This is a genomic window from Nocardia sp. NPDC059691 (assembly GCF_042733915.1).
Classification (GTDB): domain Bacteria; phylum Actinomycetota; class Actinomycetes; order Mycobacteriales; family Mycobacteriaceae; genus Nocardia; species Nocardia sichangensis.
The window spans coordinates 112,505-159,307 of record NZ_JBHWFB010000009.1 but is presented as its reverse complement, the minus strand read 5'-3'; the positions used below and the strand labels follow the sequence as shown (position 1 = coordinate 159,307).

At 68.3% G+C, this 46,803-nt stretch carries 49 protein-coding genes, 1 other RNA gene and 1 pseudogene (1 of these 51 running past the window's edge); 29 read left to right on the top strand and 22 right to left on the bottom strand.

Annotated features, from left to right (window positions below):
- Positions 1 to 108: 108 nt before the first annotated feature.
- Positions 109 to 1,608, bottom strand: a complete 1,500-nt coding sequence (locus ACFV2O_RS21060) for an MFS transporter (protein ID WP_379253245.1) — start codon at positions 1,606 to 1,608, stop codon at positions 109 to 111.
- Positions 1,609 to 1,725: 117 nt separating this feature from the next.
- On the opposite strand from ACFV2O_RS21060, the gene ACFV2O_RS21055 reads away from it, so the two are divergent.
- On the top strand, positions 1,726 to 2,406 hold the full coding sequence (locus ACFV2O_RS21055; RefSeq protein WP_355077834.1) for a TetR/AcrR family transcriptional regulator: 681 nt from the start codon (positions 1,726 to 1,728) through the stop codon (positions 2,404 to 2,406).
- A gap of 54 nt (positions 2,407 to 2,460) precedes the next feature.
- Positions 2,461 to 3,759: a D-arabinono-1,4-lactone oxidase gene (locus tag ACFV2O_RS21050; protein ID WP_355077835.1), complete on the top strand. Its 1,299-nt coding sequence runs from the start codon at positions 2,461 to 2,463 to the stop codon at positions 3,757 to 3,759.
- A 19-nt stretch (positions 3,760 to 3,778) separates the two neighbouring features.
- Here the strand turns inward: ACFV2O_RS21050 and ACFV2O_RS21045 are convergent, their stop codons facing one another.
- Complete coding sequence (locus ACFV2O_RS21045) at positions 3,779 to 4,534, bottom strand: NAD-dependent deacetylase (protein WP_379253244.1); 756 nt, start codon at positions 4,532 to 4,534, stop codon at positions 3,779 to 3,781.
- A 107-nt stretch (positions 4,535 to 4,641) separates the two neighbouring features.
- Here ACFV2O_RS21045 and ACFV2O_RS21040 point away from each other — a divergent pair, with 107 nt between their 5' ends.
- The 3 genes from ACFV2O_RS21040 to ACFV2O_RS21030 all read left to right on the top strand — a co-directional run bounded on the left by ACFV2O_RS21040 (position 4,642) and on the right by ACFV2O_RS21030 (position 7,001).
- Entirely contained in the window at positions 4,642 to 5,553 is a 912-nt protein-coding gene (locus ACFV2O_RS21040; RefSeq protein ID WP_379253243.1) for an oxygenase MpaB family protein, read from the top strand.
- A gap of 590 nt (positions 5,554 to 6,143) precedes the next feature.
- Positions 6,144 to 6,557: an arsenate reductase ArsC gene (locus tag ACFV2O_RS21035; RefSeq protein WP_355077838.1), complete on the top strand. Its 414-nt coding sequence runs from the start codon at positions 6,144 to 6,146 to the stop codon at positions 6,555 to 6,557.
- A gap of 54 nt (positions 6,558 to 6,611) precedes the next feature.
- Positions 6,612 to 7,001, top strand: coding sequence for a VOC family protein (locus ACFV2O_RS21030; RefSeq protein ID WP_379253242.1), 390 nt, complete (start codon positions 6,612 to 6,614; stop codon positions 6,999 to 7,001).
- Here ACFV2O_RS21030 and ACFV2O_RS21025 read toward each other — a convergent pair.
- Both ACFV2O_RS21025 and ACFV2O_RS21020 read right to left on the bottom strand, forming a co-directional pair.
- Positions 6,998 to 7,702: a helix-turn-helix domain-containing protein gene (locus ACFV2O_RS21025; protein WP_379253240.1), complete on the bottom strand. Its 705-nt coding sequence runs from the start codon at positions 7,700 to 7,702 to the stop codon at positions 6,998 to 7,000. The two genes, ACFV2O_RS21030 and ACFV2O_RS21025, sit on opposite strands and share 4 nt — an antisense overlap.
- A gap of 72 nt (positions 7,703 to 7,774) precedes the next feature.
- Positions 7,775 to 8,476: a TetR family transcriptional regulator gene (locus ACFV2O_RS21020; RefSeq protein WP_379253238.1), complete on the bottom strand. Its 702-nt coding sequence runs from the start codon at positions 8,474 to 8,476 to the stop codon at positions 7,775 to 7,777.
- An 85-nt stretch (positions 8,477 to 8,561) separates the two neighbouring features.
- Between ACFV2O_RS21020 and ACFV2O_RS21015 the strand changes: the two genes are divergently transcribed.
- On the top strand, positions 8,562 to 9,731 hold the full coding sequence (locus tag ACFV2O_RS21015) for an FAD-dependent monooxygenase (protein WP_379253237.1): 1,170 nt from the start codon (positions 8,562 to 8,564) through the stop codon (positions 9,729 to 9,731).
- 25 nt (positions 9,732 to 9,756) lie between these two features.
- Here the strand turns inward: ACFV2O_RS21015 and ACFV2O_RS21010 are convergent, their stop codons facing one another.
- A complete protein-coding gene (locus tag ACFV2O_RS21010; RefSeq protein ID WP_379253236.1) occupies positions 9,757 to 10,251 on the bottom strand; it encodes a hypothetical protein in 495 nt (164 codons plus the stop codon).
- 708 nt (positions 10,252 to 10,959) lie between these two features.
- On the opposite strand from ACFV2O_RS21010, the gene ACFV2O_RS21005 reads away from it, so the two are divergent.
- The 3 genes from ACFV2O_RS21005 (at position 10,960) to ACFV2O_RS20995 (ending at position 13,970) form a co-directional block, all read left to right on the top strand.
- Positions 10,960 to 12,354: a phosphatidylglycerol lysyltransferase domain-containing protein gene (locus tag ACFV2O_RS21005; protein WP_355077844.1), complete on the top strand. Its 1,395-nt coding sequence runs from the start codon at positions 10,960 to 10,962 to the stop codon at positions 12,352 to 12,354.
- A gap of 23 nt (positions 12,355 to 12,377) precedes the next feature.
- A complete protein-coding gene (locus tag ACFV2O_RS21000) occupies positions 12,378 to 13,316 on the top strand; it encodes a threonine/serine dehydratase (RefSeq protein ID WP_379253235.1) in 939 nt (312 codons plus the stop codon).
- A gap of 105 nt (positions 13,317 to 13,421) precedes the next feature.
- Positions 13,422 to 13,970 (top strand): thioredoxin family protein, encoded by a 549-nt coding sequence (locus ACFV2O_RS20995; protein WP_355077846.1) that lies wholly within the window; start codon positions 13,422 to 13,424, stop codon positions 13,968 to 13,970.
- Positions 13,971 to 14,117: 147 nt separating this feature from the next.
- Here the strand turns inward: ACFV2O_RS20995 and ACFV2O_RS20990 are convergent.
- Positions 14,118 to 14,414, bottom strand: a pseudogene (locus ACFV2O_RS20990) (DJ-1/PfpI family protein); the annotation flags it as partial.
- Positions 14,415 to 14,454: 40 nt separating this feature from the next.
- On the opposite strand from ACFV2O_RS20990, the gene ACFV2O_RS20985 reads away from it, so the two are divergent.
- Together ACFV2O_RS20985 and ACFV2O_RS20980 are read left to right on the top strand one after the other, a co-directional pair.
- Positions 14,455 to 14,970: an ester cyclase gene (locus tag ACFV2O_RS20985; RefSeq protein WP_379253234.1), complete on the top strand. Its 516-nt coding sequence runs from the start codon at positions 14,455 to 14,457 to the stop codon at positions 14,968 to 14,970.
- Between the two features lie 70 nt (positions 14,971 to 15,040).
- Complete coding sequence (locus ACFV2O_RS20980; RefSeq protein ID WP_379253233.1) at positions 15,041 to 15,967, top strand: hypothetical protein; 927 nt, start codon at positions 15,041 to 15,043, stop codon at positions 15,965 to 15,967.
- A 93-nt stretch (positions 15,968 to 16,060) separates the two neighbouring features.
- Here the strand turns inward: ACFV2O_RS20980 and ACFV2O_RS20975 are convergent, their stop codons facing one another.
- Positions 16,061 to 16,675, bottom strand: coding sequence for a dihydrofolate reductase family protein (locus ACFV2O_RS20975; RefSeq protein ID WP_379253232.1), 615 nt, complete (start codon positions 16,673 to 16,675; stop codon positions 16,061 to 16,063).
- A 66-nt stretch (positions 16,676 to 16,741) separates the two neighbouring features.
- The gene (locus tag ACFV2O_RS20970; RefSeq protein ID WP_379253231.1) at positions 16,742 to 17,689 is read right to left on the bottom strand and encodes a GlxA family transcriptional regulator; all 948 of its coding nucleotides are present in this window, start codon (positions 17,687 to 17,689) and stop codon (positions 16,742 to 16,744) included.
- Between the two features lie 153 nt (positions 17,690 to 17,842).
- Between ACFV2O_RS20970 and ACFV2O_RS20965 the strand changes: the two genes are divergently transcribed.
- Positions 17,843 to 18,298 (top strand): hypothetical protein, encoded by a 456-nt coding sequence (locus ACFV2O_RS20965; protein ID WP_356960941.1) that lies wholly within the window; start codon positions 17,843 to 17,845, stop codon positions 18,296 to 18,298.
- 3 nt (positions 18,299 to 18,301) lie between these two features.
- Here ACFV2O_RS20965 and ACFV2O_RS20960 read toward each other — a convergent pair whose 3' ends face one another.
- Both ACFV2O_RS20960 and ACFV2O_RS20955 read right to left on the bottom strand, forming a co-directional pair.
- Positions 18,302 to 19,207: a universal stress protein gene (locus ACFV2O_RS20960; protein ID WP_355077853.1), complete on the bottom strand. Its 906-nt coding sequence runs from the start codon at positions 19,205 to 19,207 to the stop codon at positions 18,302 to 18,304.
- Between the two features lie 73 nt (positions 19,208 to 19,280).
- Positions 19,281 to 19,679 carry a hypothetical protein gene (locus ACFV2O_RS20955; RefSeq protein ID WP_355077854.1) on the bottom strand — a complete coding sequence of 133 codons (399 nt, stop codon included), beginning with the start codon at positions 19,677 to 19,679 and terminating at the stop codon, positions 19,281 to 19,283.
- Between the two features lie 206 nt (positions 19,680 to 19,885).
- On the opposite strand from ACFV2O_RS20955, the gene ACFV2O_RS20950 reads away from it, so the two are divergent.
- Positions 19,886 to 20,791, top strand: a complete 906-nt coding sequence (locus tag ACFV2O_RS20950; protein WP_379253230.1) for a DMT family transporter — start codon at positions 19,886 to 19,888, stop codon at positions 20,789 to 20,791.
- Positions 20,792 to 20,804: 13 nt separating this feature from the next.
- On the opposite strand, the gene ACFV2O_RS20945 is transcribed toward ACFV2O_RS20950, so the two are convergent.
- Positions 20,805 to 21,692 carry a helix-turn-helix transcriptional regulator gene (locus tag ACFV2O_RS20945; protein ID WP_379253229.1) on the bottom strand — a complete coding sequence of 296 codons (888 nt, stop codon included), beginning with the start codon at positions 21,690 to 21,692 and terminating at the stop codon, positions 20,805 to 20,807.
- A gap of 101 nt (positions 21,693 to 21,793) precedes the next feature.
- Here ACFV2O_RS20945 and ACFV2O_RS20940 point away from each other — a divergent pair, with 101 nt between their 5' ends.
- Positions 21,794 to 22,546, top strand: coding sequence for an SDR family oxidoreductase (locus ACFV2O_RS20940; protein ID WP_379253228.1), 753 nt, complete (start codon positions 21,794 to 21,796; stop codon positions 22,544 to 22,546).
- Between the two features lie 382 nt (positions 22,547 to 22,928).
- Here the strand turns inward: ACFV2O_RS20940 and ACFV2O_RS20935 are convergent, their stop codons facing one another.
- Positions 22,929 to 23,819, bottom strand: coding sequence for a phosphotransferase (locus ACFV2O_RS20935; protein ID WP_379253227.1), 891 nt, complete (start codon positions 23,817 to 23,819; stop codon positions 22,929 to 22,931).
- Positions 23,820 to 24,201: 382 nt separating this feature from the next.
- On the opposite strand from ACFV2O_RS20935, the gene ACFV2O_RS20930 reads away from it, so the two are divergent.
- The 4 genes from ACFV2O_RS20930 (at position 24,202) to ACFV2O_RS20915 (ending at position 25,411) form a co-directional block, all read left to right on the top strand.
- Positions 24,202 to 24,444, top strand: a complete 243-nt coding sequence (locus ACFV2O_RS20930) for a hypothetical protein (protein ID WP_379253388.1) — start codon at positions 24,202 to 24,204, stop codon at positions 24,442 to 24,444.
- The gene (locus tag ACFV2O_RS20925) at positions 24,369 to 24,584 is read left to right on the top strand and encodes a hypothetical protein (protein WP_379253382.1); all 216 of its coding nucleotides are present in this window, start codon (positions 24,369 to 24,371) and stop codon (positions 24,582 to 24,584) included. The genes ACFV2O_RS20930 and ACFV2O_RS20925 overlap by 76 nt, the downstream gene beginning before the upstream one ends.
- On the top strand, positions 24,581 to 24,922 hold the full coding sequence (locus ACFV2O_RS20920) for a helix-turn-helix domain-containing protein (protein ID WP_379253226.1): 342 nt from the start codon (positions 24,581 to 24,583) through the stop codon (positions 24,920 to 24,922). Before ACFV2O_RS20925 ends, ACFV2O_RS20920 begins: the two co-directional genes overlap by 4 nt.
- A gap of 324 nt (positions 24,923 to 25,246) precedes the next feature.
- Positions 25,247 to 25,411: a tyrosine-type recombinase/integrase gene (locus ACFV2O_RS20915; RefSeq protein WP_379253225.1), complete on the top strand. Its 165-nt coding sequence runs from the start codon at positions 25,247 to 25,249 to the stop codon at positions 25,409 to 25,411.
- Positions 25,412 to 25,529: 118 nt separating this feature from the next.
- Here the strand turns inward: ACFV2O_RS20915 and ssrA are convergent.
- Positions 25,530 to 25,900, bottom strand: a transfer-messenger RNA (tmRNA) gene (gene ssrA / locus ACFV2O_RS20910).
- A gap of 330 nt (positions 25,901 to 26,230) precedes the next feature.
- Between ssrA and ACFV2O_RS20905 the strand changes: the two genes are divergently transcribed.
- Positions 26,231 to 27,544 (top strand): ABC transporter substrate-binding protein, encoded by a 1,314-nt coding sequence (locus ACFV2O_RS20905; protein ID WP_379253224.1) that lies wholly within the window; start codon positions 26,231 to 26,233, stop codon positions 27,542 to 27,544.
- Positions 27,545 to 27,595: 51 nt separating this feature from the next.
- On the top strand, positions 27,596 to 28,855 hold the full coding sequence (locus ACFV2O_RS20900) for an ABC transporter substrate-binding protein (RefSeq protein ID WP_355077860.1): 1,260 nt from the start codon (positions 27,596 to 27,598) through the stop codon (positions 28,853 to 28,855).
- 133 nt (positions 28,856 to 28,988) lie between these two features.
- On the opposite strand, the gene ACFV2O_RS20895 is transcribed toward ACFV2O_RS20900, so the two are convergent.
- The 5 genes from ACFV2O_RS20895 to recQ all read right to left on the bottom strand — a co-directional run bounded on the left by ACFV2O_RS20895 (position 28,989) and on the right by recQ (position 33,728).
- Positions 28,989 to 29,852: an EamA family transporter gene (locus ACFV2O_RS20895; RefSeq protein WP_379253223.1), complete on the bottom strand. Its 864-nt coding sequence runs from the start codon at positions 29,850 to 29,852 to the stop codon at positions 28,989 to 28,991.
- On the bottom strand, positions 29,849 to 30,322 hold the full coding sequence (gene smpB, locus ACFV2O_RS20890) for an SsrA-binding protein SmpB (protein WP_174186417.1): 474 nt from the start codon (positions 30,320 to 30,322) through the stop codon (positions 29,849 to 29,851). The genes ACFV2O_RS20895 and smpB overlap by 4 nt, the downstream gene beginning before the upstream one ends.
- A gap of 56 nt (positions 30,323 to 30,378) precedes the next feature.
- Positions 30,379 to 30,621, bottom strand: coding sequence for a hypothetical protein (locus tag ACFV2O_RS20885; RefSeq protein ID WP_356960909.1), 243 nt, complete (start codon positions 30,619 to 30,621; stop codon positions 30,379 to 30,381).
- A gap of 67 nt (positions 30,622 to 30,688) precedes the next feature.
- The gene (locus ACFV2O_RS20880; RefSeq protein ID WP_379253222.1) at positions 30,689 to 31,768 is read right to left on the bottom strand and encodes a metallophosphoesterase; all 1,080 of its coding nucleotides are present in this window, start codon (positions 31,766 to 31,768) and stop codon (positions 30,689 to 30,691) included.
- 76 nt (positions 31,769 to 31,844) lie between these two features.
- Positions 31,845 to 33,728, bottom strand: coding sequence for a DNA helicase RecQ (gene recQ, locus ACFV2O_RS20875; protein WP_379253221.1), 1,884 nt, complete (start codon positions 33,726 to 33,728; stop codon positions 31,845 to 31,847).
- Between the two features lie 187 nt (positions 33,729 to 33,915).
- Here recQ and ACFV2O_RS20870 point away from each other — a divergent pair, with 187 nt between their 5' ends.
- Complete coding sequence (locus ACFV2O_RS20870; protein ID WP_379253220.1) at positions 33,916 to 34,887, top strand: hypothetical protein; 972 nt, start codon at positions 33,916 to 33,918, stop codon at positions 34,885 to 34,887.
- Between the two features lie 21 nt (positions 34,888 to 34,908).
- On the opposite strand, the gene hisN is transcribed toward ACFV2O_RS20870, so the two are convergent.
- Both hisN and ACFV2O_RS20860 read right to left on the bottom strand, forming a co-directional pair.
- Positions 34,909 to 35,694 carry a histidinol-phosphatase gene (hisN, locus tag ACFV2O_RS20865; RefSeq protein ID WP_379253219.1) on the bottom strand — a complete coding sequence of 262 codons (786 nt, stop codon included), beginning with the start codon at positions 35,692 to 35,694 and terminating at the stop codon, positions 34,909 to 34,911.
- Between the two features lie 25 nt (positions 35,695 to 35,719).
- Positions 35,720 to 36,316: an NADPH-dependent FMN reductase gene (locus ACFV2O_RS20860; RefSeq protein ID WP_379253218.1), complete on the bottom strand. Its 597-nt coding sequence runs from the start codon at positions 36,314 to 36,316 to the stop codon at positions 35,720 to 35,722.
- A 142-nt stretch (positions 36,317 to 36,458) separates the two neighbouring features.
- On the opposite strand from ACFV2O_RS20860, the gene ACFV2O_RS20855 reads away from it, so the two are divergent.
- The 6 genes from ACFV2O_RS20855 to ftsX all read left to right on the top strand — a co-directional run bounded on the left by ACFV2O_RS20855 (position 36,459) and on the right by ftsX (position 41,845).
- Positions 36,459 to 37,319, top strand: a complete 861-nt coding sequence (locus ACFV2O_RS20855) for a helix-turn-helix transcriptional regulator (RefSeq protein WP_379253217.1) — start codon at positions 36,459 to 36,461, stop codon at positions 37,317 to 37,319.
- Between the two features lie 728 nt (positions 37,320 to 38,047).
- Positions 38,048 to 39,163, top strand: coding sequence for a peptide chain release factor 2 (prfB, locus tag ACFV2O_RS20850; protein ID WP_355077869.1), 1,116 nt, complete (start codon positions 38,048 to 38,050; stop codon positions 39,161 to 39,163).
- Positions 39,164 to 40,024 carry a mechanosensitive ion channel family protein gene (locus ACFV2O_RS20845; RefSeq protein WP_355077870.1) on the top strand — a complete coding sequence of 287 codons (861 nt, stop codon included), beginning with the start codon at positions 39,164 to 39,166 and terminating at the stop codon, positions 40,022 to 40,024.
- A 16-nt stretch (positions 40,025 to 40,040) separates the two neighbouring features.
- Positions 40,041 to 40,166, top strand: a complete 126-nt coding sequence (locus ACFV2O_RS20840) for a hypothetical protein (RefSeq protein WP_379253216.1) — start codon at positions 40,041 to 40,043, stop codon at positions 40,164 to 40,166.
- Between the two features lie 84 nt (positions 40,167 to 40,250).
- Positions 40,251 to 40,940: a cell division ATP-binding protein FtsE gene (gene ftsE / locus ACFV2O_RS20835; RefSeq protein WP_039800068.1), complete on the top strand. Its 690-nt coding sequence runs from the start codon at positions 40,251 to 40,253 to the stop codon at positions 40,938 to 40,940.
- A complete protein-coding gene (ftsX, locus tag ACFV2O_RS20830) occupies positions 40,940 to 41,845 on the top strand; it encodes a permease-like cell division protein FtsX (RefSeq protein WP_355077872.1) in 906 nt (301 codons plus the stop codon). The genes ftsE and ftsX overlap by 1 nt, the downstream gene beginning before the upstream one ends.
- A gap of 67 nt (positions 41,846 to 41,912) precedes the next feature.
- Here the strand turns inward: ftsX and ACFV2O_RS20825 are convergent, their stop codons facing one another.
- The gene (locus ACFV2O_RS20825; RefSeq protein WP_379253380.1) at positions 41,913 to 42,584 is read right to left on the bottom strand and encodes a Uma2 family endonuclease; all 672 of its coding nucleotides are present in this window, start codon (positions 42,582 to 42,584) and stop codon (positions 41,913 to 41,915) included.
- A gap of 409 nt (positions 42,585 to 42,993) precedes the next feature.
- On the opposite strand from ACFV2O_RS20825, the gene ACFV2O_RS20820 reads away from it, so the two are divergent.
- Both ACFV2O_RS20820 and ACFV2O_RS20815 read left to right on the top strand, forming a co-directional pair.
- Positions 42,994 to 44,388 carry an acyl-CoA dehydrogenase family protein gene (locus tag ACFV2O_RS20820; RefSeq protein WP_379253215.1) on the top strand — a complete coding sequence of 465 codons (1,395 nt, stop codon included), beginning with the start codon at positions 42,994 to 42,996 and terminating at the stop codon, positions 44,386 to 44,388.
- Between the two features lie 34 nt (positions 44,389 to 44,422).
- On the top strand, positions 44,423 to 45,652 hold the full coding sequence (locus tag ACFV2O_RS20815; RefSeq protein ID WP_355077874.1) for an acyl-CoA dehydrogenase family protein: 1,230 nt from the start codon (positions 44,423 to 44,425) through the stop codon (positions 45,650 to 45,652).
- A gap of 298 nt (positions 45,653 to 45,950) precedes the next feature.
- On the opposite strand, the gene ACFV2O_RS20810 is transcribed toward ACFV2O_RS20815, so the two are convergent.
- Positions 45,951 to 46,803, bottom strand: the 3' portion of a protein-coding gene (locus tag ACFV2O_RS20810) for a phosphatidylinositol mannoside acyltransferase (RefSeq protein WP_379253214.1). The gene runs 50 nt beyond the window's last position; only the last 853 of its 903 coding nucleotides appear in the window; the start codon falls outside the window, past its right edge — the gene reads right to left on this strand; its stop codon occupies positions 45,951 to 45,953.

Below are 46,803 nucleotides of genomic sequence, written 5' to 3'. Positions count from 1 at the left end.
AACCCTATCGCCCGGCTCGTACCGCGCCGCCGGCCGCCGACCCCGCGACGGATTGGCGGGGCCGGCGGCCGCTGTGCCGGAAACCGGATCGGCGGTGCCGCACTCGGTTCAGTGGGCGAGCACCGGCTCTCCCTCGGCGGGCACCGGCGCCGTGCTCGGCATGAGCACCGCGGTGAGGATGCCGCCCACCACGAAGATCGCCGTGGCCCACCAGAAACTGGTGGTGTAGCTCTCGATCGCGGACTGGGCGATGGTGAGCGGGTCCGGGGTGCGGGCGGACAGGTAGTCCGTGGCCGCGGACGCCGCGATGGTGCTCAGCAGCGCGGTGCCGATCGATCCACCGACCTGCTGGCTGGTGTTGATCATGGCCGAGGCCACGCCGGCGTCCTCGTGCTGTACGCCCGAGGTGGCGCCCTGGAAGGCGGTCGACATCGAAGCGCCGAGGCCGAGCCCGAGCAGGATCAGGGCGGGCAGGATGTGGGTGGCGTAGCCGGTGTCCAAACCGATCCGGGTCAGCCACGCCATGCCCGCCGCCGCGATCAGGAAGCCGCCGCTGACCACGACTTTCGGGCCGAGTTTCGGCAGCAACAGCGACGGGCCGGTGGTCGAGGAGGCCACCATGGCGGCGACCATCGGCAGGAACGCCACGCCGGTCATGATCGGCGAGTAGCCCAGGGTCAGCTGCATGTAGTAGGTGAGGAACAGGAAGATCGCGAACATCCCGATGCCCATGACGAAGACCGTCAGGTAGGAGGTGCCGCGCATCGGGTCGAGCACGATCCGCACCGGAAGCAGCGGGTGCGCGACCCGGGTCTCCAACCAGGCGAACACCGCGATCAGCGCCGCACCGCCGAGCAGGAACGCCAGGGTGACGCCGTTGGTCCACCCGTCCGATTCCGCGTGCGAGAACCCGTAGACGATGCCGAACAGGCCCGCGGTGACCACCACCGTGCCGGGGATGTCGAGCTTGGGCCGCTCGGTGCTCGTGTGCTTGGCCAGCAGCAGCACGGCCCCCACCAGGGCGACGGCGGCGAAGGCGAGGTTCACGAACATCACCCAGCGCCACGAGGCCCATTCGGTCAGTGCGCCGCCGAGCAGCAGCCCGATCGCGCCGCCGGTGCCAGCGACGGCGCCGAAGATGCCGAACGCCTTCGCCCGCTCGGACGGTTCGGTGAAGGTCACAGTGAGCAGCGAGAGCGCGGCGGGCGCCAGCAGTGCGCCGAAGACACCCTGTCCGACACGAGCCGCGACGAGCATCTCGAAACTGGCGGCCGCGCCACCGACGGCGGAGGCGACCGCGAAGCCGACCAGACCGATGATGAAGGTGGTGCGCCTGCCGAACAGGTCGCTGAGGCGTCCGCCGAGCAGCAGTAGGCTGCCGAACGCCAGTGCGTAGCCGGTGACCACCCAGGAGCGGTCGCCGTCACTGAAGCCGAGGTCCTGCTGGGCAGCGGGCAGGGCGATGTTCACCACGGTCGCGTCCAGCACCACCATGAGCTGAGCGACGCCGAGGACGGCCAGCACCCACCAGCGCAGGGCGTGCGAGCCGCGCCGCCCACTTCCCGTTCGCTCCGGGGCCGGGGCCCCGCGGTCGATCGCGGTAGTCATGTGTACCCTTTGTCTCGAGCATTGATACGGAGGATGCTCCTCCGCTTACTCGAAGAAGCTATCACGATAACGGAGACAACACCTCCGGTTAATCCCCGATGTTGATAGAATGGCGGTGTGAATCACGCCACGGTCGCCTCTCCACCCCGGCGCCTGCGGGCCGATGCCGCGCGCAATCAGCAGCGGATCATCGCCGCGGCGCGGGAACTGTTCGCCGATCACGGACTCGAGATCACTCTCGATGACGTGGCCGAGCGCGCCGGTGTGGGTGTCGGCACGGTGTACCGCCGCTTCGCGAACAAGAAGGAACTGATCGTCGAAGTCTTCGACCAGAACCTGAACGATTTCGCCGACGCGGCCGACGCCGCCTACCGGCATCCCGATCCCTGGTTCGGACTCGTCGAGTTCTTCGAATACGCGTGTCGGCACATGGCCACGAATCGCGGATTCAGCGAAGTCATGCTGGAACTCGAAGACGACGAGACCGACCGATTCGCGGTCGTACGCGATCGCATCAAGCCGAAGGTGCACGCCATCTGCGCACGCGCCCGCGACGCGGGCGTGCTCGCCGACGGCATCGAGCCCTCGGATTTCTTCGCGCTGGTGCACATGGTCGACGGTCTCGCCGAGTTCGCCAGGCCGGTCAACCCCGATGTCTGGCAGCGGTATATGGCCATCATGTTGAACGGCGTGCGCGGCGACAAGACGCCGCGTCAGCATCTCGTCGTCCCCCCGCTGAGCGACGACGAGGTCGAGCACGCCAAGCAACAGCTGACCTGCAGCTGGCGCAAGAGGTAGCGAAAACGAACCGTAAGTAGCGCGGGTCACACACACTCCCGTAGAGTTGGACACATGACCAATTCGTGGGTGAACTGGGCCGGCGATCAACGCTGCGCACCCGCACTCCTCGCCACGCCGCGCTCCGTCGACGAACTGGCCGGCCTGCTCGCCGACGCCGAAGCCGACGACCGGACCGTGCGCGTCGCGGGCAGCGGGCATTCGTTCACCGACGCCGTCCTGACCGACGGCACCTTGCTGAGCCTGGCGAACCTGAACCGCGTGCTCGACGTCGACCGGGCGAGCGGCCTGGTCCGGGTGGAGGCGGGCATCAGCCTGAACGCCGCAAGCACCGCCCTGCACGAGCACGGCCTCGCCTTCCCGAATCTGGGCGACGTCGACGTGCAGACCGTCGCGGGCGCCATCGCCACCGCTACCCACGGCACCGGCGCGACTTTGCAGAACCTCTCCGCCGCGGTGCATTCGGTGGAACTGATGCAGGCCGACGGAACCCTGGCGGAACTGAACGAGCAGACCGATCCCGACGGTTGGCGCGCGGCGCGCGTCGGCATCGGCGCACTGGGCGTCGTCACCGCTCTGACGCTGCGGATGGCGCCGTCCTTCGTGCTGGAGGGCATCGAGCGACCGATCCCGGTGGAGGACGTGCTCGCCGACCTGGATTCGTTCGTCGACGGCAACGAGCATTTCGAGTTCTACATGTTCGCGCACAGCCCGCTGGCCATGACCAAGCGCAACAACCGCGTGCTCCTGCCCGAACAGCCGCGCCCCAGAGCGGTGGACTGGTTCACCGACATCTTGTTGTCCAACTACCTGTTCGACGCGCTGTGCGGCCTGAGCCGCAGGCAGCCGCGCCTGCTCCCGTTGATCCAGCGCAGCGCCGCCTACGCGGGCAGCTACCGGCGTCAGGTGGACCGCTCCTACCGGGTGTTCGCGTCGCCGCGCCTGATCCGCTTCACCGAGATGGAGTACGCGATCCCGCGCGAGCACTCCGTCGACGCGATCCGCGAGATCAAGGAACTGTCCACTCGATTCGACACCCCGATGCCCATCGAGGTGCGGTGGGTCGCGCCCGACGACGCGTTCCTGTCCCCGGCGGCAGGCCGCGACACCTGCTACATCGCGGTGCACCAGTACCGGGGCATGGACTTCGAGCCATACTTCCGCGCCTGCGAAGCGGTTTTCGACCGCTTCCAGGGCCGCCCGCACTGGGGTAAACGCCACTTCCAGACCGCCGCGACGCTGCGCGGCCGCTATCCCGACTGGGATCGGTTCGCCGAGGTGCGCCGCCGCTTCGACCCGAAAGGGCGTTTCGCCAATCCCTACCTCGACCGGGTACTCGGCCCGGTCGGCTGAACCCGGCGCACCGCAGGCTTCACTCCGGTCGATCGGCGAGGAGCTCCGCGACCAGACGGGGCACGGCCGTGCCGATGGGCTCGCGGATGATCTCGGTGGCCATGGCGTCGTACGGCGTCGGCTCGGCGTTCACGATCACCAGATCCGCGCCGCTGCGCACGGCGATGGAGCACATCGACGCGGCGGGCTCGACCTGCAACGACGATCCGATGGCCAGGAAGATGTCGCTCGTCTCCGCGGTGAGCGCGGCCTTGGTCATGGTGCGGCGGTCCATCTGCTGGCCGAACATCACGGTGGCGGACTTGAGGATGCCACCGCAGTCCGGACACGGCGGGTCGGGTTCTCCCGCGGCCACTCGCTCCAAGGTGGCGGACATCGAGGTCTGGTAATCGCATTCGATGCAGACCACCTCGAACATATTGCCGTGGATCTCGATCACCCGATCCGGCGATGACCCCGCCCGCTGATGGAGGCGATCGATGTTCTGGGTGATGATGGTGACCGCTCGCCCGGCCCGCTCCAAGTCGGCGAGCGCGTTGTGCGCGGCGTTCGGGACGGCCTGCCAAGCCGGATTGTCCCGCCGCGCGAGCCAGGCGCGTTCCCGCAAGCCTCCGTCGGCCACGTAGTTCTGATAGGTCGACAGCAATTCGGCGATCGGATCCTTCGTCCACACCCCGCGCGGGCCGCGGAAATCGGGGATGCCGGAATCGGTGGAGATGCCCGCGCCCGTGAGTACTCCGATCCGGCCGGTACGACTGCGCCACTCGGTCGTCATATCTGCACAGCCTAGGGGCAGCGACGAGATCGGACACGGATAGACGATGAGAGATTGTTAGGGTTATCATCTCATTGTATGAGTTCGGCCGATCAAGGGAGATCACGATGACCGCGTCCGTCGCACGCGAATCCACCGGCGCGCGCACGCTGCCGCCCCGCCGCCCGATCGAACCGGGAACCCGCATGTGGGAACAGACCGGTCTGATCACGTTCTCCCTCACCGCGGGCTCGGCCTTCCTGTTGCAAACGATGGAACCGACCATCTCCGCGGTGGTGGACGAGTACTCCACCTTCCGCACCGATCCGATGGGACGTGCCACGCGCAGCCTGGCTTCGGTGATGATGTGGGTCTACGGCGGCGACGAGGCGCTCGCCGAGGCCGACCGCCTGCGGGAGCTGCACGCGTCACTGAACACCACCGACGCCAACGGCGTGCGCCACACCGCGCTGTCCAGCGCCCCGTGGGCCTGGGTGCTGCACACCGGGACGTTCGCCTTCACCGAAAGCGCCAAGTACTTCGCCAAGCGCCCGCTCACCGCGGCGGACAAGGAAGCGTACTTCCAGGAGACGCTGCAGCTGTTGCGCAATTTCTCGGTGGCGCCCAAGGAGATCCCGGCGAACTACACCGAATTCGAGAAGTTCTTCGACGACACCGTCGCGAACCATCTGGTCGCCACCGACACCGCGCGCGATTACCTGCGGGTGATCCGCTCCGTCGCGCCGCCGAAGCAACTGCCGCGCGTGCTGCGTCCGGCCTGGAAAGCGGCGGTCGCGCCGATCGGCTGGCTGCAGTACTTCGTGACGGTCGGCACCACGCCCGAGGTGGCGCGCCAGAAACTCGGCCTGACCTGGACCGCGGCCGACGAGCGCAAGCTCCGGGTGCTCGGCCGGCTGATCGCGCGACTGGTGCCACTGCTGCCGGAGCGGTTGCGTTACTTCCCGATCGCCTATGAAGCCCGCCGCCTCGAGCGCGATCGTCAGCGGCTGCGCAAGATGATCGACCTGCGTCCGATCTGATCCGCCTTCGGGAAATAATCCCTTCTCCGGTGGAAATGGGCGGCGGGCGAGACGATTCGATCCCGCGGCCATGACATTCCGCTGATTCGCGCGTGTACCCCGGTCGACCTCGCATCGACCGGGGTACACGTGTCGGCGGTGCAAGAGACCGAAGCGCGTTCGGCGACGTGATATCGCGCGTTGCGTAGTGATCCGCATGACAGCGGCCACCGGGTGATGCCCGCACGTCCGCTCGCCGGATCGAAACGCGTGTCGTCCCGCGCTGCCGAAACCCCGCGAACCGCAACGCCTCCGGATGCCGCGGCCTTCCTCGTGCCTTCCGGTGCGCCCCTTCGGGCGAACACTCCCGCGTTACCGTCCAGTCCCCTCCGGCATGCGAGTACCGCGGCGGGGGCGCGATCTCGGATTCGGGCTCTGACCTGCGATCACCGTACGCGCGCGCACGCGAAGGCACGGCGCGCCGTAACGATTCACGGCTCGCTGGTATACGTATCTCATACGCTCCGAAAGCGTTTCGGCTGACCCAGCCGGGCGGCCGGTCCGCCAGCCAGCACACTTATGCTCCACCTTGCACATCGAAAGGCGTTCCCATGTCCCACAAGCCCAGTGTGCTGTTCGTCTGCGAACACAACGCGGGCCGTTCGCAAATGGCCGCCGGGTTCCTCACCGCCCTCGCGGGCGACCGGTTCGATGTGCGGTCGGCGGGCAGCGCACCGGCCGACACCCTGAACGCCACGGTGGTGGACGCCATGGCCGAGATCGGCATCGATATCTCAGGACACACCCCCAAGCCGCTCACGATGGACGCGATCGGCATCTCCGACGTGGTGGTCACCATGGGCGCGGGCGATGCCTGCCCGTTCTTCCCCGGCATCAGCTACCGCGACTGGATGCTGCCGGATCCCGCCGACCAGACCATCGATGTGGTGCGCACGATCCGCGACCACATTCGCATCCTGGTGGAGAATCTCATCGCCGAACTGGTCCCCGCGCCGGCGCGGTAGGCGCTGTCCGATTCGTTCAAGACGCGCCCCCGCGGCACTGCCTACGCTGCCTGCATGACACCACAACTGGACGTGATCGGCATCGTCGTCCGCGATATGGCCGCCGCGGTGACCTTCTACCGCCGCCTCGGTCTCGACTTCCCGGACGGCTCGGAACACGAGGGGCATGCCGAGGCGGCTCTGCCCAACGGTCTGCGGCTCACGCTGGACACCGAAACCGTCATCCGCTCCTTCCATGCCGACTGGACGCCGTCGACCGGAGCGGGCCGTCTCGGAATCGCCTTTCGCTGCGCCGATCCCGCTGAAGTCGACGCCGTCTACGCCGAACTCGTGGACGCCGGATACCACGGCGAACTGAAGCCGTGGGACGCCTTCTGGGGGCAGCGCTACGCGGTGGTGCAGGACCCGGACGGCAACGGCGTCGACCTGTACGCCGCTCTCTAGGACTGGGCGAGGAGCCTTCCCAGCGGGATCCCGGCCAGCGCGCGCACCTCGCGCGACAGGTGCGCCTGGTCGGCGAAACCGGCCCGCGTCGCGGTTTCGGCGAGCGGTACGCCCTGGCGTGCCGTGCCCAGCGCACGTTGCAAGCGCAGCACCCGCGCAAGGGTTTTCGGGCCGTAGCCGAAGGCATCCAGGCAGCGGCGGCGCAGGGTCCGCTCGCCGAGCCCGGCCGCGTCGGCGACCGCCGCTACCGGCCACCCGGCGTCGAGCGCGCCGACCAGCTTCCGCAGGAGCGGATCTGCCGGTTCGACCTCGGCCGCGCGCCGGCGCACGATGTGTTCCAGCGCTGCCGCCTGATCTCCGGCACCCGCGATCCGGTCGACCAGCGGCCGGACCATCGCCGACGGCCACAGCTGAGCCAGATCGACTCGCCGGTCACGCAACTCGCACGCCGGGACGCCGAGCAACGCGGGCGCGGTTCCCGGGAAGAACCGGACGCCGACATACCGATCGCCGGACGTTCCACCGGGATGGTGGGCACGGGTGTCCGGTCCCGCGACGACCAATCGGCCGTTCATCCAGATCAGATCCATGCAGCCGTCGGGCAGCACCGGCAGCGCGGAGCCACTGCCGTCGACGGTCTTGGTCCACAACACGGCGCCCGCGTACCGCGACGGCCGCTCGCGGTAGGCGGCATCGTCCATGCCCCGACGCTACTCCGGGCCTCCGACGAACACGAGCGACTTGTCTCGAAAATATCGTCTCAATAAGACTCGTTATTTGAGATATCGGTACAGCGTCGCCCGGGAGACACCCAACTCCCGGGCGATGTCCGGGACGCTGCGGCGCTCCGTGTCACGCATCCGCCGGGCGAGTTCGATCCGCTCCTCGGTCATCGCCGCCGGCCTTCCCCTGGACGCCGACGCGGGCGGCGTCCGGTCCGCGGGCGCCAACAGCAGGCGCACTCCTTCCAGCACCTCAGCACGCAACTGTTCGACCGGAGCCTCGGCGTACAGCACCACCGGGTCACTGAGCCCCGCCACCGCCTGGGTGGCTCGAACGCGCTCCGCGAAGGTGGCGTCCGGCCCCGCCACCAGGATGTTCGCCTGCATCATGGTCTTGCTGAACCGCTCGAAAATGGTTCCCGGAGCGGCCAATGCCAGGTCTCGGACATTGAGCCGGAGCAGGTAGCGATGCGTGAGGAACACGTCGAGCAACCCTTCGATCACGCGACGTTGCGCCTCGCACGGATCGGGATCGGCCGCCTCGGCGACGACCCGTTCCATGGTGACGAGCAACGGTTCGGCCAAACCGGCGAGGATGTCGTACTTGCTCGGGTAGTGGTACAGCACGCCCGCCTTGGAGATGCCCAGCTGCTCGGCGATCGCGCGCACCGAAGTGCGGTGGTAACCATGCGTTCCGAACAGGTCCATGGCCACCTCGAGGATGCGCGCGCGGGTGGTCGTCTCGTCGCTCACGGTGCAGATCCTACCCGTTGACTGACCGATGGTCAGTGTCCTACATTCATGACTGACCAACGGTCAGTCGATGAAGGAGGCACTCATGGCCCACGAACCCCGCATTCTCATCTCCGGCGCGAGCATCGCCGGACCGACGCTCGCGTACTGGCTGGTGCGCAACGGCTTCCGGCCCACGGTGGTCGAGCGCAGCCCCGCACTGCGCCCGGGCGGCAACGGCGTCGACATCCGCGCCAATTCGGTGCGGATCGCGGAGCGCATGGGCGTGCTGCCGCGGCTGCGCGAACGAGCCACCGACATCCGCGAGTTGACCTTCGTCGACGCCGCCGACCGCCGCGTCGCGGGCATGAGCACCAGCACCTTCAACGGGGACGGCGACCTCGAGATCATGCGCGGCGACCTGGCCCAGGTGCTGCACGACGCGACCGCCGACGACGTCGAGTTCACCTTCGGCGATTCGATCGCCGCGATCGACCAGCACGAAGGCGGCGTCGAGGTGACCTTCGACAGCGGCAAGCAGGCCGAATTCGACTTGGTTCTCGGCGCCGACGGATTGCATTCGCGGACCAGGAATCTCGCCGTGACACCCGAGGCGGACGCGCTGCACCACCTCGGTGTGTACTTCGCCACCGCGCGTATCGACACCGAGCTCGGACGTCCGCACTCGGTGACGCTCTACAACACGCCGGGGAAGGTGGCCGGCGTCTACCGCTCGGGGGCCCACGACACCGCGACGGCGTTCTTCGCCTTCCGCGAGCACCGCGTGCTCGAGGTCGACCACCGCGACCAGGATGCCCAGAAGGCCCTGCTGCGCGAGTATTTCGACGACCAGGCCTGGCAGGTGCCCACCCTGCTCGACCAGGCCGCCGCCGACGACGGCTTCTATTTCGACGCGGTGAGCCAGGTCCGCATACCGGCCTGGTCGAAGGGGCGGGTCGCGCTGGTCGGCGACGCCGGTTACTGCGCGACGCTGCTGTCGGGCGCGGGCGCGGCGCTGGCCATCGAGGGCGCGCACCTGCTCGCGACCGAGCTGGCCGCAGCGGGCGGTGACCATCGAATCGCCTTCCGCCGCTATGAGCAAGCCCTGCGTCCGACCGTGCTGCGGGCACAGCGTTCGGTGCGGGCGAGCAGTTCCATGCTGATTCCGGCCACCGGCGGCCGCATCTGGTTGCGCAACCAACTGACTCGCCTGATGGTGTTGCAGTCCCTCGCGTCTCGTGTCTACCGGCCGGTCGAGGTGCGCGCCGCCGCCTGAACAGCCGGGCACCGCGCCGGTGGGATCAGCGCTGCGGCGGCGCGATCGGGACGATCTCGCGCGGCACGACGCGCAGATACGGATCACGATGAGCGGCAGCGATCTTCGACTCCGCGTCCCGGCAACCCACGGTGACGTCGCTGTTCGGGGCGGAGGAGAACGTCCACACCGTCACCCATTCCGTCCCGCCGAACGTCTCGGTCTTCTTCGCGTCCGACGAGCGCAGATCTTCATTCCGGCCGGAACTATCGGTGACTGTGCAGCGAATACCGCCGACGGCTTGCCCCCAAGCGGCGGGAGCCCGAATATCGAGCACCGCATCGGCGGGCACCGGAACTTTCTTTACTTCACCCAGCAATATCCGGAGCCCGCCGTCCGCCGCCTCGTCGTCGCGCGCTCCGGCCGTCGTGGCCGGAGCGCTCGAGGCGGCACCGACGGTGGTCGAGGTCGCCGCCGCCCCCTCCGAAGGATCGTCGGAACACCCGGACACAGCAGCGACTACCAGCGCGGCAATCGCCATCCAGCTCAGTTTCACAGTCGGACCTCTCGTCGCGCCCACTCCTCAGGCGGTTGGTTCGGATCAGCCAGGCACTGAGCATGACAACGGGACAGCGGAAAATCGCGGATACACGCCGAGGAATCGGCAACTGGACCGCAATCGCCCGAATCAGTCCTAAGGGGAAAGAAATAGGGTTGAATTGTCGATTTGCTTCGATCTTGCTCCGCGCACATTCGGGCAATCGGTCTGCAGCCGAGGGTTCTCCCATGTCGTCGCGCGGGCCGCACATCGCCCGGCCGGCATCGCACCGGTTGTCCGCCGAAATCCGACCTCGGAGCCCCGATGATTTCGCCCGTGACGTCGGCGGCGACCTTCGGCGATCGGATCGCGGCCCGCCCGGACAGCCCGCGCCACCACGCGGCGGGCATCACGGCGGAACTGCTGGTCGCTCGCGCCGATCAGGACGGGTCCATGCCACCCGATCAGATGCGCGACTGGAAGCGGCCCTGGCGAAGGAATAAAACGGGATTCATCCGATGTTTGCCCCTGGGGCGGCACGTGCCCTGCGTCCGGCCCGGTTCGTGCCTCCGGGCTACCCGACGGTTTCGGAAAGGCATTTCCCCTGGAGTGTCGGGTGCGCATAGTGTGTTCGGTAGGCGATCATCTGGAGGGCCACCATGGCGAAACTGTCGTGGGTAGCGAAGCGCGCGGGCAGAGCGGAGCCCGCTCGTGCCTGACGGTCAGGGAACCTCCAGCTCGCGCACACTGCGCGCCACCACCCTCAGCGGCTACCGGGAAGCCGCTTTCACCACCACGCCCGCCGCGCGCGCCACGCTGATCACCCTGGCGCTGCTGATCGCGGTGATCCTGGCCTACGAGGCCAACGCCACCTCGAACGAGACCGTCGACCACGGCTGGTTCGTCGCACTCGCGCTGTCCGGCGTCTTCGTCGCGCGAGGGCTGCACCTGCGCAGGCCGATCACGCTTCCACACCTCACCGCCGCGGTGCTGGTGCTGGCCGTCGCGCATCTGGCCTACCGCGCCGAGCATCCCGGCGCCGGGTTCGTGCTGCTGGCCGCCACCGGCTTCGTTCTGGTGCTGCCGATAGCCAGCAAACCGCAGCCCGACCAGCTGTACCGGGTGGCCGAACTGGTCGGCCGCACCGAGGGCGATGCGCTGGCGCCGTTCGCCTTGCACTCGTCGAAGACCTACTTCTTCAACGCGTCGTCGACCGCCGCGATCGGCTATCGCGCTCGCTTCGGCATCGCCGCCGTGGCGGGCGACCCGATCGGTGATCGCGCGGCCTTCCCCGAACTGGTCGCCGCGTTCTCCGACTTCGCGGTCAACCAGGGCTGGCGCGTCGCCGTGCTGGGCGCGAGCCCGGAACTAGCGGACCTGTGGCAGGTGTGGGCGCTGGAGCATCGCGGGCTGCACGCGGTACCGATCGGCCGCGACGTGGTGCTCGATGTGGACGAGTTCGACCTCGTCGGCCGCAAGTTCCGCAACCTGCGCCAAGCCGTGAGCCGGACCAAGAATTTCGGCGTCACCACCGAGGTGGTGTACGAGTCGGCCCTCACCGAACAACGACGCGAGGAACTGCTGGCCATCGTCGACGAATGGCGGCGCGGCAGGCAGACCCGTGGCTTCTCGATGATCCTGGACCACCTGCTCGACGGACGGAATCCCAACATGCTGGTGGTCATCGCCAGCGACGCCGACGGCAATCCCGTTGGCTTCCAGCGCTACGGCATCTCGGACCGGGGCAGGGAACTGAGCCTCGACGTGCCGTGGCGGCGCAAGGACGCACCCAACGGCCTGGACGAACGCATGATCGTCGATCTGGTCGACTACGCCGCCGCGCACGATATCCACCGTATCTCGCTGGCTTTCGCCCCCTTCCCGGAACTCTTCGCCGAGAAGGACAAATCGCGCACGGCCACGCTGCTCTACGTGCTGGTGCACCTCGCCGATCCACTGATCCGGCTGGAATCGCTCTACCGCTTCCTGCGGAAATTCCACGCGCTGTCGGATCAGCGCTACGCCTTGATCCGCTGGCGCGAAGTGGTCATCGCCGCCGCCGCCCTGCTCACCCTGGAGTTCGCCCCGCACCGCCGCGAGTACTGAGCGGCACGGTACCGAGGAGTTCGATGGAACTGACCCACAGCGACGTGAAGGCCGCTGCCGAACGGGTGGCCGGGCTGGTCAGACCGGTGGCCGTGGCGCAGGCCGACCACACGGGCGAGCTGTGGTTCGCATTGGAGTTCCTGCAGCACACCGGCAGCTTCAAAGCCCGGGGTGCGCTGAACTTCTTGCTCACGCATCGCGAGAACGGGGCGCTACCCCGGGTAGGCGTGACGATCGCCTCGGGCGGCAACGCCGGACTCGCGTGCGCGTGGGCAGCGCGCAGCCAGGGGATTCCCGCCACGGTGTTCCTGCCGACCACCGCGCCGCGGGTCAAAGTGGACCGGTTGACCTCCTATGGCGCCGACGTCCGCCTGGTGGGGACGCAATACGCGCACGCGCTCGCGGCCAGTCGCGAATTCGCCGACGCCACCGGCGCCCTGCTCTCCCACGCCTACGACAACCCGCTGATCGCCGCGGGTGCGGGCACGCTCATGACCGAGATCCACGAGCGCATCCCCGATCTCGGCGCCGTCGTGGTCGCGGTCGGCGGCGGCGGGCTGTTCGCGGGTGTGGCCACCGCCGCCGATCACTACGGCGTCCGGACCGTCGCCGTCGAACCGGTTCATTGCCGCGCGCTGCACGCCGCGATCGAGGCCGAGCAGGTCGTGGACGTGGAGGTCGACTCGATCGCCGCCGACTCGCTCGGCGCCCGGCGCGCCTCGCAGCTGGCGCTGACGGCCGCACAGCGCTACGACGTGGCCTCGGTGCTGGTCGACGACGACGCGATCGTGGCCGCGCGCCGCGAGCTGTGGGCGCAGCGCCGCCTCGCCGTCGAGCACGCCGCGGCGACCGCCCTGGCGGCGATACGCGGCGCGGAGCCGGCGTTCCGGCCCAGGCCCGGCGAGCGGGTGTGCGTGGTGCTGTGCGGAGCGAACACCGATCCGGCCGATCTGACCTGCTGAGAAGCCCGCCACGCCGACTGACCGTTCATCGGCGTATTTCCGACGAATCGGACGACACGGGGTTAGGCTCCCGCTGTCCTCTGCGATCCCGACGGAAGGCACACCATGGCGCATACCTCACACATGGTTCCCATCGGCACACCGCTACCCGACTTCGCTCTACCCGATCTCGACCAGCGGATCTACTCCCGCGACGACTTCGCGGACGGACCCGGACTGCTGGTCGTCTTCGCGTGCAATCACTGCCCCTACGTCAAGCACATCGAGGCCGCGCTCGGCGAACTGGTCGACTCGCTGCCGTCCATGCCGACCGTGGCCATCTGCACCAACGACGCCACCGCCTACCCGGACGACGCCCCGCTGCGGCTGCGCGACCAAGCGATCCGCGCGGGCTGGACGTTTCCCTATCTCGTCGACGAGGAGCAGCACGTGGGGCGGGCCTTCCGCGCCGCATGCACTCCCGATTTCTTCCTCTACGACGCCGACCTCCGACTCGCCTACCGCGGCGCATTCGACGAATCGACGCCCGGGAACGGCAAACCGCTGACCGGGGACGACTTGCGCACGGCCGTCGAGGCCGTGCTCGCGGGCGAGCCCGCGCCCGAACCACACCGGCCGAGCATGGGTTGCTCGATCAAATGGCGGGACGCCTGAAGATTTTCCACTGGGCGGTGGCGGCCCGCCGCACGAGGCCTTGCCGACGCGACCGGCGTCGTACGGCGGCTGCGGGTCGTACTCGATGATCAACTTAGCGATCTGTGCCTGCTCCGCGCCGAAGACGCCCCCGACCAGCCACAGCGCCAGATCGATGCCTGCGGAGACTCCTGCGGCCGTGGCTGTTCTCCCGTCGCGCACCACTCGCTCCTCCGGGCGAACGTCCGCGCCGAGTGCGCGCAATGCCGAGTGCGTCGTGGCAGGCCGTCCGTCCAGCAGTCCGGCCGCGGCCAGTACCAGCGAACCCGTGCACACCGAGGTCGCCCACCGGGTGCTCCGGCGCGCTCGCCGCAGCCAGGCCGGCAGCGCGTCGTCGACCGCGGCCGCCGTCGAGCCGGGCCCGCCGGGGACGAGCAGGATGTCGGGCGTGGGGAGCGCGGTCATCCCCGAATAGGTCACTATCGCGATGACGAAAGGATTACCGTTGACGAACTCAGGCGACCCTGGCTCGGTGGCGCGTCGTTACGTCGAGGCCATCGGCGAGCAGGACTGGCAAACCGTCTCCGACTGCTGGCGGCCGGGTGCGATCGACGTGTTCGTCGGCGTCGCCGATCTGCGCGCTCCGGGCGAGGTCGTGGCCTTCTTCCGTGACGTGCACGCCGCGGTCCCCGACCTGACGGTGGAGATCCTCTCGGTCACGGCGCAAGACGAGCGTGCCGTGGTGCACTGGCGCATGCACGGCCGGTTCGACGGCACCGCGCCGCTGATCGGGTTGGCCCCCAACGGAAGACACCTCGATCTGCTGGGCACCGACGTGTTCGTCGTGCGCGAGGGGCTGATCGAGTCGAACACGGCGATCGTCAACGGGCTGGAACTCGCCCGCCAACTCGCCGTCCTGCCCCCGCAGCACTCGATCGCCGAGCGGGTGCTGTTCGGACTCGCCAATTCGATTGCCCCACTGGGCAAAGCGATTCGCACACGTAACCGTTCCGGACGATGAGCCACGCTGCCGATCCCGCCTCCGATGAGGGACACTGTTCCCGACACCGGGGATCGAAAGGGGTGGGACGTTGGCGACGATCGTCCTCGTGCACGGCATCGCGCAGGAACAGGAATCGGCCGACACGCTGGAGGCGCGCTGGTTGCCCGGACTCGCCGGAGGCGTACGCAACTACGGCGCACCCGAATTGGCGGACCGATTGTGGCGCAACGGTACTCCCGGCGACTTGTCGACCCGCATGGCGTTCTACGGCAATCGGTTCCTGGTCGAGGGCGCCCAGGGCGCGGGGACCGAACTCGACGACGAGCGACTCGACCTGATGGAGCAACTCGCGGCCACGTGGCTCGCGACAGCCGTGGAGCACGCCGGTGACCAGCGCGATCGGGCGACGGCCCGCCGACTCGGCACTCCCCCGCCGCCGGACGCGGTGGCGCAGGGAGCGAACGCGAGGCTGCGGCCCGCTTTGAACGCGCTGATGCGCTTGCGCTGGTTCGCGCCGTTCGGGTTCGGGCTGGCCCAGAAGTTCGTCATAGCGGCACTGTCCCAGGTCGCCCGGTACTTCACCGACGACGAGGTGCGGGAGTACGCCCAGCGGCAGGTGCTCGACCAGATCGGCCCCGAAACGCGCCTGGTGATCGCGCACTCGCTCGGCAGCGTGGTGGCCTACGAGGCGCTGCACCGCACCGACCACCCGGTGTCCCTGCTGACCATGGGCTCGCCACTGGGCCTGCGCACGGTCGTGTACGAGCGGCTGCGCCCGCAGCCGAGCACCGTGCCGATGGCGGTGACGAACTGGCACAACCTGGTGGACGAGGACGATCTCGTCGCGGCGCACCTCGATCTCACCTCGTTCTTTCCGCCGTATCCCGGCGGCACCGTCGCTCCGGTCACCGAGCCGCACTTCGACAACGGCGCGTCACCGCACGACTCCACGAGCTACCTCGTCAAATCGGTCACCGGCGGCATCGTCACGAAAGCGCTCGGACACTCCATATAGTTCGCACTGGAACTTGGCACTGTCTGAGTTTCGAAATGGCTAGCGCTGGAACGAAACTCAGCGGCAACCCCCTGCGCGATCCGGAGCCGAAGCTTACCGAACGCTCTGGGACAGGTGCACTTTCGCGTCTTCGTACGTTCCGGCGAGCGCGGCCTCGTCGCGGGTGTAGACCAGGTGCAGCACCCCGGTGTCGAAGGTCTCCGAGGACAGCAGGCGCAGCGGAACAGTGGTTGCGCCGTCCTGGAACAGGCGCTCGCCTTTGCCGACCGCGATCGGATGCACCAGCAGGTGCAGTTCGTCCAGCAGCCCGGCGGCCAGCAACTGACGGACGACCGAGACCGAGCCGCTCATGCCGATGTCCCCGCCCGGCTCGCCCTTCAATGCCGTCACCGCCTCGATCAGGTCGCCGTCGATCACTTCGGAGTTGCGCCAGGTGAATTCGAGGTTCTGCCGCGTCACCACGAGTTTGCGCGCATCGCCCAGTTTCTTCCCGAACGCCGCGTCCGGGCCGCCCGCCGCTTCGCGCTCCGGCCACGCGCCCGCGAAGCTCTCGTAGGTCTTGCGGCCGAGCAACAGGGTGTCGGCGGCGCCGAGCTGGGCGTCGACAGCCGCCCCCATGGCGTCGTCGAAATACGGGAAGTGCCAGTCCTGCGGATCTTCGATGACGCCGTCGAGGGCGATGAACAGGCCTGCGGTGATTTTCCTCATGCGCGTTGCTCCTGGATCGGTGTTGCGAACTCGGTCGCTTGATCCGACGGGGTGACGCGCGAGAACTCATCGGTCGGCGTGAAAGGCTGCCCGGTAGTTGTGCGGGCTCGTCCCGACCACTCGCTTGAAGCGGTCGCGGAACGCGGTAGGCGACCCGAAACCGACCTGGCCCGCGATCCGGTCCACCGGGTGACTGGTGACTTCGAGCAGATGCTGCGCCTGCCGGATGCGCGCACGCAACAGCCATTGCAGGGGCGTCGTTCCGGTGTGCTCGCGAAACCGCCGGTTGAGCGTGCGGGTGCTCATTCCGGCTTGTACGGCGATCTCGTCGAGGGAGAGGTCGCGCGCGGAGTTGTCCTGGATCCACCGCAGCACCGGCTCCAGCACCGAGCCGCGCGGCGTCGGTGGCTGGTCGTGCACGATGAACTGCGCCTGTCCCCCTTCCCGCTCCAGCGGCACGACGGATTTCCTGGCCGCGTCCGCCGCCACCGCCGAGCCGTAGTCGCGGCGGACCATGTGCAGGCACAGATCGATTCCGGCCGCGGCGCCCGCCGAGGTGAGCAACGAACCGTTGTCCACGTACAGCACGCCGGGGTCCACCTCTATCTCCGGGTAGCGGGCCGCTAGTTCCGCGGTGGCGAGCCAGTGCGTGGTCGCGCGATGGCCGTTCAGCAATCCGGTCGCCGCCAAGATGAAGGCGCCGGAACAGATCGACGCGATACGGGTACCCGCGGCGGCGGCCCGGCGTAGCGCGTCGATCACCTCGTCCGGCACCGGCAGGCCCGGATCGGCGCAGCCGGGCAGCACGATCGTGTCGGCCTCGGCCAGCGCGTCGAGCCCTCGGGACGCGCACAGCGTGAACACGCCCGCGTCGACCGTCGGCGCGGGCGCGCAGACCAGCACGCGATAGGCGGGGCGTCCGTCGGGCAGGCAGGTTCGCCCGAACACCTCCACGGGCGTGGCCAGATCGAACGAGATCACTCCGTCCAGCGCGAGTACGACCACGGTGTGCATGGCAATAGCGTAGTTATCCGGTCGATTTCAGCCAATGCCGATCTAGTGCGCCCTGGGAGGAGTGGGCAGTTCAAGGCTATTGGCGAGAATCAATCGCTATGTGGCACTTTCGCCAATTTCTCGTACGCGCCGCGCTTACTAGTGTCGACCGCCGTGACGAAGTTCCTGCTCTCGGTCCACGTGCTCGCCGTGATCATCGCCGTCGGACCCGTGACGGTGGCTGCCAGCATGTTTCCCGCCACCACCCGCCGCGCCCTCGCCCCATCCGGAGCCGAGCACAGCCCCGCCGTCCTCGGCACGTTGCATCGCATCTGCCGGGTCTACGCACTGCTCGGCGTGCTCGTCCCGGCCTTCGGTCTGCTCACCGCGCTGAGTCTCGGCGTGCTCAGCGACGCATGGCTGATGGTGTCGATCGGGTTGACGGCCGCCGCGGCGGGTGTGCTCGCACTGCTCGTGCTGCCGGGACAGCAGAAGATCCTGGCCGACCTCACCGGGACGACACCGACGCTGATCCGCCGTCTCGCCATGGACACCGGGGTGTTCAACCTGCTGTGGGCGGCGGTCACCGTTCTGATGATCGTCCGGCCGGGTTCGACGACCGGAGCGTAACGCTCAGTCGGGCAGGTGGCGGACCACCATCGACAGGTCGCGGACGATCATGATCGGGCACGCCACCGACAGCAGCAGCGCCTGACTGGTCGAGCCGAGCAGCATGCCTGCGAACCCACCTCGGCCCCGGCTGCCGACCACGAGCAACTGGGCTCGCTCGGAGCGTTCGAGCAGACAGCGCTCGGGCCGATCGGTCACGATCTCGCGGCGGATCTCGACGTCCGGAAAGCGCTCCTGCCATCCGGCGAGGCTCTCCGCGAGCACGATCTGCTTTTCGGTGTCACCCGCGAGCTCCGCCCTCGCCGACGGCAATTCGACGCCGGTCCACACGTGCAGTGCCAGCAGCGGCACATCCCGCGCCGAGGCCTCGTGCAGTGCCGCTTCGATGGCGGGTTCACTGACCTCCGTACCGTCCACCCCGACCACGATCAGCTGCTTCCTGGCCTCCGGGCTGAGCGGCGCGCCCTCCCGGACCACGACCAGCGGGCAGCGCGCCCGGCGGGCCAGCGCCGCGCTCACCGAGCCGAGCAGAGCGCGCCGGACGGTCCCGCGTTCCCGGGTTCCGACCACCATCATCCGCGCTCCGCGGGTACGGTCCAGCAGCGCCGGACCGACCGGCTCGTACACCAACTCGGTGGTGATCTCGATGTCGTGCAACGCCCGGACCGCGATGAGCGCCTCCTCGGTCGCGGTGTCCAGCACCCAGCGACCGTGCCCCTCCAATCGGGCGTAGTCGGTGCTGGTGAGCGGTTCGGTGACGCCGGGCCCGTAGTCGGCGACCGGGTCCAGCACGTGCACCAGACACAGTGGCGCCCGATGCTGCGCGGCCGCCTGCGCTCCCCACGCGACCGCCGCCGCCGATCCGGCGGACCCGTCCACACCGACCACGATCGGCCCGTTGCTTCGCATGCTCACTTCCTTTCCCGACGAAAAGATCGAGCTCAGCACCGCCGATTTCGACACTACCGGCGCGGCGGACCCGTCATCCGCCGAGGACGACGCACGCGTACCCCAGGTGGACGCCTTCACCGACCCGCAGGTCGATACCCGCCACATACGGTGCGTACGGCTCTTGTACCGCGCTGACGGTGTGCGGCCCCGGTGTCGCGGGCACCCAGTCGATCAGTGCGACGCCGCCCGACGGCCGGACCACGCCGAACGGGATGCCGTTGTCGTAGAACGTCACCGGTGTGACGATGTCGGTCACCGTCGCTCGCGCGGTGTAGGTGCAGCCTGTGCCGTAGTTCGTCGCCAAGCCGAAATTGATGCCGGGATACATCCCCACCTGGGTCACCGTGGCTCCGGCCAGGGGTGGGCAAGCCAGCGCGACTGCCGCGCCGGTTCCGATCGCCGCCGCTATCGCGGCAACTCCTTTTCGCATGCGGAGTGGTCCTATCGGTCGTGAGTCGCTCTTCGTCGAACGGACGCCGGCCGCGCACCGGCGCGATAACTAGATACTCACTCCCCCACGGCTTCGACGGGGGCAAACCGCGGAATCTCGGTGGGATCCGCACCGCCTGACGGTCGTGTCGCCCCGGCGTGGTTGGGTGTCCGGAGGTCTTCCCGAGACAACGGAGGTGCGGCGTGGTGGCGATCGACTTCGAGCGCAAGGCGCGCGGGCCGAGGCCGGTCTCGGTCCGGCGTTGGGTCGCCGCTCAGGGGCTCGGTGGCGTACCGCCGACGGCGCTGGTGCTGGCGGGCATCGTCAGCGTGCAAGTGGGTGCGGCGGTGGCGAAGCAACTGTTCGCGGCGACCGGAGCGGCCGGTGCGGTCACGCTGCGGCTGGTCTTCGCCGGGATCGTCCTGCTGGTGATCTGGCGCTCGTCGCTGCGGGTGGCACGCGGCGCGTTGCCGGTCGTCCTCGGCTACGGCGCGGTGCTCGCGCTGATGAACCTCTCGTTCTACGAAGCGATCGATCGGATTCCGCTCGGCATGGCGGTGACCATCGAGTTCCTCGGACCGCTGAGCGTCGCGCTGGCCGGATCGCGGCGCTGGATCGACCCGCTGTGGGCGATGCTCGCCGGGGCGGGAGTGCTGCTGCTGACCCGGGCCGACGGCGACGTGAACTGGGCCGGAGTGCTGTTCGCGCTGGCCGCGGCGGCGTGCTGGGCAGGCTACATCCTGCTGAGCGCCGCACTCGGCGAGCAGACCAGCGGCGGCGGCGGTCTGGCACTGGCCATGGCGTTCGGCGGCCTGGTCATGCTGCCGGTCGGCGTCATCGACGCGGGCGCCGCGCTGTTGGAGCCCGGCGTGCTCGCCGCCGGATTCGCGGTGGCGTTGCTGTCGTCGGTGCTTCCGTATTCGGTGGAGCTGGAAGCGCTGCGGCGGATCCCGCCCCGCGTCTTCGGTGTGCTGATGAGTCTGGAGCCCGCGGTCGCGGCGATCGCGGGTTTGGTCGTCCTCGGTCAGATCATGAATCTCGGACAGTGGGCGGGCGTCGCGTGTGTGGTGGCCGCGTCGGCGGGGGCGACGCGGACCGAAGCGAAGGATTGACGGCTCCGGCCGCTCAGCGCGTTTGCCGCGTCACGTCCGGCCGACCGGCGGGACGCTGCGCATCATCTGCCGCCCCCGGGTTGTCGGCGATCAAACTGCCGAGCAGTGCCAGAGATCGCTCCGAGGGCGATCCCGGCTCCGCGTGGTAGGCGATGAGTATCTGGCCCGGCGCGCCGTTCACGCTGAACGTCTCGTAGGACAAGGTCAGGTCCCCGACCATGGGGTTGCGAAACTCCTTGACGCCCCCGGTCTTCGCCCGGACGTCATGGCGGGCCCACAGCCGCCGGAACTCCTCACTCTTCAGCGACAACTCGCCGACCAGCTCGGTCAATCGCGGGTCGTCCAGGTCCGCGCCCGCGGTCGCCCGCAGGCTGGCGACGGTGTCGGCCGCGATGGTCGGCCAATCCAGGTAGACGTCGCGCGCCTCCGGATCGAGGAAGACCATGCGCACCTGATTCACTCCCGGAACCGAACACGAGTTGACGGCCGCGGCCAAGGGATTCGCCGCCAGGACGTCCAGGTACCTGCCCAGCACCAGCGCCGGCGTGTGCGGCCACGCGTTCATCAGGCGCAGCAAGCCGGGCGCCACACGTTCGGGCCGCCGCGGGGCTCTTGGACGTCTGGCCGTCGGCCTGGCCAGTTCCCGCAGGTGCGCCGTGCCCTCCTCGTCCAGCGCGAACACCCGCGCGAGCGACGCGATGACCTGTTCGGAAGGATGCCGGTCGCGCCCTTGCTCCAGTCGCACGTAATAGTCGGCGCTCACCCCGGCGAGCAGCGCGATCTCCTCCCGGCGCAGACCGGCGACCCGCCGCTGGCCGCCGCCCGGCAACCCGAAATCCTCCGGTCGCACCAATTCGCGGCGCGCGCGCAGGAAGGCGCCCAGTCGATTGTCGGAGTCCATGACCCGAGCGTAGGTCAGGGGCGCCGCTCCTGGGTGGCCCCGCGACTACCAGGAAGTCCGCAGCCTGTCAGGCGCACGCGAGGGGCCGGAAAGTAGTGGACATGACAAACGACAACCTCACCGGCCGCGTCGCGGTCGTCACCGGAGCATCGAGTGGAATCGGCGCCGCCACCGCACGGCGGCTCGCGCGGAGCGGCGCCAAGGTCGCCCTGCTGGGCAGGCGCAAGGATCGCATCGAAGAACTCGCCGCCGAACTCGGCGCGGACGCCCTCGCGGTCGTCGCCGACGTCGGCGATCAGCAGTCCGTGCGCGACGCCGCCGCCGCGGTGCGTGCGGCGTTCGGGCCCGTGGACCTCGTCGTCGCGAACGCGGGCGTCATGCTCGCCGCGCCGTTCGAGTCCGCGCTCACCGACGAGTGGGACCAGATGGTCGGCACCAACGTCACCGGGCTGCTCTACACCGGACGAGCGTTCATCGATGACCTGCTCGCGGCCGCGAGCGACGGCAAGCGCGCCGATCTGGTGCTGGTCGGCTCGATCGGCGGGCACACGGTCTTCCCCAACTACGCCGTCTACACCGCCACCAAGGCGGCGGTCGCACACCTGACCCGCAACCTGCGCGCCGAGTTCGGGCCGCGCGGCGTCCGGATCAAGAACATCGAACCGGGCTTCGTCGGCACCGAACTCGGCGACGGGATGCAGGACGAGCAACAGCGCTCCGGCCTGGCGCAGTGGCGCACGGCGATCGAGATCCTGGAACCCGCCGATATCGCGGACGCGATCGCCTACGCCGTCGACGTACCCCGGCACGTCAACATCGCCGAGATCGTCGTCGTCCCGACCCAGCAGGGCTGATCGCCGACGCGTTCGCCGCTACTGCCCTGACGGATGACCGACAGTGCCCCGGCGCCGCGCCAGGCCCGAGGACGCCTCGGCGGGCGCCGAGATGGGATACCTCGGCTGGCGCGACGCGTATCGCAACGTCCCCGACATCCCGGCCGTGCGTCCGCGCGACTCGTTCGAGTCCGCGGCCGAGCGCGTCGGCGACACCCGCGCCGGTCGCCTTCCCTACGAACCAGGGCTGGACCGGCGAAGGCGTCTTCACCCACGCGGCTCGCGCCACCGATCCGGTCCTGGTTCCCGCCCACCGCTATACGAAGCAGCCCTGACCGCTCTCGCGATTGCTGCGGACGACGCGCTGTCGTACCCGGCAGGCGCACCGGAATGTCGCGGCAGACTAGTCGGCGTCCGCCCACTCGGGCCACGGTCGCATGCCCTCGTCACCGCGGATGTAAGCGAGGCGGCGCAGCGCCAACCGCTGCTGGCTCGGGTCGACGGCGGCGGCCCGCAACGACTGCAAGGCCATCCGGAACTCCTGGATGTCGCGCAGCAGGTAGAAGCCGTCCCACCGCATCACATCCCGGCCGTATCCGGTACAGAACTCGGCGTATTCCGAGGCGGTGATCTTTTTGGCGGTCCAGCACTCGATCGCCATGTGCACCAGGTCCCACTCCGGCGGGCCGATCACAGCCCGTTCCAATCCGACCAGGATCGCGTCGCCGTCGTCGCCGACCACCACGCCGTCGCCCGCGCCCGCGCCCCGCACCACCGACCACGGCAGACCCCGCGGCAGCGCCTTCCAGCGGCCGCGCAACTCGTCCAGATGTTTGCACAACCAGCGCCGGTCGTCCTCGGTCACCGTCTGGGCGGCGGCGATGTCCTCCTCCACCCGAGCCAGGGGCGCCATCCGGCGCAGCTCGAAACCGGGCAGCGGCAGCCGATGCAACTCTCCCAGCGCCTTGCCGACATCGCCGGGCGTGCCGGAGTGATGCGGCGGCAACTCCTGCCAGAAAGTCACCGGTCGGCCGTCGACCACGACCGGCTGCGGGATATCCGGGACGACCCGCGTCGCCGACACTCCACAGGTCTCCAGCCATCGAGACACGGCGACTTCCCGCGAAGTCGCCAGCTTCTGTTCCCGCCCGCCGATCCGCACGACGATTCCGTCGCGCAACCGATAGACCCCCTGCGCGCCCACGGGCTCGGCATCGCTCGCATCGATACCGACGCTCACACAGGCGGCACGCAGAATCGACCGCATGCCGTTGCCCGCGACATCCGCGGTCATGTCGACCCCCCGCAACCGCCCCGGGGGGAGTAGCACCGCATCTCGATCTCGAGCCTCATGGCAGCCATCCAGATACCGGGGGGCAAACACCCCATTTTCCCTGGTCAATGGACATTACCCGAGAGATTCCACCGCACTCAGCAACCAAACAGAATCCGACCGATTCGCCCGAATTACCCCGTTCGGCAGCTCCCACATCCCGCCCATGCACCGAAAACGGTCCCCGTGCCCCCGCAGCACGATGCCGCCGCCCAACTGCCGCGACTTACGCCAGAAGGTGAAGCGATGTGCGAGCACCGCGAAGTGGCGAAGGCGAGAACGCGTCCGTTCGAGCAGGCCAACACCTTGTCGCATGTCGTCAGCGACATATACAGTGTTCATCGTGGGCAAACTGTTCACTATCGAGATCGAACCCGAGGTGCGGGACTGGCTGCAGGCACTACCAGCCAGGCACTTCCTCAAGATCGACGAATACGTTGGCCTGCTCGCCGAGCAAGCAGAGTCGCTTGGCGAACCCTCGCGCGACACCTTGGCGACGGGGTCCGAGAACTGCGTCCGACGCTGGATGGAGCTGCAATCCGCATCACCTACTGGCTTGCTCCAGGGCGGCGAGCGATCCTACTGACTGTGTTCCGCAAGACCCGGATGCGAGAAGATACCGAGGTCAAACGCGCGAAGCTCGCCCAACAGACCTGCCACGCAGAACACGAACCCGCGCACCAAGAATTCATCCGCACAGTAGAGAGAGGAGAACTGGACCGATGAGCCACGCACGCTGGAAGACCCTCCGGGAACGCAAGCTCGCCGAGGGCCACACCGAACCCGCCGACGTCACCGACGCCCGCCGCGAAATCCGCCTCTCCATGGCACTGGCCAAAGCCGTCTATGACCGCCGGACTGAACTGGGACTCACACAAGTCGACCTCGCCGAACGCGCAGGCCTCACCCAAGCAAAAATCTCCCGCATCGAGGGCTCCGACACCGTGCCAACCCTCCCCCTCCTCGCCAAACTCGCCGACGCCCTCGACGCCACCCTCAACATTGCCCTCGACGCCGACGACACCCGAGTCAACTTCACCAGCCACCACACCGACGCAGCCTGAACCCGGCTGCATCCGAGCTTCAGCGGCGCTGGATTGCTCCAGTCGTAAACCACTGAACGAGAGTCACAGCGAGCATGGATGCCATCTCGGCAGCCTCCGGCGTGATCGGAACCGCGCGTGTCACGCCTTCGTGCCGATCTGTGTGCCCTTCCCACAACAGCCGAATCATCGCGACTACTGCAGATGCCGGCGCTGACACACCAGACCTGTCGTTGATACCGATCCGATACAGATGCCCCTGCCGATCGAGCTGACCAAGTACATGCCCCAACGTCGCACCCGCCTGATGGGGCACGACCACCGGAATCGGCGACGTTCCCCCGAGTGACTGCGCATCAACTCAGGCACACCGCCGCGTCGCTGATGATCGCCAGCGGCGCGCACGTGAAGACGGTGCAACGGCAGCTCGGGCACAAGACAGCCACGATGACGCTCGACAGCACGGGCACCTGTTCGAGGACGATCTCGACGACGTGGCCGATCGGATGAGCGAAGGTCTACGCGCTGCCGCCCAGAAGTGTGGGCAAATTGTGGGCACGGCCCCGGAAGACACCAGCGTAGCGGCATGAAAAAGGCCCCTCACCTGCGGTGCAAGTGAGGGGCCTTATCGTGGAGCTGCCGGGAATCGAACCCGGGTCCTCCGCCGCGTCTTCAGGGCTTCTCCGTGTGCAGTTCGCTGTGTCTCTACTCGGATCTCCGGGTCCCGCGAACAAGCCCGGATGACGATCCCAGCCGCTGTTCGATGTCCCGCACTACTCCGCGACCGAGTAGGACGGTTAGCCCTCTAGCTGATGCCGGCACCGGAGCCGAGGGCATGCCCCGGGCCGACAGAGACGCTCTGCTGATCAGGCAGCGAGAGCGTACTCGCGCTGATTGGAATCGGCGCTTAATTGGTTGCAACGACGCTTACGGTGGTCTCTTGCCTGCACCGACACGCTTCCCCTAAATCTACGTACGCAGTCGAAACCGTTCAGCCCCGTACGCCCCAGCACCTTGCCGGGCTGTTCATGTTAACACCGGGGAAAGCGCGGATCATCCCGATATCCGGCGGTGGCGGTCGCCACACCCGCAGGCGATCTACGAACGCGGCCCGGAGGTGAACGGCGACCCACGAGGGCGCGCCGCGAGCACATGCGCCGAGCGCCCGCGACCGGATCTCGAGTCACCGGCTCCGGCGAGCACCTCGCCTCCCCCTTCCCGGATGCTGGTAGTCGATTCTCGAGGTCCGACGACGAACCCGACTTACACTGCACGAGCCGTACGATCGGCTCTGAGCAGCGGATCTCGATTTCAGACTAAGGAAACACTTTGGCAGTTCGCACCATTCGGGACAGGTTGCTGCGCCTGTCCGCCCTCACCGTCATCGCCGGGCTCGTCCTGACCGGATGTTCCGTCCTGCGTGGCGAGTCGACCGGAGCCATCGAACCCGGAGTCACCGCCGACCCGTGTCCGAACGCGGTCGACTCCCGCAAAGGGTGTATCTATCTCGGCGTGCTGTCCGACCTGACGAGTGGGCCGTTCGCCGCGCTGGGCAAGGACATCAACAACGGCCAGTTGGCGTTCTGGAAGGCGGTGAACGAAGCGGGCGGGATCGGCGGCAAGTACGAGGTGGACATCGCCACGTACACCGAGGATACGAACTACGATCTGCAGAAACATGCCGAGGCCTACCGGCGGATCGAGCCGCATGTCCTCGCGCTCTCGATGAGTTTGGGCACGGTGCAGACGCAGAAGGTACTTCCCGAGATGGACGCGGCGAACATGGTCGCCATTGCCGGAACCCTGTGGTCGGGTTGGCAATTCGAGAACAGCGACAAGGGTCTGCTGCTGGAGTCCGGCTACTCCTACTGCTCCGAGGCGATCATCGCCCTCGACTGGATCGCCGAGCACGAAGCCAAGCCGAGTTCGATCGCCACCGTCAGCTACCAGGGCGACTACGGCGGCGACTACGCCACCGGCGCCAAGAAATGGGCGTCGGCCAATCGGGTCGACCTGGTGGCGCAGATAGACACCGAGCCGAACACCCAGATCGGCAACCAAGACGCGGCGGTCGCGAAAATCCTCAATACCAGAGCGGATCTCGTGCTCCTGGCCACGGGGCCCGCGGAAGCGGGCGAGATCATGGGAAAGGCGGCACTGGCCGGTTTCCCTGGCAGGTTCCTCGGCTCCGGCCCGACGTGGAACGGCGGCCTGCTGAAAAGCCCTGCGGCCTCGGCGATCACCTCTCGCTACAACATGACCTCACCCCTGGACGGCTGGGACGGAACCAGCGCGGGCGCCAAGAAGGCCAGGGCCTCGGCGACCCGAGAACCCTCCACCTGGGGTTACAGCGCGGGCTGGATGTTCTCCTATCCGATGAAGGCGCTGCTCACCCGGGCGGTCAACGAAGGCAAGCTGACCCGCAAGGGTGTCCGTCAAGCCGTGCACGGCCTGCGCGTCGACTACGAGGGCGCGATCCCGGAACACACCTACGGCGCGGTCAAGCCGGACCTCACCCGGCAGCGCGCCGTGATCGAAGCGCCTGATCAGACCGCGCCGCTGGGCGCGAGGACCCTGGCGACCGACTATCACGGCCCGACTCAGGACCGCATCACCCTCAACGAGCCCTGCGTGCAGCCGTAAGCGAGCAAGAAAATGCCTTTTCCTCATACTTTTCGTCGGCTACTTCGTCTCGTGGCCGCTCCCCTCACGCTCGGGCTCGTCCTGACCGGCGGCTGTTCGGCCTCGTCGCCCGCCGCCGCACCCGGCGTCACCCGCGAAGCCTGCCCCCACGCGATCCAGCGTGACAAGGGCTGTATCTATCTCGGCGTTCTGTCTGACCTGAACAACGGCCCCTTCGCTCCGCTCGGAAAGTCTCTGCAGGACGGTCAAGTCGCGTTCTGGAACGAGGTGAACAAGCAGGGCGGCATCGGCGGCTACGAGATCGACATCACCACCTACACGCGCGACACGGCCTACGATCCGCGCAGGCACGTCACGGAATTCGAGAACATAGCGCCGCATGTGCTGGCGCTCGCGATGAGTTTCGGGACCGCGCAGACGCTCGCCGTGCTGCACGAGATGGACGAGGCGGACCTGGTGACCGGGGCGGGCACACTCTGGTCGGGTTGGCAGTACCGCGGCACCGACCGCGATCTGGTGCTCGACGACGGTTTCTCGTACTGCACGGAAGCCGTGCTCGGCCTGGATTGGTTCGCGCAGAACTTCTATCAGCCACGCACGCTCGGCGTGGTCGCCTACCGCGGCAACTACGGCGGCGACTACGCCAGCGGGGCGCTGAAGTGGGCATTGGACAACGGCGCGACGATCACCGAGCGGATCGACACCGGACCCAACACCGAAGTCGGCACACAGGACTACCCGGTCGCCGAGCTGTTGGCCGACCCGCCGGATGTGGTCCTCTTGGCCACCGGCCCGGCCGAAACCGCCGAAATCGTCGGCAAGCTGGCGAAATCCGGTTACACGGGCCGATTCCTCGGGTCCACCCCGACCTGGAACAGCGCGCTGCTCAAGACACCGGCCGCACCCGCGCTCACGGCGCTGTACAACTACACCTCCCCGTTCGACGGCTGGGACGGCGCGAGCACCGGAGCCCAGCGCGCCAGGAACGCCGCGCCGAGCGAACCGACGAACTTCGGCTACAACCTGGGCTGGGCGATCTCGTATCCGCTGAAGGCGCTGCTCACCAAGGCAGCCGAGACCGGCGGCATGGACCGGCCGACACTGCGCAAGGCCCTTGCCGGGCTCACGGTCGACTCCGAGGGAATGGCGGCGCCGCAGATCTATGGGCGTGACGAACCCGATGTCGCGGCGCAGCGCGCGGTGGTCAACGTGCCCGACCCGTCCACGGCGCTCGGGTCGCGCACCGTGGTGGCCGACTATCGCAGTCCCACGCTGAAGCGGATCTCGATGCACGAACCGTGCACGCGGTGATCCGCGCGATCGGCGTGCGTCGATGACGCGTCGGTCCGGGTACGCGCGGACCCGGACCGCGTTTTCGGCACTCGGGCGGCGGACCCGTCACCGAGTGCCCGGCCCGCACCGTGTCCGAGCGGGCACATGACCTTCAGGCCGCGGCGATGAGCGCGACCGCGGCCAGCGCGAGGATCAAACCGATCAGCTGCTGCCGGTGCACCCGCTCGCCGAGCAGAACCATCGCCAGCAGCACGGTCACCGCCGGATACAGCGAGCCGATCACGCTCACCAGCGACAACAGCGATCCGTGGAAGGCGTACAGCAGCGCCGCGTTGCTGATCACGTCCAGCGCGCTGATATAGCCGGCCAGCCGCAGCGGTTCGCCGCGCAACCGCCCGAAGTCCCTGGCGGCAAACGCGGTCAGCCAGACCACCGCGGTGGCGGCGATCCGCTGCATGAGCAGGGGCCACAGTCCGGAGTCCGCGGAGGTCTCGTGGAAGAACACGAAGGCAAGACCGTACGCGGCGCCGGACCCGATGGTCAGCGCGGCGACCTTGCGGGTGAACCGCAGTTCGCGGCCGCCGGTGATCTCCTCCGTCACGTCGTCCGGCGACTCCCGGCTCACCAAGAGCACGGCGACCAGGGCGAATACGATACCGGCGAAGGCGAGCGGGCCGGGACGCTCGCCGGTCGCCAGACCGGCGAGTACCGGAATGCCCGCGACCAGCACCGCCGTCAGCGGTGACACGACCGCCATCGGACCGCTGGCCAGCGCGGCATAGAACCACCACACCGCGACGCCGCTCGCCAGGCCCGCCGCCGCGCCCCACCACAACGACGCGGCGTCCGGGCTTCCGGGCACGAGCGGGAGCGCCACGAGGACCAGCAGCACCGAGAACGGATAGGAATAGATGACCACACGCAGCGCGGTCACCCGCCGCGACGCCACACCGCCGTAGAAATCGCTCACGCCGTAGCCCACCGCGGCCGCCAGCGCGAGCAGGACGGCGGTCACCTCATGCCTTTGACCCGCCGTCCGAGTTCACGGGTGACCTCTCGCTCGGCGGTGCGCCGGGCCAGGTCCTGCCGCTTGTCGTAGTCCTGCTTGCCCTTGGCCAGCGCCAGCTCGACCTTCACCTTGCCGTCGGAGAAATACATCGACAGCGGCACCAGCGTCTGGTTGCCCTCCCGCGACTTACCGACCAGCCGCTCGATCTCCCGCTTGTGCAGCAGCAGCTTGCGCACCCGGCGCGGCGCATGGTTCGTCCAGGTGCCGTGGCTGAACTCGGGGATGTGCAGCCCACGCAGCCACACCTCGCCGTTGTCCACCGTCGCGAAGGCGTCCACCAGTGAAGCCTTGCCCTCACGCAGGCTCTTCACCTCGGTGCCGACCAGCGCGATCCCGGCCTCGTAGACATCCAGGATCGTGTAGTTGTGCCGCGCCCGGCGGTTGGTCGCGATGACCTTGCGCCCCTTCTCCTTCATAACGGTCCACTTTAAGTGACCCGGCAACCGGATTATTCCCGCAGGTCGCGGACGCGCTAACCGCCCTGATGCAGCACCACGTAGAGCGTGAGCACGGCGAGGAACGCGACGAGCAGCGCTACCGTCGACATCCGCGGTACGCCAGGGCGCGGCGGCGGCGGACTGCGGCGCAACCATACGTTCTCGACCGCCGGATCGGTCCGGCCGCGCACATACGGCGGCGTGTCCGGCGTCTCACCCCCCACCGAGCTGATGGAAATGTCATCGCCCGCGTCACTGGAACCATCACCCGGTGCCATAGCCAGAACGGTAGCCGCCGAGCGAGCGGCGCGCCGCAATTCTCGCACGCCGCAACATAGTTGGAACTCAGGCCAGACGCCGCCGGAACACCTCGACGGACGCGCCGGTCGCCAGGTCGGCCGTGTGCACGCCCAGGTCGACTCCGCCCTCGGTGAGCTCGAGAACCATGAAGCCCAGCTCCTGGTAGTTCTCGTACAGCGCGCCGTGGCCCGCGCTCGCGGCGAGCCGCGGCTCCGCGCCGACCGTCTTCGCGGCCGCGCCGGAAACGACCTGCCTGGTTCCCTTCGACGCCACCGTGGGTTCGAGCACCTGTAGCGAGTGGTCGTGCCCGGACAGGATGAACTGACACCGTCCGATCACGTGGTCTTCGAAGAAGCGTTTCACGTGCACGCCGTTGATCGGCTCCAGCGACAGACCCTCGTAGCGGCCCGCGTCCCCGTGCGGGCCGTTGTTCAGATACGGGTGGTGGGTGCAGGCGATCTTCCACCTGGCGGGCGAGTCGGCGAGGGCGCGATCGAGCCAGTCGCGCTGCTCGTTCATGAACTGGCCGTCGACCGCCCAGTACGGCGAGAAGACCGGCGGCACGTAGGCCGCCAGCGGGTTGACGTCGAGGACGAAGAACTCGACGACGGGGTTGCGCTCCGGAATCCGCACCGAGTAGTAGCGGCTCGGCATCCACCAGCGCCGCGAGTTCGCGTGGTACTCCACCTCGGCGTTGCCGCGCAGCAGCCAGCCGCCGTCACCGCCGAGAACCGAGCTGTTGTCGTGGTTGCCCAGCACCATCAACCAGGGGAAATCCAGTCCGGCATTGGGATTTTCGAACTTGTCGGCGAACTGGACGTCGGCCGCGCCGTCGGGCCCGTGCTCGTAGATGTTGTCGCCGAGACCCAATGCCAGCGAGACCGGTTCGCGGCCGTGCAGCGCCCGCATGGCGTCGGCGACCGCCCACTGAGCGCGGGTGCCGGTGCCCGCGTCGCCGGTCACCAGCACCCGCACCCGGCGCTCGTCCGGGAAGGGGAACTTGGTGACACCCTCGGCGACGGGTACCGCATGAGCCGGCGTGCGCCCGACCAACGTGGTCCCGGCCGCGAGGGTGGCCGCACCGGCCAGAAACGCCCTGCGCCCGATCGTGTCGCTCCGGCTCACGCTGTCCTCCATAGTTTTCGGCGGCCTTGCCCGGCAACCGTCCCCGCCCATCGGTGACCCGCGTGACGGTAGCGGTTCATCCGGTGGCCAGCACCTCGAGCACCTGTTCGCCGTATTTCGCCAGTTTGTTCTCGCCGACACCGCTGACGCCGCCGAGCTGGGCGAGGCTCGCGGGCTTGCGCGCCGCGATCTCGCGCAGCGTGGCGTCGTGGAAGACGACATAGGCGGGAACACCCTGTTCCTTCGCGGTGGCCGCGCGCCATTCGCGCAACTTCTCGAACAGCGGCAGGTCGGTGGGCGTCAGGTCGACGGAGGCCGCCTTGGCGGCCTTCGCGGTCCGGGCGGGCTTGGCCTGGCGTTCGGGCTCGCGGCGCAGCGCAACCTGTCGTCCGTCGAACAGCACCTCACTGCTGGCCTCGGTGAGCGTCAGCACGCCGTAGTCGCCGTGAACGGCCAGCAGCCCGTGCGCGAGCAGTTGCCGCACCACGCCACGCCACTCCACGTCACGCAGGTCGGTGCCGACCCCGAAGACCTTCAACTCGTGGTGGTCGTATTGCAGGACTTTGGGACTCTTCTTACCGAGCAGGATGTCCACGATGTGCCCCGCGCCGAAGCTCTGGCCGCGTTCCCGCTTCAGCCGCAGCACGGTGGACAGCAACTTCTGCGCGGCCACGGTGCCGTCCCAGGATTGTGGTGGCGACAGGCAGGTGTCGCAGTTGCCGCAAGGCAGACCGGGCTCGCCGAAGTAGGCGAGCAGCTGCGTGCGCCGGCAGGCGACCGTCTCGCACAGCGCGAGCATCGCGTCCAGGTGCAATTGGAGCTGGCGCCGGTGGGCGGCGTCGCCCTCGGAGGAGTCGATCAATTTGCGCTGCTGCACCACGTCGCTGAGGCCGTAGACCATCCACGCGGTAGAAGGCAGCCCGTCGCGGCCCGCGCGCCCGGTCTCCTGGTAGTAGCCCTCGACCGACTTCGGCAGGTCGAGATGGGCGACGAAGCGCACGTCGGGCTTGTCGATGCCCATGCCGAAGGCGATGGTCGCCACGACGACCAACCCGTCTTCGCGAAGGAAACGCGCCTGGTTCTCCGCACGGGTGCGATTGTCCAAGCCCGCGTGGTAGGGCACGGCGGTGACGCCGTTCTCGGTGAGGAACGCCGCGGTCTTCTCCACCGAGTTGCGCGACAGGCAGTAGACGATCCCCGCGTCCCCGGCATGCTCGGTGCGGATGAATTCCAGCAGCTGACGCTCGGGACGATTCTTCGGCTCGATCCGGTACTGGATATTGGGGCGGTCGAAGCTGGACACGAACCTGCGGGCGGCGCCGAGGTCGAGGCGCTGGATGATCTCGTCACGGGTCTTCTCGGTGGCGGTCGCGGTCAGCGCGATCCGCGGTACGTCCGGCCAGCGCTCGTGCAGCAGCGAAAGGCCCAGGTAGTCGGGCCGGAAGTCGTGACCCCACTGGGAGACGCAGTGCGCCTCGTCGATGGCGAACAGCGCGACCTTGCCGCGATCGAGCAGCTGCGCGGTGGAGTCGAGGCGCAACCGTTCCGGGGCCAGGTACAGCAGATCGAGTTCGCCGGCGACGAATTGCGCCTCGACGGCCCGGCGCTCGTCGGGGTACTGGGTGGAGTTGAGGAAGCCCGCGCGCACGCCGAGCGCACTGAGCGCGTCCACCTGGTCCTGCATGAGGGCGATCAGCGGGGAGATCACCACACCGACGCCGGGACGCACCAGCGCGGGGATCTGATAGCAGAGCGACTTGCCGCCGCCGGTCGGCATGAGCACGAGCGCGTCGCCGCCGTCGATCACGCGCTGCACGATCGTCTGCTGCTCACCGCGGAAGCTGTCGTAACCGAAGACTCGGCGTAGAACCTCTTGCGCCGCAAGGGATCCGGCGTCCGATCCGGACGCGGCTTCGGTCGCTACCGCAGCGAAATCATCGGGGGGAGTCACCCGGCCCATCCTACGAGCGCACGGGCGGGGCGGTACCCGCACCGTTCGGCGTTCGCCCTGTTGGGCCGCCGAGTTGTCCACATGTGGACAACCGAGACCCTCGCTGTCCGTCACAGCGCGCCGACCTCGCGTTTTCTCCACTCGAGCGAAGTTCGCCGGCCTGCTCGCGTGATCCGGCGCTGTTATGTTGTCGCTCATGGCAAAACGGATAGGGATTCGGGCGTGCGCCGCGGTGCTGAGCGCCGTCGCGGTGACTGCCGGAGTCACCGCGGCGATACCGACGGCGCGGGCGGAGACATTCCCCGCCAGGTGCTCGGACGGCTGGGAGACCACGACGGTGGTCGAAGGGGTCGGCAATCTGGAGAATCTCGATTCCGACGGGCGGGGCGGCTTCTACGTCACCGGTCTGATGGATGGCTACTTGGCGCACGTCGACCGGGCCGGACGATTGGAGAAGCTGGTCACGGACCTGTACCGCCCGGCGGGCGTGCGCGTCGCCGGACGCTACGTCTACTTCCTCACCGGAGACGGGCTCAGCGAACCGCCGGGCACACTCCAGCGCTACGACACCGAGACCGGCGCCGTGCAGGTTCTGCTCACCGGGCTGAACGGGCCCAACGGCCTGCTGTTGCTGCCCGATGGCAGCCTGCTGTTCACCACGATCGGCCTCGGCGGGTCGAACGGAATCTCCCGCTACTGGCCGGCGACCAGCGAGTACGAACGGGATTGGTCGGTGCTGCCGCCCGCCAACGGCCTCGCGCTGGCCGCGGACGGCGAATCGGTCTACGTCGACACCATGACGTTGCAGATCCTCCGCGTCCGGCTGGACGATCCGGCTCATCCCACCACCGTCTCCGGTATCCCGGACCTGGTAGCTCTGCCCGACGATATGGAAGCCACCAAGGCGGGGGCGCTGTTCGTGGCCGATCACATACTCGGCGCCGTCTATCGGGTGGATACGGCGACCGGCGCAACGTGCGCGATCATCACGGGCCTGATCAAACCCGCTCCGGTGCGCAACCCACCGGACGGCGCCACGTCGGTGCGCATCGACCGTGACGGGGACTCCTGGGCGCTGTTCGTCACCAGCATGGACGGCACGCTGCGCCGCCTGCGTCCTCCGGCGGGGATCGACCTCACGCCGGCGACCCCGTGGCGGGCCGGCTAGCTCCGAACATCGCGAGTGCGGTCAGCCGCGCAGGCGGTCGAGGACCTCATCGTGCAGCAGGCCGTTGGTGGCGATGGCGTCGCCACCGTGCGGGCCGGGTGCACCGTTCAGCGAGGAGAAACGCCCGCCCGCTTCGCGGACGAGGATGTCCAGCGCGGCCAGGTCCCACAGGGAGACCTCCGGTTCGGTGGCGATGTCGACGGCGCCCTCGGCGAGCAGGCAGTAATTGAAGAAATCGCCGTAACCGCGCACACGCCACACATCGTCGGTCAGGGTGATGAACTGCTCGCGCAGGCCGCGGTCGCGCCAGCCGGACAGACTGGACAATGCCAGGCTGGCCGAACCCAGCTCACCCACGGCGGAGACCGAGATCGCGCGAGCCGCACGCCCTTCGAAACTCGACCATGCCCCCGATCCCGCCGCTGCCCACCAGCGCCGTGCCAGAGCGGGCGCGCTCACCACGCCCACGACCGGCTCACCGTTTTCCAGCAGAGCGATCAGCGTCGCCCAGATGGGCACTCCGCGCACGAAGTTCTTCGTGCCGTCGATCGGGTCGACCACCCATTGCCTGCCGCTGAATTCGGCGGCGCCACCGAATTCCTCACCCAGCACCGCGTCGTCCGGCCGCGCCTCGGACAACACCTGCCGGATCGCCTGCTCGACGGCCAGATCGGCATCCGACACCGGCGTCAGGTCCGGCTTCGCGTCGACCTTCAAATCGAGCGCACCGAAGCGAGCCCGCGTGATCTCGTCGGCGGTATCGGCCAGCCGCAGGGCGAGTTCGAGGTCGGAGGAGTACACAGCCACGCCCCGCACCCTATCGGCCCGGCGCTCACCCCACGGGTTCCAGGGATCGCGCCGCCGTCAACGCGCTCGCCCACCAGTGCAACTGATCCAGCATCGCCGTCGCGGCGGCCGCGGGCTCCTGCGGCTCCCTCGGCTTGCCCTCGTCGTCGAAGAGCAGGTAGTAGCGCGGGAACGACACGTAGTTGCGCACGGTGTGCGCGTTGAGCTCGTTGAAGATCTGCCGCAGGTGCTCGATGGCGAGGAGGCCGCCGGACGCCCCGCTGTAGCCGACGAAACCGATCGCTTTCGCGTTCCACTGGGTGAAGTGCCAGTCGATGACGGCCTTCAGGGACGCGGGGATGCTGCGGTTGTAGTCGGGCGTGACGATGACGAAGGCGTCGGCCGCCGTGAGCCTGCGCGTGAGGTCGGTCATCCCTTCGGGTCGCTGCGGGTCCGGATCCATCGCAGGGGGCACCGCGGGCAGCTCCCAGGGGATGTCCGCCTCGGCCAAGTCGATGACGTCCACGTCGAACGAACCGTGCCGCCGCGCCTGCTCGGTGAACCATGTCGCCACGACCGGCCCGAAACGTCCCTCGCGGACGCTGCCGATGATCACCGCGAGCTTCAGTGGGGCGTTGGACATGCTGTTTCCTCCTCGGATCACAGAACGGCCCGGCCGGGCCGCCCACTCAATCTGCTGCCGGGCACGGGGAACAGGGAGACCGCCGTAAGAGTGGTAGTGGCAGGGACACCCTCCGAGCGTTTCGCCTTGTTAGGTTCGACAGGTGAGCGACAACGAGCTGGGGCTGTTCCTGCGCACCCGCCGCGAGGCGGTGACGCCCGCCCAAGTCGGCCTGCCCACCGGCGCGCGGCGGCGCACCCCTGGGTTGCGCCGCGCCGAGCTGGCCACCTTGGCCGGTGTGAGCGTGGAGTACGTCACGCGCCTGGAGCAGGGGCGCGACCGGCGTCCCTCCCCTCCGGTGCTTTCCGCGTTGGCGGACGCGTTGCGTTTGAGCCCCGCCGAACGCGTGCACCTGCACCGGTTGACCAAGTCGGTGGACAGCGGCTTCACCTGCATGGGGGACGCGCAGCCGCTGCGCGAGGTGCGGCCGACGGTGCGCACGATCCTGGACCGGCTCGAGCCGACGCCCGCCGTGGTGGTCAACCGCCTCACCGAGGTTCTCGCCTACACGGACGCCTACCACCGGCTGATGGCGCCGACCGGACTCTTCGACGGGCCGCACACCCCACCCAACCTGGCACGTTTTGTCTTCTGCGTCCCCGGATCCCGCGATGTCTACGCGGACTGGGAGCACGTCGCCGACGAGACGGTCGCCATGTTGAAGCAGGGCCCGTTTCGCGCCGACTCGCACATCGCCGCGCTCGCCGACGAGCTCACCGTCACCGTGGGCCCGGCGTTCGCCGACCGGGTCGACACCGTGCCGAGCTTGGCCGCCGCCACCGGCATCACCCGTCTCGCCCACCCAGAAGCCGGGTCGCTGCGCCTGGCCTACGAGTTCCTGGAGCTCTCCGCCGACGACGACCAGCGGGTGATCGTCTATCTACCGGCCGACGACGCCACCGCCGCGGCCCTCGACGCACTCGCCGGACGCCGCCCGGGCGGACTGCGGGCCGTCTCGGGCTGAGCGGGCCACTCACGGCACAGCCGGATCGATCGCGGTAAATCGAGTACGCCCGCGCGCGGCCGGAGCCGACCAGGCATATTGATCGCTGACCCGGTGGGGTGAGGAAGCCGGAAGCGGCGCGGTGCTTCCGCAACCCTGCGCTCGCCGTCGGGGTCCCGGTGACCGCACCCCCGATATCGGCTGTGACCAGCCGGAACGTCGAAACGCTCTGCCGTGCCAAGTCCCCCGGGCGAACCCTCCTCGGCCACGGGGTTTCGGCTGCCGAGCACGCCGATCGCCGCTTCGGCCGGAATCGCCTCGGCCGGAATCGGCACGGCCGAATCGGCTTGGCGGGAGTCGCCGAGCAGTTGCGTGAGCTCCGAGCGGCGGCGATCCGCGGCCGCAGGAGTGGAGTTCGCCACACCGCTCCCCTCGCGCACGAACCGTCCGCCCGGCAGGACGACTGATCAGGCACGACCGGCATCCCGTCGCGTGGCCGGAGCAGCATCTCCGCCGCGAATTCCAAACACCAACTGCGCCAAGCGCGGTCGCCGTTTAGGGTAGAAACCCATGAGGCGTCCGTCACAGCTCACCCGCCCGGCGCGGGCTGTCGAGCCAGCGCGCGACGTCCCGGCGATCCGCCTGCTCGGCCCGCGCCGGGCGCGAGCCACCCGCGCAGTGGCCGTCCCCCGTCACACCGCGCGCACTCGTGTGCTGCGGCCGAAGAGGGGCAGCTAGGCTTGACGATCGTGCATCCTGACGTTTCCGCTGATCTCGCCGAACTCGACGCCACTCTCAAGACGGTCGAATCGGTCCTCGACATCGACGAGCTGCGTCGTCGTATCGACGAGCTCGAGCATCAGGCCGCCGACCCCGAGCTGTGGAACGACCAGGACCACGCCCAGCGGGTCACCAGTGAGCTGTCGCACGCCCAGGGCGAGTTGCGCCGGGTGGAGGAGCTGCGTCAGCGGCTCGACGATCTGCCGGTGCTCTACGAACTGGCCGAAGAGGAAGAGGGCGAGGCCAAGACCAACGCGCTCGCCGAGGCCGACGCCGAGCGCGCCGCGCTGCACAGCGACGTGGAGGCCATGGAGGTCCGCACGCTGTTGTCCGGCGAGTACGACAAGCGCGACGCGCTGGTGAACATCCGCTCCGGCGCCGGTGGCGTGGACGCCGCCGACTGGGCCGAGATGCTCATGCGCATGTACATCCGCTGGGCCGACCGGCACAAGTACGGGGTCGAGGTCTACGACACCTCGTATGCCGAAGAAGCGGGCATCAAGAGCGCCACCTTCGCGGTGAAGACGCCCTACGCCTACGGCACGCTCTCGGTCGAGATGGGCACGCACCGGCTGGTGCGGATCAGCCCGTTCGACAACCAGGGCCGCCGCCAGACCTCCTTCGCCGAGGTCGAGGTGCTTCCCGTGGTGGAGACCACCGACCACATCGAGGTGCCGGAGACGGAGATCCGCGTCGACGTGTACCGCTCGTCGGGCCCCGGCGGCCAGAGCGTCAACACCACCGACTCCGCGGTCCGGATCACCCACTTGCCCACCGGCATCGTGGTCACCTGTCAGAACGAGAAATCGCAGCTGCAGAACAAGATCTCGGCCATGCGGGTGCTGCAGGCCAAGCTGCTGGAACGCAAGCGGCAGGAAGAGCGCGCCGAGATGGACGCGCTGAAGACCAACGAGGGCGCGTCCTGGGGCAATCAGATGCGCTCCTACGTGCTGCACCCGTACCAGATGGTCAAGGACCTGCGGACGAACTACGAGGTGAACAACCCGTCGGCGGTGCTCGACGGCGACATCGACGGGTTCATCGAGTCGGGGATCCGCTGGCGGATGCGAGAGCAGGCGAGCTAGATGAATGTCGCGGGCATCCAGGCTATCGCTTCCACCGGTTTCACCACGTGGCTACGCGGTTCGGGCCTGGAGATCGTGCTGCTCATCCTCGGCGCCATCCTGTTCAGCCGGCTCGCCACCTACCTGCGGGACCGGGTCACCCGCAGGATCGACGCGGGATTCCGCAGCAGCGACGCGCTGGTGCGCACCGAGGCGGCCAAGCATCGGCACGCGCTCGCCCAGGTGATCACCTGGGTGGTGCTGACCATCGTCTACGTGCTGATCACCATGGAGGTGCTGCGGCGGCTCGGCTTCGCCGTCACCGGGTTGGTCGCGCCCGCCGCGGTGCTCGGCGCCGCGCTGGGTTTCGGCGCGCAGCGCATCGTGCAGGACATCCTCGCCGGATTCTTCCTGATCACGGAGCGGCAGTACGGGTTCGGCGATGTGGTCCGCATCGCCGTGACCGGAGCCGCGGAGCAGGCCGAGGGTACGGTCGAGGACGTCACGCTGCGGATCACCACATTGCGCAACGCCGACGGTGAAGTGATCACCGTGCCCAACGGCCAGATCGTGAAGGTCACGAACCTGTCGAAGGATTGGGCGCGCGCCGCGATCGACGTTCCGGTGTCCGCCAGCGCCGACATCACCAGGGTCAACGAGATCCTGCACGAGGTGGGCGCGAAGGCGTACGAGGACGCTCGCCTGAAGCCGTTGCTGCTGGACGAGCCCACCGTCATGGGTGTGGAAGACCTGACCGTCGACCAGATGAACATCCGAATGGTTGCCCGGACGTTGCCGGGTAAACAGTTCGACGTCGGACGCGAGCTGCGGGTACGAGTCGCCGCGGCGCTGCGCCGGGAGGGAATCAGTGAGACCACGTAGATCCACGGCGATCCTGATGGCAACTTGGGTCGCCACGTTCGTGCTGTACGTATTCGTCAAACCCGAGGAGACCACCACCGCTCCGGCTACCCTGGTCAACGCTGTTCCGGCAGCGGTGTTCAGCGAACAGCCGGGCCACTGAGCCGAGTGGGACCGACCGCCGCCGCACTGTCTCCCACGGTTGACAACGCAGGCCGCGAACGGTTGCTGGTTACACTGGCTCCCCGTGATCACCATGCGGAACGTGACCAAGTCGTACAAGACCTCGACGCGACCCGCGCTGGACAACATCACCGTCGATGTGGGCAAGGGCGAGTTCGTCTTCATCATCGGACCGTCCGGCTCGGGAAAGTCGACCTTCATGCGCTTGCTGTTGAAGGAGGAGACTCCGACGGCGGGCGAGATCAGAGTGGCCGATTTCCGGGTCGACCGCTTACCCGGCCGCAAGGTGCCCAAGTTGCGCCAGCGGATCGGGTGCGTCTTCCAGGATTTTCGGCTGCTGCAGCAGAAGACCGTGTACCAGAACGTCGCCTTCGCGCTGGAGGTCATCGGCAAGCGACGCCAGGTCATCGACCGCACGGTCCCCGAGGTGCTCGACATGGTCGGCCTCGGCGGCAAGGCCGACCGGCTGCCGACCGAGTTGTCCGGTGGTGAACAGCAGCGCGTCGCGATCGCGCGCGCCTTCGTGAACCGGCCGCTGGTGCTGCTGGCCGACGAACCGACCGGCAACCTCGATCCCGACACCAGCGCCGACATCATGATGCTGCTGGAGCGGATCAACCGCATCGGCACCACGGTGGTGATGGCCACCCATGACAACCACATCGTCGACGCGATGCGCAGGCGGGTGGTCGAACTCGACCACGGACGTCTGGTGCGGGACGAGGCGACGGGCGTGTACGGGGTGGGCCGGTAATGCGCGCGAGCTTCCTGTTCGGCGAGGTCTTCGCGGGCCTGCGCCGCAATGTCACGATGACCATCGCGATGATCCTGACCACCGCGGTCTCGCTCACCATGCTCGGTGGCGGTCTGCTGGCGGTGCGCATCGCGGACAAGACCGAGCAGTACTTCCTGGACCGGCTCGAAGTGCGGCTGTACCTGACCGAAGACGTGTCGGCCAACGACCCGGACTGCTCGCTGGACCCGTGCCGCTCGCTCATGGCGGATCTGAAGGCGACCAGCGGCGTGGAATCGGTCCAGTTCCTCAACCGGGAAGAGGCGGTCCGCGAGGCCAAGGAGAAGACGTTCAAGGACCAGCCCGAGCTGGCCAAGTACGTCAGCGAGACGCCGTTGCCCGCGTCGCTGCGAGTCAAGATGGACAACGCGGAGCTCTATCCGACGATCTACGAGAAGTTCTACGACCGCCCCGGCGTCGGCATGGTGCGCAACGACAAGGACATCGTGGACCGGCTGGTCAGCCTGTTCGACGGGTTGCGCAACGCGGCGTTCGGCCTGGCCGTGCTGCAAGCGCTGGCCGCGGTGATGCTGATCGCGAACATGGTGCAGATCGCCGCGTTCACCCGGCGCACCGAGGTCGGCATCATGCGATTGGTCGGCGCGACCCGCTGGTACACCCAGCTGCCCTTCCTGCTCGAAGCCGTGGTCGCCGCGCTGGCCGGCTCCCTGCTCGCCATGTTCGGCCTGCTCATCGCCCGCCCGCTGGTGATCGACCGCGCCCTCGGCGACCTGTTCGCCAGCAAGGTCTTCCCCCGCATCACCGGCGACGACATCGCGATGACCGCGCTCGTCATCGCCCCGGTCGGCATCGTCTTCGCGGGGATCACGGCCTACGCGACGCTGCGGTACTACGTGCGCGAGTGATCCTTCGGGCCGGTGGCCGCAGCGCCACCGGCCCGCTCGGACCGGGTACGAGTCGGCTCCGGCCCCGCTACAGCACGAGATCGGCGAGCTGGTCCCAGTCGAGCTGGATGCGGATCGGCAGGTCGACGGCGAACGCGGTCTGCGGCTTCAACACGCGGGCGAGCCGGTAGTGACCGACGCTGTGGTCGAGGCCGTAGGTCTCGATCGCGGTCACCTCGGTGTCCGACACGCTGACCAGCCAGTACCACGGAATTCCGGCAGCGGCGTATTCGCCCATTTTCTCGAGTCGGTCCGTTTTGACATGGCTGGGCAAGATGATCTCGACGGCGATCTTCAGATGGCGTGCAGGCATCGGTCGCACATCCGCCGGTACGCGCTCGAAGAGTGCGATGTCGGGACGCCGAATCGTCGCCCGGGGCACCTCCCACAGCACCACATCGAAGTCATGGTTGGCGTCCAAGCATGCCGAAGGATCTTCGGCCATGTATTCACGAGCCGCCGATTCCAGCATCGCCAGGAGCCGGTGGACGGCTTTCTGATGTGCCCTACTCGGTGATTCGCAACGGACCGCGTCCCCGTTCACCACTTCGACCAAGCGGCAGAACTCTTCGGGAAGCTCGCGCCAGATGTCGACCGTGATCGGCTCCGGCTGCACATTGTCCGGCCGGGCCCAGTCGAAGATCGCTGACATGCGTCGGATTGTAATCACGGCACCACGGTCGACCGCCTCCGTCGACATCACCTGCCGGTGGATTCGTCTCGCCTGCCGACCGCGCCGCCGTCAGGTTCGAGACAGCTCTGCCGATCGCTCCACACAGCCCACATGTCACCTGTCGACGGAATAACGAATCAGCATCGATCGCCGCTATGGCCTTGGATCGCGGCGAACCGGCGGCGGTCGATCCGGCTATCCGGCTCGGAGTGTGCGCGTGTGTTCCGAAGCCGCAGCTCATCGCGCTGCGCGGCCTAGCACGACGCGCGCAGGGGGCGACGGCCGACCCCGGGACGCAACTTCGGGCACTTGTCCAGCAAGGCGCGGATTCACCGCGTATGCTGCACCTCGACGCACTTCTTACTCAGCAGTAAGATAGCCTTACTCTGGAGTAAGATAGCTGGGAAAGACCGCACCAACCCATCCGAGAAAACAGGTGATGATGAGCACTCGAGACAGCGCAACGAAGCGACGTCCAGACACGTCCGCGGTCGGCCTGAACCATCCCAAGCGGGATTGGATGGGCGCGGCGATGCGGGTCATGACGAGCATTACCGGGTCGGAACTGGCCGAGAAATACAACCTGCGCAAGCCGATCGAGCGCGTCACCTACGAGGGCACCAAGACCGGCTTCCGCACGCTCGGCGCGGCGACCCGCGCCTTCGCCAAGGTCGCGGGCGGCGGTGCGCCGAAGCGCCTGGCCACCAACGAGGCGAAGAACAAGGACTTCTTCGACCTGACGCCCAGCGACGAGCAGCAGATGATCGTCGAGACGGTGCAGGAGTTCGCCGCCGAGATCCTGCGCCCGGCCGCCTACGAGGCCGACAACGCCGCCAAGGCGCCGCGCGACCTGCTCGAGCGCGCCGCCGAGCTCGGCATCACCCTGATCAACGTCCCCGAGGAACTCGAGGGTGCGGCCTCCGAGCGCGGCGCGGTGACCAACTCGCTGGTCGCCGAGGCGCTGGCGCACGGTGACATGGGCTTGGCCCTGCCGATCCTCGCTCCCAGCGGCGTCGCTGTCGCGCTCGCGCAGTGGGGCAGCGACGCGCAGCAGAAGACCTATCTGCCCTCCTTCACCGGCGAGAACGTGCCGCAGGCTTCGGTGGTGATCAGCGAGCCCCGCGCCCTGTTCGACCCGTTCGCCCTGGACACCAAGGCCGTGCGCTCGCCGAGCGGCTACCGCATCTCGGGCGTGAAGAGCCTGGTGCCCGCCGCGGCCGACGCCGAACTGTTCCTGATCGCCGCCGAGCTCGACGGCCGTCCCGCGCTGTTCATCGTCGAATCGGACGCGCCCGGTCTGGTGGTCGAGGCCGATCCGAGCATGGGTCTGCGCGCCGCGGGCCTGGGCCGTCTGATCCTGGACAACGTCGCGGTCGGCGCCGACGCCATCCTGGGTGACGGTGACGCCGCGACCCGCGCCGAGGAGTACGCCGACGCCGTGCGCCTGGCCCGCCTCGGCTGGGCTTCGCTCGCCGCGGGCACCGGCCGGGCCGTGCTGGACTACGTGATCCCGTACGTCAACGAGCGCGAAGCGTTCGGCGAGCCGATCTCGCACCGGCAGGCGGTCGCCTTCATGGTCGCCAACATCGCGATCGAACTCGACGGCCTGCGGCTGGTCACCCTGCGCGGCGCGTCCCGCGCGGAGCAGGGCCTGTCCTTCGGCCGCGAGGCGGCGCTGGCCCGCAAGCTCGCCACCGACAAGGGCATGCAGATCGGCCTCGACGGCGTGCAGCTGCTCGGCGGCCACGGCTTCACCAAGGAACACCCGGTCGAGCGCTGGTACCGCGATCTGCGTGCCATCGGCGTCGCCGAAGGTGTCGTGCTCATCTGACCGGCCCGTTCCGTTTTCCAGGAGACCTCACAACATGATCAACCTCGAACTCCCCAAGAAGCTGCGGGCCAGCGCGAACCAGGCGCACCAGGTCGCCCAGGAGATCTTCCGCCCGATCTCGCGCAAGTACGACCTCGCCGAGCACGACTACCCGGTCGAGCTGGACACCATGGCCGCCATGGTCGAGGGCTTGGCCGACTCCGGCACCCAGAAGATCGGCGGCGCCGCCGGTGGCCGCTCGGATGACAGCGAGGGCGACCGCCACGCCACCGAGCTGCTCGGTAACACCAACGGCGGCAACATGTCCGCGCTGTTGAACGCGCTGGAGACCTCGTGGGGCGACGTCGGCCTCATGCTGTCGATCCCCTACCAGGGCCTGGGCAACGCGGCCATCGCCGCCGTCGCCACCGACGAGCAGCTGAAGCGCTTCGGCAAGGTGTGGGCCTCGATGGCGATCACCGAGCCGTCCTTCGGCTCCGATTCCGCCGCCGTGTCCACCACCGCCGTACTCGACGGCGACGAGTGGGTGCTCAACGGCGAGAAGATCTTCGTCACCGCGGGTCAGCGCTCGACCCACATCGTGGTGTGGGCGACCGTGGACAAAAGCCTCGGCCGCGCGGCGATCAAGTCGTTCGTCGTGCCGCGCGACGCTCCCGGCCTGTCGGTGGCGCGGCTCGAGCACAAGCTCGGCATCAAGGCCTCCGACACCGCCGTGCTGCTGTTGCAGGACTGCCGGATCCCGAAGGACAACATCCTCGGCAGCCCGGAAGTCAACGTGGAGAAGGGTTTCGCCGGGGTCATGCAGACCTTCGACAACACCCGTCCGCTCGTCGCCGCGATGGCGATCGGCGTGGCCCGCGCCGCGCTGGAAGAACTGCGCTCGATCCTGACCGCGGCGGGTGTGGAGATCTCCTACGACACCCCCGCGAACAACCAGCACGCCGCAGCGGCCGAGTTCCTGCGGATGGAAGCCGATTACGAGTCCGCCTACCTGCTCGCCCTGCGCGCCGCGTGGATGGCCGACAACAAGAAGCCCAACTCGCTCGAGGCGTCCATGTCCAAGGCGAAGGCGGGCCGCACCGGCACCGACGTCACCCTCAAAGCCGTCGAACTGGCCGGCGCCATCGGCTACTCGCAGCGCACGCTGTTGGAGAAGTGGGGCCGCGACTCGAAGATCCTGGACATCTTCGAAGGCACCCAGCAGATCCAGCAGCTCATCGTCGCCCGCCGGGTGCTGGGCAAGACCAGCGCCGAGCTGAAGTGACGCCGCGCTAGACGGTCGACAACGAAATCCGGTGCGAGCTTCTCGGACTCGCACCGGATTTTTCGTTCTCTCCGCCGTCGGTAGGCGAATGACGTGTCCCCGAACACTTTCAGTGATGCGTAGCTATGGATTTCGCCCCGCGGGTTCCGTACTCTTCGCCCCCATGTGGAGCATCGTTCTCATTTCGATCGTCAGTTGTTTCGTGATAGCCGCTGGATTCGCGTGGGGGCTGCCCGGCGACTGAGATGCCCCCTCGTATCAGCGCGTTCGCTCGCCGACTTGGGCACAGCCGAGCGTTTCAGTCCGGGTTTCGGCGAGCGAGCCGGGCGGCGGTGACGTCGGCTGTCCAGAGGGGCTGGAGCATGTGCCAGTCGGCGGGGTGTGCGGTGATGCCCGCCGCGAATCGATCGGCCAGCGCCTGGGTGGTCTCACGCACTCCACGGCTGGTGTCGATAGGTGGATCCACGCGGAATCCCCAGCCATCGGGGGTGTACCAGCAGTGCACGGGGAGAAGTGGCGCGCCGGTGTCGATGGCCAGCCGAGCCGGACCGGCCGGCAGCCGAGCCTGCTCACCGAAGAAAGTGACCGGTACGCCCGTACCGGACAAGTCGCGTTCCCCGAGTAACCCGACTATCCGCCCCTGCCGGATCCGGGCGAGCAACTGCGGGAACGGCGGCGTCGCGGAGCCGGTGAGGGGGATGATCTCGAAGCCCAAGCGTTCACGGAAACGAACGAAGCGCCGGAACAACGATTCCGGCGCGAGCCGCTCCGCGACCACCGTCGGCGAGCCGACGCGCTGCACCAGCCAGACCCCCGCCAGGTCCCAATTACCGCTGTGCGGCAGGGCGAGCACGGCTCCGGTGCCGCGCTCGACCGCCCGGTGGATGTGTTCGAGTCCGGTCGCCGAGGATTCGATGGCGTCGGCCAGGCTCAGCGGGTCCATCGACGGCAGCCGGAAGGCTTCGCGCCAGTACCGGGCATAGGAGCGCAGGCTCGCCAGGACCAGCGGCTGCGGCACCTCCTCCGGCGCGGTGCCCAGGACCCGAGAAAGGTTCCGGCGCAATTGGTTCGGTCCGCCGTTCTGAGCCGCGCGTTCGGCTCCCACATCGAAGAGGCGGACGGCCAGTGGTTCCGGCATGGCGCGCACCAAG

Bases quoted from the DNA above. Each gene is read 5' to 3' on its own strand.
- ACFV2O_RS20840 (WP_379253216.1), top strand. From the start codon at position 40,041: ATGGCAACTTGGGTCGCCACGTTCGTGCTGTACGTATTCGTCAAACCC.
- ACFV2O_RS20935 (WP_379253227.1), bottom strand. From the start codon at position 23,819: ATGACCGCGGATGTCGCGGGCAACGGCATGCGGTCGATTCTGCGTGCC.
- ACFV2O_RS21015 (WP_379253237.1), top strand. From the start codon at position 8,562: ATGGCCCACGAACCCCGCATTCTCATCTCCGGCGCGAGCATCGCCGGA.
- ACFV2O_RS20815 (WP_355077874.1), top strand. From the start codon at position 44,423: ATGATCAACCTCGAACTCCCCAAGAAGCTGCGGGCCAGCGCGAACCAG.
- ACFV2O_RS20870 (WP_379253220.1), top strand. From the start codon at position 33,916: ATGGCAAAACGGATAGGGATTCGGGCGTGCGCCGCGGTGCTGAGCGCC.
- ACFV2O_RS20845 (WP_355077870.1), top strand. From the start codon at position 39,164: ATGAATGTCGCGGGCATCCAGGCTATCGCTTCCACCGGTTTCACCACG.
- ACFV2O_RS21010 (WP_379253236.1), bottom strand. From the start codon at position 10,251: ATGGCGATTGCCGCGCTGGTAGTCGCTGCTGTGTCCGGGTGTTCCGAC.
- recQ (WP_379253221.1), bottom strand. From the start codon at position 33,728: ATGGGCCGGGTGACTCCCCCCGATGATTTCGCTGCGGTAGCGACCGAA.
- ACFV2O_RS20945 (WP_379253229.1), bottom strand. From the start codon at position 21,692: ATGGACTCCGACAATCGACTGGGCGCCTTCCTGCGCGCGCGCCGCGAA.
- ACFV2O_RS20825 (WP_379253380.1), bottom strand. From the start codon at position 42,584: ATGTCGACGGAGGCGGTCGACCGTGGTGCCGTGATTACAATCCGACGC.
- ACFV2O_RS21035 (WP_355077838.1), top strand. From the start codon at position 6,144: ATGTCCCACAAGCCCAGTGTGCTGTTCGTCTGCGAACACAACGCGGGC.
- ACFV2O_RS21050 (WP_355077835.1), top strand. From the start codon at position 2,461: ATGACCAATTCGTGGGTGAACTGGGCCGGCGATCAACGCTGCGCACCC.
- ACFV2O_RS21000 (WP_379253235.1), top strand. From the start codon at position 12,378: ATGGAACTGACCCACAGCGACGTGAAGGCCGCTGCCGAACGGGTGGCC.
- ACFV2O_RS20885 (WP_356960909.1), bottom strand. From the start codon at position 30,621: ATGGCACCGGGTGATGGTTCCAGTGACGCGGGCGATGACATTTCCATC.
- ftsX (WP_355077872.1), top strand. From the start codon at position 40,940: ATGCGCGCGAGCTTCCTGTTCGGCGAGGTCTTCGCGGGCCTGCGCCGC.
- ACFV2O_RS20955 (WP_355077854.1), bottom strand. From the start codon at position 19,679: ATGCGAAAAGGAGTTGCCGCGATAGCGGCGGCGATCGGAACCGGCGCG.
- ACFV2O_RS21040 (WP_379253243.1), top strand. From the start codon at position 4,642: ATGACCGCGTCCGTCGCACGCGAATCCACCGGCGCGCGCACGCTGCCG.
- smpB (WP_174186417.1), bottom strand. From the start codon at position 30,322: ATGAAGGAGAAGGGGCGCAAGGTCATCGCGACCAACCGCCGGGCGCGG.
- ACFV2O_RS20995 (WP_355077846.1), top strand. From the start codon at position 13,422: ATGGCGCATACCTCACACATGGTTCCCATCGGCACACCGCTACCCGAC.
- ACFV2O_RS21025 (WP_379253240.1), bottom strand. From the start codon at position 7,702: ATGGACGATGCCGCCTACCGCGAGCGGCCGTCGCGGTACGCGGGCGCC.
- ACFV2O_RS21030 (WP_379253242.1), top strand. From the start codon at position 6,612: ATGACACCACAACTGGACGTGATCGGCATCGTCGTCCGCGATATGGCC.
- ACFV2O_RS20940 (WP_379253228.1), top strand. From the start codon at position 21,794: ATGACAAACGACAACCTCACCGGCCGCGTCGCGGTCGTCACCGGAGCA.
- ACFV2O_RS20975 (WP_379253232.1), bottom strand. From the start codon at position 16,675: ATGAGGAAAATCACCGCAGGCCTGTTCATCGCCCTCGACGGCGTCATC.
- ACFV2O_RS20920 (WP_379253226.1), top strand. From the start codon at position 24,581: ATGAGCCACGCACGCTGGAAGACCCTCCGGGAACGCAAGCTCGCCGAG.
- ACFV2O_RS20860 (WP_379253218.1), bottom strand. From the start codon at position 36,316: ATGTCCAACGCCCCACTGAAGCTCGCGGTGATCATCGGCAGCGTCCGC.
- ACFV2O_RS20970 (WP_379253231.1), bottom strand. From the start codon at position 17,689: ATGCACACCGTGGTCGTACTCGCGCTGGACGGAGTGATCTCGTTCGAT.
- ACFV2O_RS20960 (WP_355077853.1), bottom strand. From the start codon at position 19,207: ATGCGAAGCAACGGGCCGATCGTGGTCGGTGTGGACGGGTCCGCCGGA.
- ACFV2O_RS21045 (WP_379253244.1), bottom strand. From the start codon at position 4,534: ATGACGACCGAGTGGCGCAGTCGTACCGGCCGGATCGGAGTACTCACG.
- ACFV2O_RS21060 (WP_379253245.1), bottom strand. From the start codon at position 1,608: ATGACTACCGCGATCGACCGCGGGGCCCCGGCCCCGGAGCGAACGGGA.